Annotated in this window: 46 protein-coding genes and 1 other annotated feature (2 of these 47 only partly in view); of the genes, 25 read left to right on the top strand and 21 right to left on the bottom strand. The window is 66.0% G+C overall.

Features of this window, described 5'->3' with window-relative positions; genetic code table 11:
* Positions 1–104 carry the 5' end (the start) of a gluconate 2-dehydrogenase subunit 3 family protein gene (locus tag WBP06_RS22240; RefSeq protein ID WP_395337291.1) on the bottom strand. It extends 529 nt beyond the left edge of the window, so the window shows 104 of its 633 coding nt (coding positions 1–104); it begins with the start codon at positions 102–104; the stop codon falls past the left edge of the window.
* A gap of 221 nt (positions 105–325) precedes the next feature.
* Here WBP06_RS22240 and WBP06_RS22235 point away from each other — a divergent pair, with 221 nt between their 5' ends.
* Entirely contained in the window at positions 326–1,537 is a 1,212-nt protein-coding gene (locus tag WBP06_RS22235; RefSeq protein WP_395337289.1) for an MFS transporter, read from the top strand.
* A 90-nt stretch (positions 1,538–1,627) separates the two neighbouring features.
* Positions 1,628–1,969, top strand: coding sequence for a hypothetical protein (locus WBP06_RS22230; protein WP_395337288.1), 342 nt, complete (start codon positions 1,628–1,630; stop codon positions 1,967–1,969).
* A 364-nt stretch (positions 1,970–2,333) separates the two neighbouring features.
* On the opposite strand, the gene WBP06_RS22225 is transcribed toward WBP06_RS22230, so the two are convergent.
* The 3 genes from WBP06_RS22225 to WBP06_RS22215 form a co-directional block, all read right to left on the bottom strand.
* Positions 2,334–4,715, bottom strand: a complete 2,382-nt coding sequence (locus WBP06_RS22225) for a glycoside hydrolase family 3 protein (protein WP_395337287.1) — start codon at positions 4,713–4,715, stop codon at positions 2,334–2,336.
* Positions 4,712–5,296: an NADPH-dependent FMN reductase gene (locus WBP06_RS22220; protein ID WP_395337286.1), complete on the bottom strand. Its 585-nt coding sequence runs from the start codon at positions 5,294–5,296 to the stop codon at positions 4,712–4,714. The genes WBP06_RS22225 and WBP06_RS22220 overlap by 4 nt, the downstream gene beginning before the upstream one ends.
* Positions 5,297–5,496: 200 nt before the next feature.
* Positions 5,497–6,609, bottom strand: a complete 1,113-nt coding sequence (locus WBP06_RS22215; RefSeq protein WP_395337284.1) for an LLM class flavin-dependent oxidoreductase — start codon at positions 6,607–6,609, stop codon at positions 5,497–5,499.
* Between the two features lie 108 nt (positions 6,610–6,717).
* Here WBP06_RS22215 and WBP06_RS22210 point away from each other — a divergent pair, with 108 nt between their 5' ends.
* Entirely contained in the window at positions 6,718–7,395 is a 678-nt protein-coding gene (locus WBP06_RS22210) for a TetR/AcrR family transcriptional regulator (RefSeq protein ID WP_395337282.1), read from the top strand.
* 13 nt (positions 7,396–7,408) lie between these two features.
* On the opposite strand, the gene WBP06_RS22205 is transcribed toward WBP06_RS22210, so the two are convergent.
* On the bottom strand, positions 7,409–8,203 hold the full coding sequence (locus WBP06_RS22205; RefSeq protein WP_395337281.1) for an SDR family NAD(P)-dependent oxidoreductase: 795 nt from the start codon (positions 8,201–8,203) through the stop codon (positions 7,409–7,411).
* Positions 8,204–8,403: 200 nt separating this feature from the next.
* Between WBP06_RS22205 and WBP06_RS22200 the strand changes: the two genes are divergently transcribed.
* From WBP06_RS22200 to WBP06_RS22190, 3 genes are read left to right on the top strand one after another with little or no spacing between them, the layout of a single operon-like run.
* Positions 8,404–9,234, top strand: a complete 831-nt coding sequence (locus WBP06_RS22200; protein ID WP_395337280.1) for an SDR family NAD(P)-dependent oxidoreductase — start codon at positions 8,404–8,406, stop codon at positions 9,232–9,234.
* Positions 9,227–9,709 carry a nuclear transport factor 2 family protein gene (locus WBP06_RS22195; RefSeq protein WP_395337279.1) on the top strand — a complete coding sequence of 161 codons (483 nt, stop codon included), beginning with the start codon at positions 9,227–9,229 and terminating at the stop codon, positions 9,707–9,709. The genes WBP06_RS22200 and WBP06_RS22195 overlap by 8 nt, the downstream gene beginning before the upstream one ends.
* Positions 9,706–10,617, top strand: coding sequence for an NAD-dependent epimerase/dehydratase family protein (locus tag WBP06_RS22190; protein ID WP_395337278.1), 912 nt, complete (start codon positions 9,706–9,708; stop codon positions 10,615–10,617). Before WBP06_RS22195 ends, WBP06_RS22190 begins: the two co-directional genes overlap by 4 nt.
* A 30-nt stretch (positions 10,618–10,647) precedes the next feature.
* On the opposite strand, the gene WBP06_RS22185 is transcribed toward WBP06_RS22190, so the two are convergent.
* Complete coding sequence (locus WBP06_RS22185; RefSeq protein WP_395337277.1) at positions 10,648–11,661, bottom strand: LacI family DNA-binding transcriptional regulator; 1,014 nt, start codon at positions 11,659–11,661, stop codon at positions 10,648–10,650.
* A gap of 64 nt (positions 11,662–11,725) precedes the next feature.
* On the opposite strand from WBP06_RS22185, the gene WBP06_RS22180 reads away from it, so the two are divergent.
* The 5 genes from WBP06_RS22180 to WBP06_RS22160 all read left to right on the top strand — a co-directional run bounded on the left by WBP06_RS22180 (position 11,726) and on the right by WBP06_RS22160 (position 22,023).
* The gene (locus WBP06_RS22180; RefSeq protein WP_395337276.1) at positions 11,726–13,258 is read left to right on the top strand and encodes an MFS transporter; all 1,533 of its coding nucleotides are present in this window, start codon (positions 11,726–11,728) and stop codon (positions 13,256–13,258) included.
* Between the two features lie 194 nt (positions 13,259–13,452).
* Complete coding sequence (locus WBP06_RS22175; protein ID WP_395337275.1) at positions 13,453–16,863, top strand: TonB-dependent receptor; 3,411 nt, start codon at positions 13,453–13,455, stop codon at positions 16,861–16,863.
* 72 nt (positions 16,864–16,935) lie between these two features.
* Positions 16,936–18,495: a tryptophan halogenase family protein gene (locus WBP06_RS22170; RefSeq protein WP_395337274.1), complete on the top strand. Its 1,560-nt coding sequence runs from the start codon at positions 16,936–16,938 to the stop codon at positions 18,493–18,495.
* Complete coding sequence (locus WBP06_RS22165; RefSeq protein WP_395337273.1) at positions 18,492–19,961, top strand: tryptophan 7-halogenase; 1,470 nt, start codon at positions 18,492–18,494, stop codon at positions 19,959–19,961. The genes WBP06_RS22170 and WBP06_RS22165 overlap by 4 nt, the downstream gene beginning before the upstream one ends.
* A 31-nt stretch (positions 19,962–19,992) precedes the next feature.
* The gene (locus WBP06_RS22160; RefSeq protein ID WP_395337272.1) at positions 19,993–22,023 is read left to right on the top strand and encodes a glycoside hydrolase family 97 protein; all 2,031 of its coding nucleotides are present in this window, start codon (positions 19,993–19,995) and stop codon (positions 22,021–22,023) included.
* A 159-nt stretch (positions 22,024–22,182) separates the two neighbouring features.
* Here the strand turns inward: WBP06_RS22160 and WBP06_RS22155 are convergent, their stop codons facing one another.
* Positions 22,183–24,408: a TonB-dependent receptor gene (locus WBP06_RS22155; protein ID WP_395337271.1), complete on the bottom strand. Its 2,226-nt coding sequence runs from the start codon at positions 24,406–24,408 to the stop codon at positions 22,183–22,185.
* Positions 24,409–24,818: 410 nt separating this feature from the next.
* Between WBP06_RS22155 and WBP06_RS22150 the strand changes: the two genes are divergently transcribed.
* Positions 24,819–26,534 carry a methyl-accepting chemotaxis protein gene (locus WBP06_RS22150; RefSeq protein WP_395337270.1) on the top strand — a complete coding sequence of 572 codons (1,716 nt, stop codon included), beginning with the start codon at positions 24,819–24,821 and terminating at the stop codon, positions 26,532–26,534.
* A gap of 179 nt (positions 26,535–26,713) precedes the next feature.
* Positions 26,714–27,457 carry an EamA family transporter gene (locus WBP06_RS22145; RefSeq protein WP_395337268.1) on the top strand — a complete coding sequence of 248 codons (744 nt, stop codon included), beginning with the start codon at positions 26,714–26,716 and terminating at the stop codon, positions 27,455–27,457.
* Here the strand turns inward: WBP06_RS22145 and WBP06_RS22140 are convergent.
* Positions 27,454–28,038 (bottom strand): cysteine hydrolase family protein, encoded by a 585-nt coding sequence (locus tag WBP06_RS22140; protein WP_395337267.1) that lies wholly within the window; start codon positions 28,036–28,038, stop codon positions 27,454–27,456. The genes WBP06_RS22145 and WBP06_RS22140 overlap by 4 nt on opposite strands.
* A gap of 83 nt (positions 28,039–28,121) precedes the next feature.
* Here WBP06_RS22140 and WBP06_RS22135 point away from each other — a divergent pair, with 83 nt between their 5' ends.
* Together WBP06_RS22135 and pncB are read left to right on the top strand one after the other, a co-directional pair.
* Complete coding sequence (locus WBP06_RS22135) at positions 28,122–28,859, top strand: NUDIX hydrolase (protein ID WP_395337266.1); 738 nt, start codon at positions 28,122–28,124, stop codon at positions 28,857–28,859.
* A gap of 11 nt (positions 28,860–28,870) precedes the next feature.
* Entirely contained in the window at positions 28,871–30,175 is a 1,305-nt protein-coding gene (gene pncB / locus WBP06_RS22130) for a nicotinate phosphoribosyltransferase (RefSeq protein ID WP_395337265.1), read from the top strand.
* 44 nt (positions 30,176–30,219) lie between these two features.
* Here the strand turns inward: pncB and WBP06_RS22125 are convergent, their stop codons facing one another.
* The 6 genes from WBP06_RS22125 to WBP06_RS22100 all read right to left on the bottom strand — a co-directional run bounded on the left by WBP06_RS22125 (position 30,220) and on the right by WBP06_RS22100 (position 35,010).
* The gene (locus tag WBP06_RS22125; RefSeq protein ID WP_395337264.1) at positions 30,220–30,447 is read right to left on the bottom strand and encodes a hypothetical protein; all 228 of its coding nucleotides are present in this window, start codon (positions 30,445–30,447) and stop codon (positions 30,220–30,222) included.
* A 105-nt stretch (positions 30,448–30,552) separates the two neighbouring features.
* Entirely contained in the window at positions 30,553–31,350 is a 798-nt protein-coding gene (locus WBP06_RS22120) for a transporter (protein ID WP_395337263.1), read from the bottom strand.
* Between the two features lie 63 nt (positions 31,351–31,413).
* Positions 31,414–32,526, bottom strand: a complete 1,113-nt coding sequence (locus tag WBP06_RS22115) for an MBL fold metallo-hydrolase (protein ID WP_395337262.1) — start codon at positions 32,524–32,526, stop codon at positions 31,414–31,416.
* On the bottom strand, positions 32,523–33,428 hold the full coding sequence (locus tag WBP06_RS22110) for a MipA/OmpV family protein (protein ID WP_395337261.1): 906 nt from the start codon (positions 33,426–33,428) through the stop codon (positions 32,523–32,525). The genes WBP06_RS22115 and WBP06_RS22110 overlap by 4 nt, the downstream gene beginning before the upstream one ends.
* Positions 33,429–33,534: 106 nt before the next feature.
* A complete protein-coding gene (locus tag WBP06_RS22105) occupies positions 33,535–34,161 on the bottom strand; it encodes a DUF1003 domain-containing protein (protein WP_395337260.1) in 627 nt (208 codons plus the stop codon).
* Positions 34,162–34,188: 27 nt separating this feature from the next.
* A complete protein-coding gene (locus tag WBP06_RS22100; protein ID WP_395337259.1) occupies positions 34,189–35,010 on the bottom strand; it encodes a tetratricopeptide repeat protein in 822 nt (273 codons plus the stop codon).
* 322 nt (positions 35,011–35,332) lie between these two features.
* Here WBP06_RS22100 and WBP06_RS22095 point away from each other — a divergent pair, with 322 nt between their 5' ends.
* From WBP06_RS22095 to WBP06_RS22060, 8 genes are all read left to right on the top strand, one after another.
* Positions 35,333–35,575 carry a hypothetical protein gene (locus tag WBP06_RS22095; protein WP_395337258.1) on the top strand — a complete coding sequence of 81 codons (243 nt, stop codon included), beginning with the start codon at positions 35,333–35,335 and terminating at the stop codon, positions 35,573–35,575.
* A gap of 167 nt (positions 35,576–35,742) precedes the next feature.
* Positions 35,743–36,012, top strand: a complete 270-nt coding sequence (locus WBP06_RS22090) for a hypothetical protein (protein WP_395337257.1) — start codon at positions 35,743–35,745, stop codon at positions 36,010–36,012.
* Between the two features lie 22 nt (positions 36,013–36,034).
* Entirely contained in the window at positions 36,035–36,703 is a 669-nt protein-coding gene (locus tag WBP06_RS22085; RefSeq protein WP_395337256.1) for a response regulator, read from the top strand.
* Entirely contained in the window at positions 36,703–38,028 is a 1,326-nt protein-coding gene (locus WBP06_RS22080; RefSeq protein ID WP_395337255.1) for an ATP-binding protein, read from the top strand. Before WBP06_RS22085 ends, WBP06_RS22080 begins: the two co-directional genes overlap by 1 nt.
* 101 nt (positions 38,029–38,129) lie before the next feature.
* Positions 38,130–39,401 (top strand): efflux RND transporter periplasmic adaptor subunit, encoded by a 1,272-nt coding sequence (locus WBP06_RS22075; protein ID WP_395337253.1) that lies wholly within the window; start codon positions 38,130–38,132, stop codon positions 39,399–39,401.
* Entirely contained in the window at positions 39,398–42,568 is a 3,171-nt protein-coding gene (locus tag WBP06_RS22070; protein ID WP_395337251.1) for an efflux RND transporter permease subunit, read from the top strand. The genes WBP06_RS22075 and WBP06_RS22070 overlap by 4 nt, the downstream gene beginning before the upstream one ends.
* Positions 42,532–45,765 carry an efflux RND transporter permease subunit gene (locus WBP06_RS22065; RefSeq protein WP_395337250.1) on the top strand — a complete coding sequence of 1,078 codons (3,234 nt, stop codon included), beginning with the start codon at positions 42,532–42,534 and terminating at the stop codon, positions 45,763–45,765. The genes WBP06_RS22070 and WBP06_RS22065 overlap by 37 nt, the downstream gene beginning before the upstream one ends.
* On the top strand, positions 45,762–47,180 hold the full coding sequence (locus WBP06_RS22060; protein WP_395337248.1) for an efflux transporter outer membrane subunit: 1,419 nt from the start codon (positions 45,762–45,764) through the stop codon (positions 47,178–47,180). Before WBP06_RS22065 ends, WBP06_RS22060 begins: the two co-directional genes overlap by 4 nt.
* On the opposite strand, the gene WBP06_RS22055 is transcribed toward WBP06_RS22060, so the two are convergent.
* A complete protein-coding gene (locus tag WBP06_RS22055; RefSeq protein WP_395337247.1) occupies positions 47,177–48,145 on the bottom strand; it encodes a quinone oxidoreductase family protein in 969 nt (322 codons plus the stop codon). The two genes, WBP06_RS22060 and WBP06_RS22055, sit on opposite strands and share 4 nt — an antisense overlap.
* Before the next feature lie 55 nt (positions 48,146–48,200).
* Positions 48,201–48,767: a TetR/AcrR family transcriptional regulator gene (locus WBP06_RS22050; RefSeq protein ID WP_395337246.1), complete on the bottom strand. Its 567-nt coding sequence runs from the start codon at positions 48,765–48,767 to the stop codon at positions 48,201–48,203.
* Positions 48,768–48,902: 135 nt separating this feature from the next.
* On the opposite strand from WBP06_RS22050, the gene WBP06_RS22045 reads away from it, so the two are divergent.
* Positions 48,903–50,510, top strand: a complete 1,608-nt coding sequence (locus tag WBP06_RS22045) for an ABC-F family ATP-binding cassette domain-containing protein (protein ID WP_395337244.1) — start codon at positions 48,903–48,905, stop codon at positions 50,508–50,510.
* A 66-nt stretch (positions 50,511–50,576) separates the two neighbouring features.
* Here the strand turns inward: WBP06_RS22045 and WBP06_RS22040 are convergent, their stop codons facing one another.
* Positions 50,577–51,380: a BON domain-containing protein gene (locus WBP06_RS22040; RefSeq protein ID WP_395337242.1), complete on the bottom strand. Its 804-nt coding sequence runs from the start codon at positions 51,378–51,380 to the stop codon at positions 50,577–50,579.
* 295 nt (positions 51,381–51,675) lie between these two features.
* On the opposite strand from WBP06_RS22040, the gene WBP06_RS22035 reads away from it, so the two are divergent.
* A complete protein-coding gene (locus WBP06_RS22035; protein WP_395337240.1) occupies positions 51,676–53,937 on the top strand; it encodes an FdhF/YdeP family oxidoreductase in 2,262 nt (753 codons plus the stop codon).
* A 73-nt stretch (positions 53,938–54,010) separates the two neighbouring features.
* Here the strand turns inward: WBP06_RS22035 and WBP06_RS22030 are convergent, their stop codons facing one another.
* From WBP06_RS22030 to WBP06_RS22015, 4 genes are all read right to left on the bottom strand, one after another.
* Positions 54,011–55,498 carry a SulP family inorganic anion transporter gene (locus tag WBP06_RS22030; RefSeq protein ID WP_395337238.1) on the bottom strand — a complete coding sequence of 496 codons (1,488 nt, stop codon included), beginning with the start codon at positions 55,496–55,498 and terminating at the stop codon, positions 54,011–54,013.
* A 69-nt stretch (positions 55,499–55,567) separates the two neighbouring features.
* Positions 55,568–55,623 (bottom strand) — a sequence feature (sul1 is cis-regulatory element that is thought to sense ions involved in sulfur or methionine metabolism; They are found in Alphaproteobacteria).
* Positions 55,624–55,710: 87 nt separating this feature from the next.
* On the bottom strand, positions 55,711–56,301 hold the full coding sequence (locus WBP06_RS22025) for a cysteine hydrolase family protein (RefSeq protein ID WP_395337236.1): 591 nt from the start codon (positions 56,299–56,301) through the stop codon (positions 55,711–55,713).
* A gap of 66 nt (positions 56,302–56,367) precedes the next feature.
* Positions 56,368–57,441 (bottom strand): AraC family transcriptional regulator ligand-binding domain-containing protein, encoded by a 1,074-nt coding sequence (locus WBP06_RS22020; protein WP_395337234.1) that lies wholly within the window; start codon positions 57,439–57,441, stop codon positions 56,368–56,370.
* Positions 57,431–57,671 carry the final stretch of an SDR family NAD(P)-dependent oxidoreductase gene (locus WBP06_RS22015; RefSeq protein WP_395337232.1) on the bottom strand. Its footprint extends 662 nt past the window's final position, so the window shows 241 of its 903 coding nt (coding positions 663–903); its start codon lies beyond the right edge, outside the window; its stop codon occupies positions 57,431–57,433. Before WBP06_RS22015 ends, WBP06_RS22020 begins: the two co-directional genes overlap by 11 nt.

The raw sequence follows: 57,671 nt of genomic DNA, 5'->3' as shown, positions 1-57,671 counted from the left end.
TCGGTCAGCTTCACCCCGGCTACCGGAATGCCCAAGGCCAGCGCCAGCAGCGCTGCGCCGGCCGTGAACTCCCGACGATTCCAGCCCGTTTGCGCGCGGTTCATGCGCCGATTTCCATCAGCCGGGCGCCGAACGCCCCATCAATGCCCATCTTCGGGCGCACTTTCGCCATGCTTCCTCTCGCACAATTTATAATGATGGTTCTAATTTTAGATGAGCCGTTCGGTCAAGGCCTTCGATTGCATTGACCGCGATCAAAATCGTCGATAGGAAACAGGAATAGTAATTCTAATATAGCGCCGGTCAGCGGCGCGGGCGGAGAGGCATGAACCCGGTTTCCCGATTCTTCAGCAAGCTCACCATGAAGCCGCAGGGCATGACGATCGTCATCGCGGCCTTCCTACCGATCTTCGCGATCGTATCGATGTTCCCGATCGTCGCATCGATGATCGCGCATTTCCAGACGGATCCGAATGCCGCCGCCAAGGTGCCACTGATGGTCACCGCGCCGGGCCTTACCATCGCGATCCTCGCCCCGTTCGCGGGCTGGTTCGTGGACAAGTTCGGCCGCCGCCGGCTGCTGCTGATCTGCACGTTCTTCTACGGAATGTTCGGCACCCTGCCCTTCTTCCTGGACGACCTGAATCAGATCTTCGCCAGCCGACTGGCGCTGGGCATTTGCGAGGCGGGCATCCTGACCATCGTCAACACCCTGATCGGCGACTACTGGGACAACGAAAGCCGCCGCAACTGGCTGTTCCTGCAAGGCGTCGTGGGCCCGTTTCTTGCCTCTGGCGTGATCCTGCTGTCAGGCCTTGTCGCCTCGATGAAGTGGAACGGCGGGTTCCTGGTCTACCTTGTCGCTTTCCCGATCTATTTCGCGATGCTGGCGTTCCTCTACGAACCGAAGGGCCGCGCCGCGCATGATGATGTGCCAACGGCGACCGTAACGGAAAAGCCGCGCTTCCCACTGGGCGCCGCACTGGGCGTTGCCGCGCTGACGCTGTTCTCGGCCGCGCAGTACTACGTCTTCATCGTCAACGGCAGCATCGCCTTTGGCGAAGTAGGCGTGACCGATCCCGCCGCCGTCGCCAAGATGAGCTTCCTGCCCAGCCTGTTCGTCATCCTGGGCGCGCTGCTGTTCCGCATCCTTTCGGGCCGCTCCAACGGCGTGCAACTGGGTGCGTTCCTCGCGATCCTGGGCACCGGCCTTGCGGTGATCGGGCTGGCACGCAATCCGGGCGAGATGATCGTCGGCCTTGCCATTCAGCAGACCGGCGCGGGCATGGCGGTGCCGTCGCTGATCGCCTGGGCGCAGACCAAGTTCCCGTTCGAGCATCGCGGCCGGGGCATGGGCATCTGGACGGGATCGTTCTTCTTCGGCCAGTTCATCTCGCCCGTCCTCGTCCATCAGGCCAGCGGCGCGACCGGGTCCATGCAGGGCGCCTTCGTCACGGCGGGCGTGGTTTCGCTGGCGGTCGCCATCGGCGCGCTGAGCATGGGCATCACGCGGAGCAAGGCACCGCTGGCGGTTTAACCATCGCTCGCACGGGACATTTCCGGCGCATCAGCGATCGAAGGTGAAGCGGGTGTGGCAATGTCTGCCGCACCCGCTATAGGCATGGCCATGGCCCGCAAGCATCGCAAACATGGACCCTATGACGACTTCGGCAGCGAGGAGGACGAAGCTCCGCCGCCGCCCGTGCCGTGCTGGCTCTGCAGCCGCCCCACGGGTGAGACGATCGTCTGGCACCACCCCGTTCCCAAGAGCCGGGGCGGGCGCGATGTGGTGCCGATGCACCCGATCTGCCAGCAGACGTTGATCGCCAATTTCACCAATTCGGAACTGCAGCGCCACGGCATGGATGTTGAGGGCCTGTTGGCGGATCCCGCGGTGCGCAAGTTCGTCGACTGGGTGGCCAACAAGGATCCGGATTTCACCGCGACCATCCCCAAGAAGCGCCGCTGACCGGCGACCGGTATCCGTTAGAGGATGCGGTCTTCATGGCATTGGTCGCACCAGGACGGATTGCCGCAATCCCGACGGCCATAGGGACAGTCGGGGCCCTGCAGGACGTATTTCACTAGCTCGACAAAAGGCGATGCCGCCCCTTTTGCTGGCACGGGGCCGGACGTCGGAGATTTGTCGCGATCCCGCGCCCTGTCTGAAGCCGCCATCGTCGATAATCCGCCGAAATCGCCTCTCGCCAAGGCGATGAGGCCGCACCGTTTCGCATCATGGACGCTGCCCGACTGTCCGAACCGCATAGGGCAATAAAAAATCCCGCCAGGATCGCGCCCGGCGGGATATTCGTTGCCTTTCCTTGCGCCGCCTAGACGAGCGCGGCGATCTCCATCTCGACGGTCAGGCCGGCGTCCTCGCAATGCCGGGCAAGTCGCAGGGTCAGGCGATCGGCTAGCGGCTCCCAGCCATGCTCGCCCCAGCGCTGCAATGCACGTGGTTCCAGCGGAACAGTGACCCGGCGGCTCTCCCCGGCGTCCAGCTGAATACGGGTAAAACCTACCAGCGCACATTCGGGGCGATCGCGGTAGACCTGCACGACATCGCTGCCCGCGCGGTTCGACAGATTGCGCACGGTCACTCGCAGCGCGTCCTCCTCGACCGCTGCATCGGTCCATTCGAAACGCGCATAACCCATACCCGATCCGAACGGATGGCGCGCGGCCGTGCCCTTGGCGGCAAGCCCGCGATAGCCCAACAGCGTGCCTTCGGAATAGGCCAGCGAACCATCGGCGGCGGGCTGGAGCGCAAAGGCAGGATAGTCCGCCTCGCTTGTGGCGATCGTCACCGGCATGCGCCCACCCGGCTCGCGCGTGCCCGAAAGCACATCGGCCAAAGCGCGGGCGAAACCCTCTCCCGGATACCAGACCGAGAGCAGCGCCGCTGCCTTATCCTCCCACGCGCTGTCGAACGCATGGCCGACATTGACGATCACGGCCGTGCGCGGATTGGCCGCCGTCACCGCATCGATCAGGCGCAGCTGTTCGGCGGGCAACAGGGTATCGGGCCGGTCCTTGCTCTCCACGCTGGAATCCGAAGTCTCGCCCACGATCAGGAACACCGCGTCCGCCGCACGGGCAACATTGACCGCGGCCTGCAGCATCTCTTCGGCGCTGCCGGGGCCGCGAAGGCCATACCACAGGCCTTGCACGCGCCCGCCGGTCCACGAGAATTCGACCGTGATCAAAACCTCCTGCCCTTCGGCGAGATCGAAGCTAACCACATCGGAATCGCCGCGCTTCAGCACGCCCATCACATCGCCTGCCGGGATCTCTCCGCCCGCGCGCAACACTTCCGCCCCATCGACAAGGATGCGCGCCGCGCCGGTCGAGCCGAGGTGCAGCCTGTGTTCGCCGCCGCGCGTCGCCGTGTAGTGACCGCTGGCGCGTACCGAGCCCGGCTCCGTAAAGCGCGCCTGATCATGGACCCCCACGAACCAGACCAACGAATTGGTGTCGCGCGTCTCGCGGGTGAGCACTTCGCCCGCACAGTTAGGTGCGCCATAATATTCCAGCGTCATGCCGCGCGTGCAGCCGTCGCCGATATCCATCGCGGGCGACACGGCCATGTTCGGCAGGCGCGGCTGCGGATCGACGCCGGGCTCGAACAGGATCTCGCACGAGGCGCCATAAGTCTCGCGCAGCGCTTCGACCGGCGTCGGCGCATCGGGCGAGATCGATATCTTGGCGAAGGTGCCACCCTGGAAGCATGGCGCCCAGGCATTGGGGCCGATCACCGCCAAAGTCTTCACTGATCCCGGCACGAGCGGCAGCATATCACCGTCGTTGCGCAGCAGCGTGAAACCGGCGGCCGCCGCCTCGATCAAGAGCGCCTCCGCCTCGGCTGCCGGCATCGGCGGGGTCTTGCCGGCAGTGATCCGGCGCGCGACGGAAGCCACGCGCGAAGCCGCGTCCTCAATGCGCGCCGGATCGACCGCCCCCACAGCCACTGCCGCCTCCAGCTTGTTCCCCATGAACCGCGCCGGCCCCGGCATTTCCAGATCGAGGCCGGCGTTGATCGTGCCCTCGCTGGAATGGGTGCCGAACCAGTCGCTCATGATCAGGCCCGCAAAGCCCCAGTCCTGCTTGACCACGCTGGTCAGGACATGCGCCTGTTCGGAGCACCACGATCCGTTCACCTTGTTGTAGGCCGCCATCAGCCCCACGCAGCCGGCCTTCGCAGCATATTCGAACGGCAGCAGGTAAACCTCACGCAAGGTCCGCTCGTCCACCTGCACGTCGACCTCGTCGCGCGCAGTCTCACTGTCGTTGCAGACCATGTGCTTGGCGACGGAACCGGTACCGGTCGATTGCAGGCCCTTGACCCATTCGGCGCCGAGCACGCCGGTCAGCACCGGGTCCTCGGAGAAATATTCGAAGGCACGGCCCGCCAGCGGACTGCGCGCGAGGTTCAGGTTGGGCGCCAGCACCGCATCCACCCCGCGCGAGACGGCCTCGCTGCCGACCAGCGCACCAACGCGCCGGGTGAGATCGCGATCCCAGGTCGCACCCAGCAGCGTCGAACACGGGCTGAGCAAGGCGATATCCCGCTCGTCCACTTTGCCGCTGGCGATGCCGAGCGGGCCGTCGGACATGGTGAAGGACGGTATGCCGGCTTCGGGCACGGCGAGCGTAGACCACATCGCGCCACCGGCCGTGAGCGCACAGGATTGCGCCAAGGTGAGATCGCTCATGCCGATGCCTCCATGCGGAAACCCATGATCTGCTCGGCCTGCGCGCGTACGGCGCGGGCAATGCCCTGGTCGGTGAGGCTACCGTCCGCGGCGAAAGGCTTCTGCTCGACGGAGTTGACCGCCACACCCACCGGCGTCGGCCAGCCACGCATGGCGTGGACCACGTCGCGCATGGCCGAAAGCGTGGTGCCGCAGGCCTGCCAGCCTGCTGCGGTGACGACGAGGCCGACCGGGCGCCCGTCGAAATAGACGCGCGCATCGCCGCGCAAGTCTTCCAGCAAGTCGATGGCGTTCTTGACCAGGCCGGAATAACCGCCGTGATAGCCGGGGCTGCCGATCACGATGCCATCCGCACCGCGCACGGCCTCCACCAGCGTCTGCTCTTCGGGCGTACGGGCCGGGTTCTCCGGATTGAAGTGCGGCAGCGCGGCCAGCTCAGGGCCATCGAACATCACGGTATCGGCGCCGAGAGCCGCGCATTCGGCCAGCACGGCGCGCACGATCCGCTCGCTGGAAGAAGACTGGCGGAACGTACCACCAAGCCCCACGATCCGCCGCGGGGTGGACGAAATCACGGTCATCGCATTCTCCTCACTGGCGCGGCCTTCTTGTGGGCCACACCGTCATGTCGATCTACCGAGAATGCCCGAACGGGCATTCTCGGGGCGGTACCGGCTCGCTCCTCCAACCAACCATCCAACAGGATATTCTCGTGGGTGGTTGGGTGGGGGAGCGGGCCGGTGCCGCAAAATCCGCCTTCAGCGGATTTTCAAACCAACCCTCAGGCCGGAACGGCTGCCTTGAACGCCGGCATCACCTTTTCCGCCATCAGGCGCAGCGTCTGGTCGCCATAGGCAAGGCGCTGCTCGGTCAGCGGGCCGGTGGTGGTGCCGCAAAGGACGTTGCCGATACCCAGTTCGGCATAAGGCGTCAGATGCTCCACCACCGTTTCGGGCGAGCCGTAGAGACACCAGGTGCCGATCCAGTCGTCGGTCAGCGCGTCGGGCGTCTTGTCCGTCTTCTTGTTGGCATCGTCGCTTTCGGCGCGGGCGTTGAACTCCGCCTCGCGCTCGATCGCTTCCTGATAGCTGCGCAGGATCACTTCCAGTTCCTCGCGCGCCTGATCATCGCTCTCGGCCACATGGACGACCTGATAGGTGTGCGTCGTCCAGTCGAGCGCGGACTTGACCACCGCATCGTCATGGCCGGCTTCCAGCAGGAAGCCCTTGTAGATGTCGAACCACTTCTTCACGTGGACGAAGGGCTCGGTTCCGCCGATCTTGGGCGGGGTGAAGGCAGGGATGAACGCCGGCCAGCCATTCTCCGCCGCGCGGCGCGAGCTGGCCTCCTTCATCGCCACCGGCATCAGGCGCGCATGGCCCGGCGTAAAGGGCGACGGGGTGATGCGCTGAAGCACGCGGCCCTTGTACGGCCCGTTGTCGATCACCACCGCCGGATCTTCCATGCCCTTGGCCCAGAGCTGTTCGGCAATCGCCAGGTTGTTTTCGGCCAGGCGGCCGGCATCGCGATAGTCCACCGCGAAGCCGATCATCTCTTCCGGCGTGGTGCCCGAACCGACGCCGACCAGCAGCTTGCCGTCGGTCAACTGGTCCAGGATGTTGATCCGTTCGGCAAAGCGTACCGGGTGATGCAACGGCACGGAAACGACCGAGAAGCCGAAATGCATCTTCGGCATCTGCGCGGCGAGGTAGGCGGCGAAGATGAAGCTGTCGCTGGCAACCGGCATGTAGCCGTTGAAGTGGTGGTCCGGCAGGAAGATCGCATCGTAATCGAGATCGGCCGCCAGTTTCGCGTGCCCTTCAAGATCCTTCATCAGCTTGCGGTCCTGTTCGGGACCAAGCGAACGGGCGTTCAGAAATACGGAAAAGCGCATCTTCCCCTCCCTTGGGGCATTGCCGCCGCCGCGATGGCGTGCCGGTCGATGTGAATAAGACTGAATTAGAATTGACGTTCGTATTTCGATAGGCTGTTTGTTGCTTCCATGTCAACACGCTCAAAACCCAAGGCCGCCAAAAAAGAGCTGGCCGTCGATACCGTCAGCCGCACCCCGCAGCAGGGGCGCAGCAAGGCCTCGCTCGAACGCATGGTCACGGCGGCCGAAAAGCTGATGCTGGAACGGGGGAGCGAGGAGTTCACGCTTCAGGAGGTGAGCCAGACCGGCAACGTCTCGATCGGCTCCATCTACCTGCGGTTCGAAAGCAAGGAGAACCTTGTCCGCGCCGTGATCGGCAATCACCTCAAGCGCATGGAAGAGCGCGAGAATGAGATGATGGTCCGCGTACGCAGCGAATCCGATTCACTGGCCACCGTGGTTCCCGCCTTCGTCGAAAACTACGCCGAACTGCTGCGTGAAGAGGCGCCGCTGCTGCGCCAGAGCATGGCCCGCGCCGCCTTCGACCCACTGGTGGCGGAACCCGGCCGCGAAAGCGCCAACCGCGCCGCCGCCCTGGGCATCGGGGCGATGCTGGAATATCGCAACCAGTTTGGCGGATCGGATCAGGATCGCAAGGCGAACGCCGCCTACCAGATCATCTTCGCCACGCTGGCCCGCCAGTTGAGCCTCGGTTCGACCGGCGAATCGGTACACCCGCAGGACTGGAAGGAACTGAAGATAGAACTGGGCCGGATGTGCCTGGCCTATCTGACCACCGACTTGTGATCGTTTTGCGGCCTCAGGCCTCGGGCCCCAGATCGGGCGCCCAGGGCACGCCGTTGATGTGTCCGCCGCCGTCGACGAACAGGGTGTTGCCCGTCAGGTAACGGGCATCCTCACTGGCCAGAAATGCAACGACACCGCCAATATCCGTCTCCGGATCGCCAAGGCGGCCCATCGGATTGGCGGCTGCGGCCGCAGCGGCGGCGTGGGGCTGAAGCTGCTCGAACTGGCGTAGCGCGGCAGAGCGTGCCGCTGGGCAGACCACGTTGACGCAGATGCCATAAGGCGCCCATTCGCGCGCGGCCGTCCGCGAATAGGCGCGCAGCGCTTCCTTGCCCACGTTGTAGTCCGCGGTGCCTATGTGGGCGTTGACCCCATTGAGGGAGGCCATGTTCACCACCCTTCCCCAATGCCTTGCGCGCATATGCGGTAGAGCCGCCTCCATCGCCCATTTCGCCGCATAGAGGCACATGTCCATGGTGCCGGCGAAGACATCGTCCGTCTTGGCCTCGATCCGGGCATGGCCGCGACCGCGATAGGCATTGTTCACGAGGATATCGATCGACCCGAAGCGATCGACGCACTCGCCCACGGCGGCCAGGACCTGATCGCGGCTGGTTACGTCGCAGGCCACGAACGCGGCCTCGCTGCCGAGTTTGCGCAGTTCCTCGGCCACGCCCGGTCCGCGCTCTCCATCGAAATCGACCACCAGCACGGCCGCGCCTTCCGCCGCAAGCCTTCGCGCCGCCCCTCGGCCGATCCCGTCCGCCGCCCCGGTGACCAACGCCGCGCGTCCTTTCAACGTCCCCATCGAATCCCCCCACCGTTCCGTTCGATTTTCCGAGTGAATATTACGCATATCATAATACGAAAACTAATAATGTCACATTTTGCGTTGACGTTACCGCATATCAATGCTGACTTCGAGGATATAAATCAGGAGCGGCCATGCGAGCCGGATACCTGCGAACGATAAAAGCCGGGTCGTCCCGGCAGCGAGGAGAGGACAGAATGGCAATCGATTTTGCCGGCAGGAACGTGCTGATCACCGGCGGCGGCTCGGGCATAGGGCTTGCCTGCGCGGAAAGCTTCGCCGCCGCCGGCGCCCAGATCGCCATTGCGGAAGCGGACGAGGAGCGATGCGCCGGCTTCGCCGCCCGCTTCCCCGAAGCGCTGGTCGTCCCATGCGACGTGACCGACCGCGCCGATATCCGCAAACTGGCGGAACGGATCGGCGAATGGACCGGCGCGCTGGACGTGCTTGTCAACAATGTGGGCCACTTCCTCCACGCAAAGCCCTTCGACGCTTTGGACGACGAGGAAATCGATGCCATCGTGGAGATCAATTTCGGCCAGGTGATGCGGGTCACCCGCGCCATGCTGCCGCTGCTGCGGGCGGCAGCGCCCGGATCCAGCATCGTCAACATCACCTCGATCGAGGCGTTTCGCGGCATTCCCAACTGCGCCGTCTATGGCGCGGCCAAGGCGGCCGTCACCGGGCTGACGCAAAGCCTGGCACTGGAACTGGCCCCGGCAGGCATCCGCATCAACGCGGTCGCGCCCGAAACCACCGATACGCCGCAAGTGCCGCTGGATTACATGATCCCGCCGGAAAACCGGGCACACATGGATAAATGGATACCGCTCGGCCGGTTCGGCCACGCGGCGGACAGCGCCGGGGCCGCGCTCTATCTGGCCAGTCCGCTGGCCGCCTGGGTCACCGGCACCACCGTCCATGTAGACGGTGGCGCCCTGGCGGCGGCAGGCTGGATGCGCACGCCGGATGGCCAGTGGACCGTAACCCCGATGATCAGCGGCAATGGCGTCTCCCTCGGTGGCTGACGGGCACGCCACGGAAGGCCCGCTCCGGGACATGCTGGATCGGCTGGCGCTGCGGCAGACCGCAGAAACTTACGCCATCGGCGCGGACCGGCGGGACAAGGCGATGTGGCGGAACGTGCTGGCACAGGACTGCGTGATCGAAGGCCCGGGCTTTACCACCACGGGTCGGGAAGAATGCCTGTCCTCACTCGACGGGCTGGACCAGATGTTCCGGGCAACGCGGCATTGCGTCCACCAGCAACGGGTCAGCATCGAGGGTAACCACGCCTTTGGCGAGACTTACTGCACCGCCGAACACCTGCTGCCCGATCGGGACGCAGTGCTGGTCTGGGCGATCCGCTACCAGGACGAATGGCAAAGAGAACAGGCCGGGGCGGCGCGCGAATGGCGCTTCACCCGGCGAAAACTGGTCCTCGACTGGACCGAAACACGGCCCGCAACCCCCGTGGGCCAGATGGAGGAGATGCAACGATGAAACTGCTGGTAATCGGCGGCACGGGCGCGCTGGGCGGCCATGCCGCGATCCACATGGCTGCGCAGGGACACGACGTAACCGTCGCCGGCCGCAGCGCCCCCCATGCCGCAACGCCGATGGCCGCCATGCCATTCCTGCAGGGCGATTACGTTGCCGGCGATTTCACCCCCGACCGGCTTGAAGGCTTCGACTGGGTGATATTCGCCGCTGGCAACGATCCGCGCCACGTGCCGCAGGGCGAGGATTTCGAGAAGTTCCTGATCCGCGCCAATCACGAAGCCATTCCCGCAGTCTTCGCCGCCTGCGCCAAGGCCGGTGTGGGCCGCGCGGTGCAACTCGGCAGCTTCTATCCGCAGGCTGCCCCGCACTTGCTGGAAGGCAACGCCTATATCCGTTCGCGCCTTGCCGCCTGCGAAGGGGCACGGGCCGAGGGGCGGCCCGGGTTCGACGTGACCAGTGTTAACGCACCCTTCATGGTGGGTACCGTTCCCGGCTTGCCCAGCGCCATCTTCGAACCTTACGTGCAGTGGGCGGAGGGGCTGATCCCGATCGAAGCCTACGCCCCGCCCGGCGGCACCAATTTCATGTCCTACCGCTCGCTGTCCGAAGCGCTGGAAGGCGCACTGCTGCGTGGCGAGCCGGGCAAGGCCTATCTGGTGGGCGACGAAAACCTGTCCTTCCGGGACTATTTCCAGCTCTTCTTCGACGCCGCCGGCAAGGCGACGCGGGTCGAGGAGCGCGATGCGGAACTGCCGCTGCTTCCCGACGTGGCCATTCCGCAAGGCCGGGGCAACTGGATCCGCTATGAACCCGATGCCGCTGAAACCGCCCTGCTCGGCTATCGCCGCAAGGACATTGCCGCGGCAGTCAGGGAAATAGCCGGCCAGTTCGGCAGCGTGAAGGCGTAAAGTCCAGTGCGGGGGTGGGGTTGAGGCCCCTCAGCCCCCGCACGATTCGCGGATGACAAGCTCGGTCGGCAAGCGGTCCACCGCCATGCGCGGGCGCGAATCGAACACGCTGGATACCAGCCGCCGCCCTGCAAGCTGGGTGTCCTGCCGAATGGTCGTCAGCTTGGGCGTACTGAGCCGGCTGAGCAGCATGTCGTCATAGCCGACCACCGCCACATCACGCGGCGTTTCCAGTCCCGCGCGCTTCAGTGCCTGGATCGCGCCCAGCGCCAGCAGGTCGCTGGAGGCGACGATGCCATCGAACACGATGCCATCCTCGATCATGTGACTTACTGCAGCATCGGCGTGGTCCAGTTCGAACTCCACCGTCACCATCAGGCGGGGATCGACATCCACCCCCGCTTCCTCCAGCGCCTGGACATAGCCGCGCCGGCGCTGCTCCGCCTCGGGATCGGTGCCGCCCACGAAAGCGATCCGCTGCCGCCCCAGGCGTAGCAGATGGCTGGTCGCGCGGCGGCCGCCGAACAGGTTGTCCGATCCGATCGAGCGATAGCGCTGGCCCGGAAGCTCCGCCCCCCACACCACGAAGGGATGGTTGCTGTCCGCCAGGCGGTTGAACGCCTCATGCAATTCGCCCTGCCCCAGAAAGATCGCCCCGGTCGCCCGGCTGGTCGTGCTGGCGATCACCAGATCCTCGTAACTGCCCGGCGAAACGTGGCTAACGGTGAAATCGCATCCACGCGCTCTCGCCGCCTCGCCGATGCTGGCCAGCAGTTCGAGGAAGAAAGGATGGGAAAGCGGCAGCGGACGGCCGTGGGCATGGGGCGTGACGACGACGATGCTGCCTTCCGATCCGATCGGCGCCGCCGGCATCGACATGCGGAACGGATAGTCGTGCTCGTGCGCCAGCGCCCAGATGCGCTGCTTGGTACGCGAACTGATCAGGGGTTGGTCATTGAGCGCGCGCGACACGGTCGACACCGACACGCCGGCCAATCGCGCAAGATCCTCCAGTGTCGTTTTCCGGGCATTCCCAAGTGTCATTCCGCCTCGCCCATACCAAATCGTGTCGACATCCTGTAGCGCATGAGATGGGGAGGATTGCAAGATGACCGATCCTGATCGTGCGCCTGTACCGGCAAAACCGGACGCCGACAGAGGGGAAAAGGCCAAAATTCTGGACATGAGCGTCGGCCTTTTCGGCGTTCAGGTGGTCTGGGGTCTGCAAAATGTTAACACCAGCCGCATTTTCCAGAGCCTGGGCGCAGACCTTTCGGACCTGCCGCTGCTGTGGATCGCAGCGCCGATCACCGGCCTGCTGGTGCAACCGCTGGTGGGTCATTTCAGCGATCGACTGGGCGGCAGCGATTGGGGGAACCGCTGGGGGCGGCGCAAGCCCTTCATGGTGGCGGGATGCCTGCTGACGGTCATCTCCATGTGGGTCATGGGCCATGCCGCCAGCCTTGCCATCGCCATTGCCGGGCTCTGGATGCTGACCGCCTCGGTCAACCTGCTGATGCACCCCTTGCGCGCGCTGGCGGCGGACCAGTTGACGGCAGAGGAACGCGCGCTGGGCTTTTCGATGCAAGTGCTCTTCATCGGCGCCGGTGCCGTTTTCGCGTCCACGCTGCCCTGGGTTCTGGTGAACCTGTTCGGGATTTCCGGAACCGTGGAGGATCGCGGCCTGCCCCGCTCCGTGGAACTGGCCTTCGAGGTAAGCGCGCTAGCGGTTACCCTCACCGTGGGCTGGGCGCTGCTGCGAACGCGCGAGAGGGCGATGCCGCCGTCCGCGCCGTCGACATCGGATACGCCGTCCCCCGTCGCCGGCGCAAGCGCCGGACTGGCCGCGATCGGCATTGCGCTGGCCATCGCGGTGACGGCCGCACTGGCGCCGCTGCGGCGGGAGGCTTACCTGTTGGCCGGGGTGATCGGCGCCTTTGGCGTCCTGCGGTTCCTGCGCTCGCGTTTCACCACGCGCGACAAGGATGGCCGGGGCGTCCTGACCATTCTGGACGACATCGCGGCCATGCCGCAGGCGATGCGGCGGCTGGCGGTGACGCAATTCCTCACCTGGTTCGCGCTGTTCATCGTCTGGGTCTATTCGGTGCCGGCGATCGCCCTGCGCCACTTCGGCACCAGCGACCCGCGTTCGGCCGCCTATGCCGCCAGTGCGGACTGGGCAGGCGTGCTGGCAGCGCTTTACGATGGCACCGCGGCGCTGGTGGCACTGGGATTTCCCTTGCTGGCGCGCGCATTGGGCCTTCGGTTGGTGCATGCGGCGTGCCTTGCCACCGGTGCCGTCGGCATTGCCGGGCTGCTGCTGGTCGACGGGCCGGGCATGTTGTGGATGCCGGCCTTCGCCATCGGCATCGCCTGGGCCTCGATCCTGGCGGTGCCCTACATGATCGTCGCCGAATCCTCCCCCGCCGCCAAAGTCGGCGTCTACATGGGCATCCACAACGTGTTCCTGGTGCTGCCGCAACTGGTGGGTGCCGCCTGCCTGGGGCTGGTGGTGGATAGCCTGCTGGACGGCCGGGCCGACCTGATGCTGGTGGTGGCCACCGTCGCCATGGGCCTGGCGGCGGCCAGCAGTCTCCTGCTTCCCCGTACCGATGCCCGGGTCACGCCGCTGGCCGCATGAACGCTGCCGTCCCGTTATGCAAAACTTTGCAAGTCAGTTTATGCAAAGTTTTGCATTAACTTCATCGCAGTTCTCCCGAAAATATACAAATACCTCAGATTACAAGGCCATTTTCCCTCTTGCGTGTTGCGCAAATTTACGCAAATGTTGCGCACAGACCGGATCAAGTCCGGCTACACAATGGGGAGGACACAATGCTCAGTCTGCAGCAGACGAAGCGTGCGCTCGCGTGCAGCGCATCGGCCACGGCACTGCTTTTCAGCGCAACCATCGCACAGGCCCAGGATCAAGGGACGCCGGGCCAGCCCGCCAACGACAGCGTCAGTGACGGGTCCAATGACAGCGGCAACGCCATCATCGTTACCGGCGTGCGCAGTGCCCTGGAAACCTCGGCGTCGATCAAGAAGAACGCCGATACCTTCGTCGATTCGATCACTGCCACGGACATCGGCGCATTCCCGGACAAGTCCGCGGCCGAAGCGCTTCAGCGCATCCCCGGCATCACCGTGAACCGCCTGCAGTCGGCCGACGACAGCACCCACCCCTCCGGCGAGCCGACCAGCGTGCTGATCCGCGGCTTGCCGATGGTCCGCACCGAATTCAACGGGCGCGACAGCTTCTCCGCAGACTCCGCACGCGGGCTTCAGTTCAACGACGTTTCGCCCGAACTGCTTGCCGGCATCGACGCCTACAAGAACCAGACGGCGGACATGATCGAAGGCGGCATTGCCGGCACCGTGAACTTGCGCACCCGCCTGCCGTTCGACCAGAAGGGCCTGCTGGTCACCGGCGTTGCCAAGCTGAATTACGGCACCCTGTCCGACAAGGTTACGCCGGAATTCTCCGGCCTGATCAGCAATACCTGGGACACCGGCGCCGGCCGTTTCGGCCTGCTGGCGGACTATGCCTGGAGCCACGTGATCACGCGCACCGAAAGCGTGATCATGGACAAGATCGATACCTACTGCACCTCCGGCTTCGGCACCAAGGATGCAGGGATCGTCAATTCGGACGGCAGCGTGGCCTGCACCGGCAACCCGTTCGGTGGCTCCGGCTGGGCCTATGCGCCGGACGGCGTGCGCTATTCACAGGTCGATTACGACCGCAAGCGCCACGGCCTTGCCTTGGCCGCGCAATATGAAAGCCCGGGCGGCGACGTGCACGCCACCGTGCAGTACCTGGATTCCAAGTACAAGAACGCCTGGTACGAACGCGCCAGCCACGTCATTCTGGACGGCAACTACTTCGGCACCGCGGCATTCAACCCCCGCACCGGCACGATCCTCGGCCCGGCGGACGGCACTTCGCCGTTGGTGTTCGGTTCGGACGGCATGCTGCAATCCGGCATCCTGACGCAGCCGCACGGCAGCTTTTCCGGATCGTACGACAGCCTGCAGGCCGCACTCAACGCCGGTTCGGCGATCCCCGGCGTTCCCTTCGTCAACTACTGCGGCGCAGGGGCCAATTGCTCCACTCTGCGCGACGGCATGTATTTCCAGAACGAGGCGCGCAAATTCAACCACTCGGAAGGCACCAAGGACCTTTCCGCGCACATCGACTGGCAGGCCAACGATCGCCTGCGCTTCAGCGCCGACGCGCAGTACATCGACGCCTCCACCTACAACAACGACATCCTGGTCGCGACCGGGTCGATGGCCAACTTCGACTATAGCGTGAACAAGGACGGCACCCCGCAGGTCACCCTGTTGCCGGGCGACAACGTCAACTACGCGGCGGGCGGGCTGGCCAACGCGCACAACTACTGGATCCCGTTCATCCAGGGCCATGTCGAGGATAACGACGCCAAGGAATTCTCCACGCGGGGCGACGCCGAATTCAAGTTCGCCGACGGCAGTTGGCTGGACTCGCTCTCGGTTGGCGTGCGCTATTCGAACCGCAACCAGACGGTGCGCTATTCGACCTTCAACTGGACCTCGATCGCGGCGCCGTGGAACTGCAACGGCCCCGGCTTCAATGCCGACAATACCACCGGCGGCGCCTATCCCACCGATACCGGCAACTGCGTGGGCAATGCCGGCCATCCGGACTTCACCGGCTATGGCAGCGGGATCTGGGAATCCTACAACATGGGCAAGTTCTACTCCGGTGGAACATACCCCAACGGCCAGCTGGTCTACCTGAATCGCAGCACGCTCAACGATTACGACCATCTGATCGACTCGCTGGGCGGCGCGCAGACGCATTCGCCGCTGGGCACCGGCTACACCGGCATCTGCGACCGTCCGGAAGCGACCGTGGACGGCTGCTTCACGCCGGGCGAAGTGATGAAGGTGCGCGAAAAGACCTGGGCCGGCTATGCCATGCTGCGCTTCGGCGGGGACGACAAGTACATCGGCGGCATCAGCGTAACCGGCAACGTGGGCCTGCGCGTGGTCAACACCAAGACCCGCAGCGAGGGCAGCGTCGCCTTCCCCCAGGCCAACATCTTCGACAACCTTCAACCCTGCGGCACGCCGCTTTCGGGCACCGACATCGTCAATCCCAGCTGCTATCTGACGGACGACGTGCGCAACTTCGCGAACGGCGCGGTTCAGCCGGATACCTACACGGGATCGCACACCGACTGGCTGCCCAGTTTCAACGTGCGCCTGGGGCTGGATACCCGAAACTTCGTGCGTTTCGCCTATTCCAAGGCGATCTCGCGTCCGGATTTCGGCCTGCTTCGTGACACGGTTGCGATCAACGCCCCGATCCTGAACACCGGGCCGGATTCGCCCTACGTGGTGCTCAACGCGCCCAATGCAGCGCCGATCGCGTCCAACGTCGTGGGCTACAACTTCGTGTTCCGCGCCAATTCGGGCAATGCCGCACTGAAGCCGGTCTCGGCCGACCAGTTCGACATCTCGTTCGAACACTATGCGGGATCGACCACCTCGTTCACGTTCACGGCGTTCTACAAGAAGCTGAACAACTACATCACTTACGGGCAGTTCGACCGTGAGATCACCAACGGCAGCTCCACGCAGGCAGTGCAGATCATCGGCCCGCAGAACTCCAAGGGCGGTGGCAAGCTGAAGGGCTTCGAGGCTGCGTTCCAGACCTTCTTCACGTTCCTGCCGGGTGCGCTCAAGGGGCTGGGTACGCAGGTCAACTATACCTTCGTGGACCAGTCGGGCATCAGCAACTCCAACCTGATCACCGCATCTTCGAGCGGCGACGTCGGCGCCTTCGGCGCGGGGCAACAGGCACTGGGCGGCACCGGTTCGGTGATCGACTCGCACCGTCTGGCCGGCATCTCGAAGAGCACGTTCAACGTGGTCGGGCTCTACGAATACGGTCCGTTCGGCTTCCGCCTCGCCTACAACTGGCGCTCTCGCTACCTGACGCAGAACCTGGACTGCTGCATCGGCTTGCCGGTGTTCCAGAAGGCATCCGGCTTCCTTGACGGCTCGATCCGCTGGTCGGTTACCGACTTTGCTGAAATCTCGCTGGAAGGATCCAACCTGCTGGGCACCAAGTCGATCTACCAGCAGCAGATCTTCGGGGACTCGCCGCAGACGCCCGGGGCCAAGGCGGTCTACCGCGATGCCAACTGGAGCCGCGTTGACCGTCGCTTCCAGCTGGGCCTGCGCCTGAAATACTGAAGGGCTCTCCCTGCCGCGCCGCCGACCGAACCCTCCGGCGGCGCGGCCCCTTTCCTGAAGGGATAGGACGGCGTGAATACGAAAACACAGGATCGGCAGCCGGCGGGGCCTCTTCGGGTCGTCATCCTCGGCGGCGGCACGGCCGGATGGATGGCTGCGGCGGGCCTCGCAAGCCAGCTTCCCACGAACGACTACACGATCACGCTGATCGAATCGGACGAGATCGGGACAGTCGGCGTGGGCGAAGCGACGCTGCCGCATATCAAGCAATTCAATGACATGCTGGGGCTGGACGAGGCCGAAGTGCTGCGCGCCACGCAGGCGACGTTCAAACTGGGCATCGAGTTTCGCGATTGGGACCGCGCCGGTTCCAGCTATATCCACCCCTTCGGCACCTTCGGCGAACCGTGGGGCGGCATCGGCTTCCAGCACCATTGGCTGAGAGCGAAAGCGCTGGGCCGCGATCCGGGACCGCTGGAGGCCTATTCCTTCGCCGTCATGGCCGCGCGCGCAAACCGCTGCGCCATGCCCGACGGCGATCCGCGCGCGATCGCATCGACCTTCAGCTATGCCTATCACTTCGACGTGACGCTCTATGCCGGATACTTGCGCGATTGGGCCATCGGACAAGGCGTGACGCGCATCGAAGGCCGCATGTGCGCTGCCGAGCGTGACGACGACAGCGGCGATCTGCTTGCCCTGACGCTTGCCTCTGGCGAGCGGGTCGAAGGCGATTTCTTCCTCGATTGCTCGGGCTTTCGCTCGCTGCTGCTGGGCGGCGAGTTCGGCGTGGAGTGGGAGGACTGGTCGCACTGGCTACCCTGCGACCGTGCCTTCGCGGTGCCCAGCGCGCATGGCGAGGCATTCCTGCCCTATACCCGCGCCACCGCGCGGCTTGCGGGCTGGACCTGGCGCATTCCACTGCAGCACCGCGTCGGCAATGGCTATGTCTTCTCCAGCCGCTACATCGAAGAGGACGCCGCGCGCGAGGCTCTGCTCACCGGACTGGAGGCAGAGTCCTTGGCCGAACCGCGCCTGCTGCGCTTTGCCCCCGGTCGCCGGCGGCGGACATGGGCCGGCAACTGCGTGGCGATCGGGCTGGCTGGCGGCTTTCTGGAACCGCTGGAATCGACCAGCATCTTCCTGATCCAAGCCGCCGTCACCGACCTCGCGCGCCTGATGCCGCGAACGCACGACCGGCCAGACCCAGCGCTTGCCGCCGAGTTCAACCGGCTTTCCGATCTTCAATACGCGCGGATCAGGGACTTCCTGATCCTGCACCACACCGCCAACCGCCGCCTTGGCGAACCGCTGTGGGACCACGTGCGCACGATGGAACTGCCCGAGACGCTGATGCACAAGCTGGCGCTGTTCCGCCGGCGCGCCACCCTGCCCGATTATCGCCACGGTCTGTTCTCACGCGATAGCTGGCTGTCGGTGCTGGTGGGTCAGGGCATCGAGCCGGAAGCGTTCGATCCGCTGGCGCAGACCATCCCGCCCGACGCGCTCACCTCTCGCCTGGACGATCTGCGCGGGCGGATCGCTGCCGGGGTTGCCGGGATGCCGGACCACGCCCGTTTCGTCCGCGATTATTGCGGTGCGGAGCCGGTTTGCGAAGGGCTCCCCGCGTGAGGCGGCTGGTTCTCGTCGGGCACGATGCACCCTTGTGGCTGGCCGCCGCCGTGCTGCACCGCGCGCTCCCGCCCGGGTTCATGGACCTGACCCTTGTGGCGCTTCCCGAAGAGGATGGCCCGGCGAAAGTCCACGCCACGCAGCCGCCGCTGGAATCGCTGCACAGCCGGATCGGGCTGGACGAAACTGCCCTGCTCGCCGCGACCGGAGGCACGTTTTCCGCCGGCCAGAACGTGACCGGACCGGGTTCACGCCCGTTCTTCCACGCCTGGTCCGCCTATGGCGCGCCGATCGAGGGGCAGCCCTTCTTCCTACAATGGCTGCGCGCGCGAGCGGACGGGATGAATGCCGATCTGCAGCAGTTCTGCCCCGGCGCGATCGCCGCGATCAATGGGCGGATGATGCTGCCCGGCAGCGAAAGCGCCCGGTTCGGCCGCTGCGACTATGGCTATCACTTGCAGGCCCATGCCTATGCCGGCCTGCTGCGCCGTCATGTCGAACACGCGGGCTGCACGATCCACACCAGCGAACAGGCGCATCCGCTGCCAACCGCAGACGGCCAGGGCATCGCCGCGATCCGGCTGGACGATGGGCAGATCATCGCAGGGAACTTGTTCATCGACCTGACGCAGGATGCCCTGCTGCTGCACGACCTGCCCGGCGCCCGCCGGGTCGGCGGCGATGGCGGATCGGCAACGCGCTGCCTTACCGCGCTGGCGCCGCCTTTCACGCGTATCCCGGCTTTCACCGAGTTGCGCGCCGGCCCCAACGGCTGGTTGCGCCTGAAGCCGACCCGCGCGGCGACCGGCGTCGAATATCATTTCGATGCGGGGGAGGATGACGGCATCGCGCTGGATGCGGCCAATCGCCTTGCCGGCTGCGCCCGGTTGGACGGCGTCTCCTTCGAAACGCGGGAAACCGGGCGTTTCGAAGCTCCTTGGATCGCGAACTGCATCGCCATGGGCAGTGCGGCCGAACGCTTCCACCAGTTCCACGACGTCGACCTGCATGCCGTTCAGCTTGGCCTCGTCCATTTCCTGGCGCTTTTGCCGCCGGGAGAGGACTTCTCCGCCGAGCGCGACGAATATAACCGCATCCTTGCCTCATCCTTCGCGCGCATCCGCGATTTCCAGCAGGCATTTCGCTCGCTGGCACCGTGGCCGGGCGCCTTCTGGGAGCGAGGGCGCGCCATTGCCGTCTCCCCCGAACTCGCGCACCGCATCGCCCTGTTTCGCGTGCGCGGAGAGATCGCGCCGCATGAGGACGAGAGCTTTTCGGAGGACAGCTGGCGCGTGATGCTCACCGGGCTTGGCGTGAGGCCCGAAAGCTGGCCACCAGCTGCCGACAGGCTCGATCCCGCCCAATTGCGCGGCGGCATGCGCACCATGCTTCAGTTCATCCGCGACGCCGTTCTGGCGCAACCCGACCATGCCCGCTGCCTGCCGGCGCTGAACTCCGGCGCCTGATCCCCTCTCAACAATGGAAAATGGAACCCCGATGATCCTGCGCACCGCGTTACTCCTCAGCGCGCTCGCCGTGCCCCTTTCGGCCCCTCTTGCCGCGGAGGCGCAGCAGCGCACCTGTGCGCAGTCGCCGGGCAAGGTGCTGGAAGTCTGTGTGGAAGTGCGCGACGGCCGCGCGACCTACGAAGTCTCGCGCCGGGGCCAGCAAGTGCTCGCCCCCGCCACGCTGGGCCTGGGCTTCGCGGGCGAGGCACCGGTGCGCTATACCGGCCTTTCCGATGTCCGAACCGGCACCGTGGACACCAGCTGGGAACAACCCTGGGGCGAGCAGCGGCTGATCCAAGACAACCACGCGGAGTTGGGGCTTACACTTGCCGGCGACACCCCGCTCAACCGCCACGTGGGCGTGACTTTCCGGATCTTCGACGAAGGCATCGGCCTGCGCTACGACTACAAGGACGTGCCCGCCGGGCAGAAGGTCGCCGTGATCAGCGACGGCACGCAGTTTCGCCCGCAAGGGCACTACACCGCCTGGTGGTATCCGGCGCTGGGGCAGGAGCGGGACGAGTACCTCTACACTTCGACCGACGCGCGCCGCATCACCACCGCTGAAACCCCGTTGACGCTGGAGCGGGACGATGGCCTCTACCTCTCGTTCCATGAGGCCGCGCTGGTAGACTGGCCCAGCATGTTGCTGGCCGGCGACGGTGCGGGCACGCTGTCCGCGCGCCTGATGCCGTGGCCCGATGGTACGTTGGCGTGGAAGACCGGGCCGTTCTCCACCCCTTGGAGAACGATCCTGATCACCGATTCCATCGGCACGCTGGCCGACAGCCGGATCGAACTGAACCTCAACGAACCCAACGCGCTGGGTGACGTATCGTGGTTCAAGCCGGGCAAGTACATCGGCGTCTGGTGGGAAATGCACCTGAAGCGCACGACCTGGGCCAGCGGGCCGCAGCATGGCGCCAACACCGCCAACGTCGAACGCTACATGGATTTCGCGGCGAAATACGGGTTCGACGGGGTGCTGGTCGAAGGCTGGAACAAGGGCTGGGACGGCGACTGGACCGTGGAGGGTGACAAGTTCAGCTTCACCGAAGCCTATCCCGATTTCGATATGGACGCGATCGCCGCCTATGGTCGCAAACGAGGCGTGCGTCTGATCGGCCATCATGAGACCGGCGGCGCGGTGGAGAACTATGCGCGCCAGATGAATGCCGCCTTCGATCTCTACAAGGCGCATGACGTGGGCGTGGTGAAGACGGGTTATGTCCGCCACAGCGGCAACATCGTCGATGCCGATGGCGGGCTGCAATGGTTCGCCGGGCAATATATGGTCCGCCACGATCTTGCCGTGGTGGAGGCCGCCGCCAAGCGGCACATCGCCATCGACACGCATGAACCCGTGAAGGACACCGGCCTGCGCCGCACGTATCCCAACTGGATCAGCCGCGAAGGCGCGCGCGGGCAGGAATACAATGCCTGGGGCGACCCCACCAATCCGCCCGAGCACATGACCATCCTGCCCTTCACCCGCCTCTTGGGCGGCCCGATGGACTTCACCCCCGGCATCTTCGACATTACCCGCGGCGGCATCGAGCTGACCCGCCGCGTGCAGTCCACTCTGGCGGTGCAACTGGCCGAATATGTCGTGGTCTACAGCCCGGTGCAGATGGCGGCGGACTTGCCCGAAAACTACGAGAAGAACCCCGCAGCCTTCCAGTTTATCCGCGACGTGCCGACCGACTGGGAAACGACGCGCACCCTGCAGGGCAAGATCGGCGACTATGTGGTGGTCGCCCGCCAGCAGCGCGGCGGCAAGGACTGGTATCTGGGCGCGATCACCGACGAGAACGCGCGCAAGCTGCAGCAAAAGCTGGACTTCCTTGCTCCCGGCCACCGTTACGAGGCGCAGATCTACGCGGACGGACCCGGCGCCGACTATCGCACGAAGCCCGATGCGCTGACCATCACCCGCAAGGTGGTGACGGCGCAGGACACGCTGGATCTGAACCTTGCGCCGGGCGGCGGCGCGGCGATCCGGTTCCGCGCGCTGGACTGATCCCGGCATTCCGAAAACGACAGAAAAAAGGGAGCATGGCCTTTGCGGTCATGCTCCCTTTCAAGGTGTCCCGAACGATGATCCCCTGCGCGGTCAAGGGGGACTAGAGGAGGAGAATGCGCCCTCTTCCGCGCAGGATCGTTCGGAAAATCGACTGGATCAGAAGCTCACGCTGGCGCGCACGCCATACGTGCGCGGCGGCTGGAACTGGTAGTTGTCGGTGAACGACACGAAGTTCTGCTGCGCGTAGGACAGCACGTTCTTGTCGAAGATGTTGCGCACGAAGGCCTGGATCTTCCAGCCGCCCACCGCCGGCTCATAGCTGAGCGAGGCATTGGCCAGGAAGAAGTCGTCCGTCTTGATATCCGGCACATTGAAGACCGAGAAGTAGTAGCTGGACGAATACTTGCCATCGACGTGTGCGGTCACCTTGCCGCTGCCCACCGCGAAGTCCTGGTCGATGAACGCCGTGGCGGAGAAGCTGGGTGCGTTGGGCAGGCGGTTGCCGCTGATGTCCACCGGATCGCCGTTGCCATCGTTGACGATGATGCCATTGCCGAACTTCGTGTGCATATAGGCAGCGTTGACGCCCACGCGGGTGTGATCGCCCAGCAGGGCCTTCACTTCACCCTCGGCGCCGAAGATCTTCGCGCTGCCGACGTTGAAGGTGCCGCTGCCGCCGTCGATCACGGCGGAGGTCTGCGAAGCCTGATAGCCGCGATAGCTGGAATAGAACACGTCCGCATTGATCTGCAGCGTATTGCCCATCAGCGAATTCTTGGTGCCCAGTTCGAACGCGTCCAGCTTTTCGGGGCCGTAAGGCACCGATGCCGCGCTGCCGTTCGAGTTGAAGCCGCCCGACTTGTAGCCGCGATCGTACTTGGCATAGATCAGCGTGTTGGCCGTGGGATGGTAGTTCAGGCCCGCGTGCCAGGTCGGCTGGCTTTCGCTCAGCTTACCCTCGCCCGGTGTCACCAGCGTCAGTGGCGGTGCGAAGGGGCTAGCCAGCGCGGGCAGGAACAGCACGGCCTGTCCGGTACGGTCCTTCTTGTCCCAGGTATAACGGCCACCAAGGCTGAGCTGTAGCTGATCGGTCAGCTTGTATTCGGCCTGACCGAACACCGCCTGCGAACGCGTCTTGATCTTGTAGTCGAACTTGATGCCGTATTCGTCAGGCTGGCCCAGATCCCCGAACTGACCGCCGGGTGCGAAATCGCCGGTCATCGCCAAGTTGTAGAGCCCGGAATCGACCGTGTTCTTCTCCTGGAAGTAGAAGTAGCCGGCCTGCACGAACAGGCGCGAGTTGGAATCGTTGCTGACGCGGAATTCGTGGTTCCAGGTCTTCGGCGTCTCGCTCTGGCGGAACTGGCGGTCGGCCGGATACGAAGGTCCGGAGGCATCCAGCACGTTCTTCCAGTGCTGTTCGTCATAGCCGCCCGAATAGACGAAGTTCAGCAGGCCCGGCGTCTGGTACGCCAGTTCCCAGCGAACGCGGTCGCCTTCCAGGCGGGTGGAGATCGGAACCTCGTTGGGGAACGCGCCCAGATCCTTGAACGAAGGCTGCGGACCACCCAGCGTGCCCTTCAACTGCGCGTCGCCGTGTACCTTGCGGGAATCGTGCTGGTAGGAAACCCAGGCCGAAAAACCATTGTTCTTGTAGAGCGCCTGCAGGCGGCCCGATGCGAAATCTTCATCGTCGCCATCCTTGCCCGGCCCGTCCAGCTTGCGATAGCCATCGTGCGTGATCAACGTGCCCGAAGCGCGCACCGCGAAGTGGTCGCTCACCGCCAGATTGGCGCCCATCTCGCCGGTGAAGGCGTTGAAGTTGCCCACTTCGACGGTGCTATAGCCGCCGTTTTCGAACGTCGGCCGGTTGGTGATGATGCTGACCAGGCCGCCGGTGGAATTGCGGCCGTTCAGCGTGCCCTGCGGGCCCTTCAGCACTTCGATACGGGCAAGGTCGTACATCGACGCGTTAATCGAGAAAGGACGGTTGGTGTAGAACCCGTCACGCGCGATGGGGACCGAGGGATCGCCGATCTCGGTCACGTCGGTGGAGGCGATGCCGCGGATCGCGACATAGGCCGCGCCGGCCGACGGCGAGATGTTCACGCTGGGATCGATCGCGGCCAGATCGCGCACCGAAGAAATGCCGGCATCGCGCAGGGCATCGCCCGAATAGACGTTGAGCGCGATCGGGGTGTCCTGCGCCGACGATGCCGTGCGGTTCGCGGTGACGATGATCTCGCCGAAGCCGCCCTGTTCCTGCTGCGGCGCCGTGTCGGCGGCCTGCGCGCCCGAAGCGGCTCCAGTAGCGGCCTGCGCATTGGCAGCCACCGGAGCGGCCAGCGCGGACGTCGCAAGAAGCACGAATGCCAGTCTCATTTCTCTCTCCCTCCAGGGCGGCGTCCTGTTTCGGACCCGCCTTTATAAAACCGGAATACGCATTCTAATTACGGAGCGAATCGGATCGCGTCAAGCGGAGGATTTGCGGACGTCCGGCCTGACCCTGTTTGCAAGTGCACAATGCCATTGGCGCGAAAGAAAATTTCCCACGTAACGGGCGCTGGCCAAGCGCCGTATTCTTTGGAAAAACCTTCTCAATAACAGCATGATAGAGGGCATATCGGGCGTTCTTCGCCTTGCCACCTGATGCGGAATCGCCGCTCTGCATGCTGGAATTTGCTGCACCTGCGAACCATTGGGATCGTGAGCGGCCTATAACGATTGCATCAGCATCACCGCCCGAATTCTCGCGGCCTCGTCCTGCCCGCCCCCTCAGGATCTGCATCCCAATGACCCGCATTCACGCCTTCATCGCCCGCCAGTATCTGTCGACCAAAGTCACCCTGATGGCGGTTACCGCCCTTGTCCTGCTGGCGGCCATCCTGTTCGTCGGCACCCGCATCATGCTTGTCGACAGCGCCCGCAAGCAGGGTTCGGAACAGCTCGATTCCAACATGCGCGTCGCCTGGAACGTGCTGGAAAGCCAGGGCAAGGGCTACAGCCTGCGCGACGGTGCCCTTTACGCCGGCGACACCCGGCTGGACGGCAACGATGCTGCGGTGGACCGGATCAAGGCGCTTGTCGGCGGCACCGCGACGATCTTTGCCGGCGACACCCGCGTCGCCACCAACGTGAAGAAGGACGACGGCAGCCGCGCGGTCGGCACCCGGCTCGACCCCGGTCCTGCGCGCGACGCGGTGCTGGGACACGGCGAGACCTATCGCGGCGAAACCCACATTCTCGACAAGCCCTACTTCGCGGCATACGACCCGATCCGCGATGCGCAGGGCCAGGTGATCGGCATCCTCTATGTCGGCGTTCCCAAGGACAGCTTCTATGCGCAAGTGGACCGGCTGGGCTGGAATATCCTGCTGATTGCGCTGGTGCTCACCGCGCTTTGTGCCGCCGTCTGCATGCGCGTGGCCAAGCGTCTGTTCCAACCATTGGAAACCGCCACCGAAACGATGGCCAGCCTCTCGCGCGGGCAGAACGACATCGCCATCGCCGATACCGAAAGGCCGGACGAGATCGGCAATATCGCCCGCGCCCTGCTGGTATTCCGCGACGCCGCCATGACCAAGGAACAGGCCGACCGGCAGCAGCGCGAGGTGGTCGAAACGCTCGCCGCCCGGCTGGAGCGTCTGTCTTCCGGCGACCTTACCGCCGAAATCGCGCAGGCATTCCCCGGATCCTACGAAGGACTGCGGGTGAACTACAATTCAGCGCTCACCGGCCTGCGCGGCCTGATCGGGGCCGCCACGGCCAGCACCCATGCCATCCGGGGCGGCTCCTGCGAAATTGCACAGGCGTCCGAAGACCTTGCGCGCCGTACCGAGGCAAGCGCCGCCAGCCTCGAACAGAGTTCGGCCGCCCTTGTGGAGATAGACCAGCGCCTGCGCGCCGGCTCCTCCTCGGCAGCGGCAACGGTGGAACGCGCCGATCAGGCCATGGCCACGATCGGTCAGGGCCGCGAGGTTGCCGCCCGTGCCGTAGATGCCATGCGCAGTGTGGCCGATAGCGCGCAGGACATCGACAACGTGATCGAGGGGCTGGACAAGATCGCCTTCCAGACCCGCGTTCTGGCCATGAACGCTGCAGTCGAAGCCGGTCAGGCGGGCGAGGCCGGGCGTGGTTTCGCGGTGGTGGCCGATCTGGTATCCGCACTCGCGATCCGGTCCGAGGAGGAAGCCCGCACCGCGCGGGAGCAACTCACCCTGACCCGCACCGGAATCCTGACCGCGGTCGGCGCGGTCGAGCGGGTGGACGCCGCCTTCACCGGCATTGCCGAGGATGTCGGCCAGGTCCACGTCCTGCTGGGCGGCGTGGCGGGCGACAATGCCGCCGCATCGGATTCGGTCAGCGAGATCACCTCTGCCATCGGCGCTATGAACCTTGCCACCCAGCAGAACGCGGCCATGGTGGAACAGGCCTCGGCCGCCGCGCGCAACCTGACGGCCGAGGTCGACCACCTCGCCGCGCAGGCCGCCAGCTTCAAGGTCGGCTGAGGGCCCGGACGGCTTCGGAACTTTGTCTTGGCAGTCAGTGGACGGCTTGACGGGGGGCGGGCGGGCAATATGCATGGCCGCTCACCGTCATGACCCTATCCGTCTTTTGCATCGTCCTCTTCGCCGCCGCGCTCCATGCCGGCTGGAACGCCCTTGTCAAAGGGGGCGGGGACACGCTGATGACCACGATCCTGGTCACCGGATCGGCAGCCGCGATCGCCATGATGGCGCTGCCGTTCCTGCCGGCACCCGCCGCGGCAAGCTGGCCGTTCATCGCTGCATCGGCCGTGCTTCAGGTCATCTACTACAGCCTCGTCGCGCGGACTTATGCCCTTGCCGACATGAGCGCGACCTATCCGCTGATGCGCGGCACTGCCCCGCTGCTGGTGGCACTGGCGACGGCGAGCTTTCTGGCCGAGCCGCTGGCACCGATGGCATGGCTGGGCGTCGCGGCGATCTGCACCGGCATCCTCTCCACCGCAATCCGGGAGCATTCTGGCCATGGTAAAGGCGTCGCGCTGGCCCTGCTCAACGCGCTGGTGATCGCCAGCTATACCCTGGTGGACGGCTTCGGCGTGCGCCGGTCTGGCGCGCCGGCTGCCTATACGCTCTGGATTTTCCTGCTGACCGGCATCCCCTTGGTCGGCTGGGCGCTGTGGAGGCGGCGCAAGGCGTTCCTGCGCCGGATCGCGGACGGCTGGCTGCCGGGCCTGGGCGGTGGCCTGGCCACGGTCGCCTCCTATGGCCTTGCGCTCTGGGCGATGACCTTAGCCCCCGTCGCGGTGATCGCCGCGCTGCGCGAAACGTCCATCCTCTTTGCCACCGCGATTGCCGGATTCGTGCTGAAGGAACGGGTCGGGCGGGCACGGGTGGTCGGCGCGGTCATGATCGCGCTGGGCGCGGCGCTTCTCCGACTGGCCTAGACCAGCGCCACTGCGCCCTTTGCCCGGAGATCCCCGGCCACCGCCTCGATCCCCTGCGCGATCCCGCGGGTAAGCGCCGCGGGCAATTCCACCGCGAAGCCACGCGCGATCAGCCCGTCTGCGGCCCAGCGCACGCAATAATCGGCGGCGACACCGACCACCGTCACCATGGTGACGCCCGAGGCGGCCAGCCTTTCGAAGAAGTGATCCCGGTCGACCTCCGCGCCGCCTGCCAGCGGCCGGATCCGCAGCCCCGGCTCCTCCCACATGTCGAACACGCCCTTTTCCAGCGCGTAGACCGGTATGGCCGGATCGATCACCCCGGGATCGAGCACGGTTTCCCAACCTTCAGTGCCGCGCTCGCAATGGATGGGGAACTGCGCCGCCTCTGCGGAGCCGTCGTAGATCGAGGCGACATGGGTGTCGAACGTCATCAGCACGCCTGCGGTTTCCGCCGGATCGAGCGCCGCCAGCCATTCCGCCATCGGCGCAACGATCGCCTCCGCATCGGGGACCGGCAAGGCTCCGGACGCCATCACGAAGTCGTGCTGCATATCCACCACGATAACGAAACCGGCCATGAAACCTTCTCCATTCTGCCTGCACATTGACTTATATTCTGCATGAACATAAGTAAAGCGCAGTCTGCACATAAGGGTGCCGAATGACCGAGAGCGAAGCCGCGTTTCTGACCGGGTATGATCCCGCCGCCTACGATCGCCCCTCGATCGCGGTCGACCTCGTGCTCATGTCGGTGATCGACGGCGCGCCCGCCGCATTGCTGGTTCGGCGTGACGAGCATCCCTTTGCTGGCACATGGGCGCTGCCCGGCGGGTTCGTGCGAATGGACGAAGCGCTGGACGATGCAGCGCGCCGGGTGCTGGAAGAAAAGGCGCACATGGCCCAGGCGGCGGGCGCCTATATGGAGCAGCTCTACACCTTCGGTGCGGTTTCCCGCGATCCGCGCACGCGGGTGATCGCCATCGCCTATTTCGCCCTGCTGCCGGCCGGTCGTTTCGCCGCCGCATTGAAAGCCGATCCGGGGCTGTCGCTGGCGCGCCTCCGCCTCGATGCGCAAGGGAGCGCCGTGGCGGATTGCGAGGACGGAGCCCTTCCCCTGGCCTTCGATCACTCCGAAATCCTGGGCCTGGCAATCCGGCGCTTGCGGGGAAAGATCGACTGGTCGCCGATCGCCTTCGCGTTGCTGCCCGAACGCTTCACCCTGCGCGCCTTGCAGGACGTGCATGAGGCGATCCTGGGCACGCCGCTGAACAAGCCCGCCTTCCGCCGCCGAATGCTGGATCGCGGCTGGCTGGAGGCCACTGGCGAGCGCGAGACCGGCTCATCGTTCCGGCCCGCCGAACTCTTCCGCTTCCGCCCCTTCCCCACCGTTACCGGCTGAACAGGTTACCCATGGTCTATACCGACATCGCCACGCGCACCTATAACCACAACTGGCGGCTCGATCCGATCGTGCGCAGCCTGCTGGATACCGATTTCTACAAGCTGCTGATGCTGCAGATGGTCCGCCATCTCTATCCGGACGTCCACGCCACGTTCGAACTGATCAACCGCACCAAGACCGTCCGCCTGGCCGAAGTGCTCGACGAGGATGAGCTGCGCGCCCAGCTGGACCATGCGCGGTCGCTGCGGTTCGGGAAGAAGGAACTGATCTGGCTGGCGGGCAACAGCTTCTATGGCAAGCGGCAGATGTTCAGCCCGGACTTCATCGCCTGGCTGGGTACGTTCCAGCTTCCCGAATACGAATTGCGCAAGGTGGACGGGCAGTACGAACTGCGGTTCCACGGGCCGTGGACCCACACGATGATGTGGGAAATCCCGGCGCTGGCGATCGTCAACGAATTGCGTTCGCGCGCGGCAATGCGCGGCCGCGGGCGGTTTGCGCTGGACGTGCTCTACGCCCGCGCGAAAGCCAAGCTGTGGGAGAAGGTGGAGCGGTTGGCACGCCTGCCCGATCTGGTGATCTCGGACTTCGGCACCCGCCGCCGCCACGGCTTCCTGTGGCAGCGCTGGTGCGTGGAGGCGCTGAAGGAGGGGCTGGGCAGCCGCTTCATCGGATCGTCCAACGTGCTGCTGGCGATGGACGCGGATCTTGAGGCGATCGGCACCAACGCGCACGAACTGCCGATGGTCCTGGCGGCGCTGGCCCCGGATGACGCGGCGCTGGCCGCCACTCCGTACCGCGTACTGCAGGACTGGCAGGACCATTATGCCGGCAATCTGCTGGTCGTCCTGCCCGATGCCTTCGGCACCGCCGCCTTCCTGCGCAACGCGCCCGACTGGGTGGCGGACTGGACCGGATTCCGCCCGGACAGCGCGCCGCCGATCGAAGGCGGCGAGCAGATCATCCGCTGGTGGCAGGAAAAGGGCCGCGACCCGCGCGAGAAGCTGCTGATCTTCTCCGACGGGATGGACATCGACAGTATCGAGGCGACCTATCGCCACTTCCACGGCCGCGTGCGGATGAGCTTCGGCTGGGGCACCAACCTTACCAACGATTTCCGGGGTTGCGCACCGTTCGCAACCGACGGGCTCGATCCGATCTCGCTGGTCTGCAAGGTGGTGGAGGCTGATGGCCGGCCGGCGGTGAAACTGTCGGACAATCCGGCCAAGGCAACCGGCGATCCCGCCGAGATCGAACGCTATCTGCGCGTTTTCGGCCAGGCCGGCCGACAGGCATCGGCCGTCACGGTCTGACAAGGGAGGCCGGCCGCCAAACCGGCCTCCACTGTATCAGGAAATCACGGGCACTTGGCGAACTGACCCTTCTTCGGGCCGGAGGTATAGCGGCACTTGCCGTCCTTGCCCTTGGCGATCGCGCCGGAAGGGGCGGCCTTGGCCGTCGTCTTCGCGGTTGTGGGGCACTTGACGAACTTGCCGCTGGCATCCTTGCACTGGCTGGCTGCCATGCTTGGCGTGGCTGCGAGCATTCCGGCAGCGGCGGCAATCGCGAACATCGTGCGAATCATGCTTGCTCTCCTTCGGTGCACACCCGTCGCCCGATTGTTGCTCCTGACGAGCTTTCGTGCCGATGAACTGCCAACTCCGTAGCGGAACGAGCCATTCGGGCCGTTTCAGAACCGCCGGGAAACGCCGAAGTACACTTCAAGATCGTCGGCATCCCGGTCCAGCCCGGCATTGGCGCCCACATCGAATTGCAGATCATCGCGCGGCTGCCAGGCAAGCGACAGGCCGGACAGGTGCTGCACACTATGCCCTTCCGGATCGTGATCCGCCAGCACCTGATACTCCGCGCTGGCCGAAAGCTTGTCATTGAACGCGAACGATGCACCCACCGTCTCTGCCACCGCGAAATGGCGGCCGTGGCCATCTCCGTCGACGGCGGCATCGACTTCGGTGGTGCTGGCAAGGCTCCAGCCGTCCGACAGTTCGTAGGACATCGGCAGCAGCGCGCCGGCGCCCCAGTCGCCCGCGCCCAGCGGGTTGGTGCCGACCGGCAGCGACACGTAGGGCATCACCGCGATCGAGAAGCCCGATCCGTCCGGATTGGCCAGATTGCGCCGCAGCGCCAGCGTGACGTCGCCCGTGCCGGTCTGGTGCTGGATTGCCCCGGTCAGCTTGTCCCGCGTGCGCGCGAAACCCACCATGGACCAGCCCACCTGCACTTCGGCATGGTCGGCAATGCCATAGCGTAGCAGCGCATCGCCCACCGTGAACGTGTCCGTCCGCTGGGTATCGTCCTTGTTCAGCGTCCAGTCGCCCACGCCCATTTCCAGCGAGAACTGGCCGGGTGCCATCGTGCAGGCCGGGGTGCCGATGCCGGGCCGGTCCGGGCAATAGTCGCGATCTTCCGCCCATGCCGCCGTGGGCAGGAGAGTGATGCTGAAAAGGACGATTGCAGGAACACGCATGATATTGACCTCATGACGGACTGCACGGAAATCCGTGAGGCCGGGCTGAGTTCCTTTATAGGATCACTTGCCCCCGCCCTGGCCCGTCGGTGTTTGCAGGACCGGAATTTCCCAGGATTGCCCCGCGTCGAGCGTGCGGAAACGGTCCGGCGCGATGCCCTGCCGCGCGGTTGCCGCGGCAAGCCGCTTCGGTGCGTCGTCCACCGCTTCCTCGCCCAGTTCGAAAGTGCCCCAGTGCACACCCAGCGCCCAGCCGGGACGCAGGATGCCGAACGCCGTCACCGCGCCATCGGGGTCGATATGGTTGCCGGTCTGCTTCTCGGTCAGCTTGTAGGGCGCGATGGGCAGGATGGCGAGGCGGATCGGCCGGGCATCCTGCTCCGCCGCATGGGCCCAGACCATCTTCCCGTCGCCGGTGTCGCCCGCGTAATAGAGGTCTCCGCCCGACGGTAAAGTGACACGGAACCCGCACCACAGGGCACGGTCCCGATCGTCGTACCAGCGCGCACTCCAGTGGTGGGCGCGGGTGATCTCCACATCGATGCCGGGTCGGAACGCGAAGGACTGCCCCCAGTCGCCCGCAATGGACTTGATGCCGTGGTCCGCCAGCACGGTGTTGTTGCCCAGCCCGGTGACGATCATCGGATGGTCGCGCCGGTAGATCTCCTTCAGCGCGGCCACGTCCAGATGATCGTAATGGTTGTGGCTGATCAGCACGAGATCGATCTTCGGCAGGTCCCGCAGCTTCACGCCGGGCTTGCGCACCCGCACCGGCCCGGCGAACTGCACCGGGGAATCGCGATGCGCCCAGACCGGATCGATCAGGATGTTGATCCCCTGCGTCTGCACCAGCGCGGTGGCATGGCCGATCCAGGTCACCACCATCCGCTCCCCCAGGATCTGGCGCGCCGGCACCGTCTGCACCACGGGGACGGAGGCAGGCCATGTGTGGTGTCCGGCCTTGCCCTCCGCAATGCGCAGGAACGTGCCCGGCCCGTCATGCTGGGCGCCACCGGTGCCATCCTCTCCTTCCGGATTGAAGAAGTGGGCGCCGTCGAAATGGTCGCTCTTCGGCCCGTGGTAATAGATGCGTGAGGGCGGCGTGCGGTTGCGATCAAGGCAGCCGGTCAGGATCAGCGCGGTCAGCAGGGGAAGCGTCAGCAGGGCTCGCTTCATCGGAAGGTGTACTCCATGCCGATGGCCCCGCTCCACTGGTTGGCGCTGCCCACGTCGGCAACGATGGGCGATTGCGCATAGACCCCCAGCAGGCGCTGATAGCCGCCGGTCACGAACAGGCCCACGCCGTGCAGCAGGTTGCCCGAAATAGAATGCACCGCCATCATGCTGAGATTCCAATCCTTCCAGCCGGCCCTGTCCGCCTTGTCATAGACCGGAAGGCCGCTGGCAAGACTGCCGGCCTGATCGACCGAATAGTAATAGTTGCCGAAGCCCGCCCCCACGTAATCGGCCGAGGCGGAGAGTGAGACGAAAGCATGTTCGGAAAGCGGCGTGTCGTAATCGATCTCCGGACTGGCGACATAGCTGGAATGCGCACCCGCCACGTCATGCTGGTAGGACAGGCTGAACGACAGGGTGTCGTAAGGGCTGGTGATCACCCCCGTCCTTTGCAGACCGACCGAACCGCCCAGTTCCACCGCCTTGTCCAGCCGGCCGAGCGCGCGCACGGCAACGTCGCCCACCTTGTTCGAGCGGTCCAGCCGCAGCGCCGCCAGCGGGCCGGCTTCCAGCTTCCACCCCGGTTTGCCGCTGGAGGGGATGGCATCGACGTAGATCGCGGTGCCCTGCGTGTTGAAACTGACGCCGGACACCTGCCCCTGGATCGCCGCCGTCGGCGTGATGGTGGAGGTGTCCGAACCGATGTAGGTCGGCGTGGCGGCCACGCCGACGCCGATGGAAATGCGGTCCCCGCCGATCTTCAGATCGTCCGGCTTGCCCGATACGTCCTGCGCCTGCGCGGGCATGGCGAACAGCGTGCCGGAGAAAGCAGCTCCGGCCAGAGCCGCCAGAATCCATCGCCTTCCGGCGCGCACCGGCCGGGCTGGTTTCGTCGATTTCAAGGCTGTTCCTTCCTTTGCCCCGCCAGGCATAGGCTGCGTGATAGGCGATAGTTGAAGCCGATCTGCGTCGTGAATGGATCGATCGGCCGACGGTCGGAGTGGCCTCTCAGGCAGACTGGCGTGCCAGCATCGCCTCTATCCGCGCGAGTTGCTCGGTGGTCGCCTGCTGCTGGCGCAGCAGCAGTTCGATACGCTCCGAAACTTCGGAATCGAGCTTTTCCTGAATGCGCATGATTTCCAGTTCGGCCCGCAGGTTCACTTCGTAGTCCACGCTGGCCGCCAGCCGATCGACCGCCGCCTGCCGGTTCTGGCTCATCATGATGATCGGCGCCTGCACCGCGGCCAGCATCGACAGCATCAGGTTCAGGAAGATGTAGGGATAGGGGTCGAAGGCGATGTGCCAGTGGCCGAGAATGTCGGTGTTGAGCACCATCCACGCCAGCAGCACCACCATGAAGGAGATGATGAAGCCCCACGAACCACCCACGGCGGCCACGCGATCGGCCAACCGATCTCCGTAGGATGCCCGCGCGTCTGCAATGTCCGCCGCGTCCTGGCTGGTCAGGTTGCGGGTGCGGATATCCTCAAGGACGTTCTGCTGTTCCTCGTCCAGCGCATCGGGCTGCTTGCCCAGCAGGGACTGGGCCAGTTCGCGGATGTCTGCATGTCCGGCGCCGGATTTCGCGGCGGGTTTCGTGGCCCGCTTCACGGCTCTGGTCATGGCCTTGATCATGGCTTGCGCCTCCCCGTAACCCTGGAACTACCAGCCGCCGCCGTCGGTGGAGTTGTCGTCCCACGAACCATCGTCGGTGATGCCGAAGTCGTTTCCGCCCATATCTTCGTTGCCGCCACCCAAGTCGGATCCGAAACCGGTATCGGCCGGGCGCGCTTCCCGGCGTTCGCCGCCGCCGAACATGCGGTCGATCACTTCCTCACCCGCAGCGAAGCCGGCACCCATGGCCGCGCCGCTGGCAAGATTGCCCAGCAATCCGGAGCCTATGCCACCCGCACCCACACCACCCACACCCATGCCACCTTGCGGGGCATAGCCGGATGGCGCCCAGGGGCTTTGCGCCATCGGCTGAACGGCGGGCGTCGACCGCCGGCGAAACAGCATGAACGCCACGCCGGCCAGCCCCGCCAGCACGGCAATCGGCCCCCACGGCACATGCGGCGCCGATGCCGGCGCCACCGCCCCCGACTGGCCCTGTACCGAGGACGGCCCCAGCGAGAGCTGCCGGTTCAGTTCCGCCACCGAATAGACATCGGCAAAGGGCAGCCCCGGCGAAATCTGCTCGGCCTTGGCCAGTTCGCTGCGGCCCAGCGCCATCTTGCTGTCGCGGGCGTAGAGTTCCGCTTCGACGTAATGGGCCTTGGCGCTGTTCGGGTGATCCTTCAGCACCCGGTTCATCAGGGTCAGCGCCTGATCGACATGGCCGCCGGCGGCAAGGGCGTGGATTCGGGCGATGCCGGGATCGGCGCTGTCCGTATCGGCGGCGCGGGCCGCATCGGCCGCATGGGCCGCGACGGGGGCAAGAGCCAGCAGGGACAGGGCGGCAATCAGGGAACGAACTTCGCGCATGGCAGTCTCGACACGGTCAGCTGCGTGGGCAGGGGCGGCCGGGATTCGGCCGCTGCGGCAGCAACGGTCGGGGATCGGCCGCTGCACAAGCTGCTGCGCCCCACAACATTGCCCGAAGATCGCCGCATTCTGAAGAATCCGTAACTTGGCACTGTAAGGCGTTTGTCAGCGAGACAACTGCAGACCTGACGGCGGCCGGTTCGGGATGCCATTTCCGGGACTCGCCGCAGACGTAACCCAACGCCGTAGCAATGCGAGGTCACGAGCCCCCCGGACTTCCTGCCCGAACTCGCGCACCTCCTTCGATGAAGGAGATTCCGTCATGACTGCCACCTACTTCACCCGCAACCGAAGCCATGCGCTGGCCATGGGCGGCATCGTTGCCGTAACCGGCGCGCTGCTGCTCTCCACCCTGCCCGCGCCGGCATCGGCGGACGACTATCCCCCCTGCACCGCGACGCGGACCGACCAGTGCACCCAGTCGCAGCACCATGCGGCCAAGTCTTCGGCCCATCACAGCCACCATCATGCGGCGAAGAGCACCAAGAAGGCCCCCGCCCAATGACCTTGCGGCGCGCGTATCTGCGATACTTTGGCGGCGCGTCGATCCCGGCCGCTGCCACAACTGCCGCCGCAACCACCGCCATCACCTTCGCCGTGGCCGGATGCACCCCCTTGGGCACCGGCTGCGGCGGGTTGCGCGCGGGCCGGGCGTGATCGCAGTGCGTCGCCTTGCGCAGTCACCACATCCTCAACGCCGCGTCGAACCTCCTCGGCGTGACGTTCGTCATCATCACCGGCCTGCACCTGACCACCGACACCCGCCACACTTTCGCGGACGAGATCGCGCTGGCCGCCGCCATCGCGCTGACGGCCAGCTGCTTCTTCTCCTATCAGTCGATCCGCGGCGGCCCGAACTGGTGCGAGGCGGTGGCAGACCGATTGTTCCTGACCGCGCAGCTGATGCTGCTGGCGGCCGTCACCACGCTGTGGCAGAAATGATCCGAACCCGCAGGAGAGGCGGATGCGCCTGCTGATCGTCGAGGATAATGCCGAGCTTTCGCAGGCCATCGTCCAGGCCTTCGCATCGCGCGACATTCGCTGCGATGTGGCCGGGAATGCGGGCGATGCGGAGGCGCTGATCGGCACGACGGACTATGCGGCGGTGATCCTGGACCTGGGCCTGCCGGATGAGGACGGGCTGGACCTGCTGGATCGCCTGCGCCGCCAGCGCACCACCGTGCCGGTGATCGTCGTCACCGCACGGGGCGAAAGCGAAACGCGGATCCGTGGGCTGGACATCGGCGCGGACGATTACGTGGTAAAGCCATTCCTGTTCGCCGAACTCCACGCCCGGCTGAACGCCGTGCTGCGCCGCCAGAGCGGCTATGTCGACCCGCAATTCCGGATGGGCAACCTGACGCTGGACCTGCGCACGCGCGAGGTTGCGGTGGACGGCAAGCCCATCGAACTCTCCCTGCGGGAAATCGAATTGCTGGAACTGCTGATGCGCCGCCCCGGCCATGTCGTGCCCAAGCGCGTGCTGGAAGACCACCTGTTCGGCGCGGGCGATACGCTGGGATCCAACGCGGTTGAAGTCTATGTGCACCGGTTGCGCCGAAAGCTGGAGGATACGGCGGACGTGAAAGTGCAGACCGTGCGCGGCATCGGATACATGATGTTCGCCGCCTGATGCGATTGTGGCCGAACTCCCTCTTCGGAAAGCTGCTGACGGCGCAGATCGTCAATATCGTGATCCTGGCGGTGGCGCTGCCGGTCATCCTTTCGCACACGCTGGCGGCCACGGCGAACAGCTTCGTAGCCGGGCGCCTGTCTCACACCGCCGCACTCGTGGCGAGCCATGCCGATGCCTCCCAGGATGAGCTGGACCGGCTGACCCGCGCCTTTCCCGCCCAGCACACCGGCCGCAGCTTCGCCCTGTTCGATGCAGACGGGAACATGATCGCGCGCAGTGCGCCGCCACTGCCGCCCGGAGTGACGGCCCCCGCCCGCACGGCCATGCAGGCCTTCGCACGGCAGGGCCGGTTCGACGTTCTCACCCGCCCGATCTTCCGCGACGGGCGGCTGGTCGGGCACGTGGTCGTCGCGCAGGATCGCACCGTTCCCGACGAGATCGTCGACGATGTGGTGGACGATTTCCTGCGCCGCTTCCTCTGGGTGCTGCCGGTCATGCTGCTGGCCTCGCTGGCGCTTTCGCTGTTCGTGCTGCGACGGGTGACCGGCAATTTCCGCCGCGCGGCATCCCAGGCCGATGCCATCGGGCTGGCCCGGCTGGATGCCCGGATCGACGAGACGCGCCTGCCCACCGAAGCGACGCCGCTAGTGCGCGCCACCAACCGCGCGATAGACCGGCTGGAGGCAGGCTACCACGCGCAGGGCGAATTCGTCGGCAATGTGGCCCATGAACTGCGCACGCCGCTGGCCCTCCTCTCACTCCATACCGAGCAGTTGACCGCCTCCCCCCAACGTGACCAGCTGCAATCGGATATCGAGAAGGCGAACCACGTCATCCGCCAGCTGATGGAACTGGCGGCGATAGACCGGCTCCATCCCGAATGCGCACCGCTGCAATCGGCATCGGTCGCGCGTGAGGTGGTGGAGACGATGGTGCCGATCGTCTACCGGTCCGGCCATTCCATCGCGCTGGAAACGCCCGATGTCGCCCCGCCCCCGGTTCAGGCGGTGCGCGAACTGCTGGTGATCGCGCTGACCAACATCATCGACAATGCCGTGCGCCATACGCCGAAAGGTTGCGCGATCACCGTGATCGTGGAGCCGGGCGGCAGTCTGGTGGTGGAGGATGACGGACCCGGGATCGAGATCGAGACCGGAACCACCGGCGGCCGACGCTTCCGCCGCGGGGACGCGGCGCGCACCGACAGTGCAGGGCTTGGCCTTTCCATCGTCGAACGGATCATGCGCGTCTGCGGCGGCGGGCTGGAAGTGGGCCGTGCGGCGGGCGGCGGTGCGCGCATTATTCTGAGGTTGAGCGCCTAAACTACGGAAAAAACAGGATCGTCCAGATCCCGATGCGCCCCGTAAGGCCTGTGTAAGCGCCAGGGTTCAGGCAGGGTTGTCTGAACATGCCCGGGATAGCCATGACGGATCCGGAAGCCCTCCCCGAACACCCCGCCACTCCGCCTTCAGGTGCACGGCGTAAAACCGCAGTCATCGTGCTGGCAGTGCTTGCCGCCTTCGCGCTGATCGCCTTGGGCGCGCGGCACTTTGCCGGATCGGCGCAGAAAGGCGGCGGCCGGCCAAGTGCCGCCGTGAATGTCGCCAAGGCGGAACAGGGCGACATGCCCGTCACCATCTCGGCACTGGGTACCGTGCAGCCGGTGGTGACGGCGACTGTCCGCACCCAGTTGGCAGGCACGCTGTTCAAGCTGTTCTTTCAGGACGGCCAGATGGTGCGGCAGGGGCAGGTTCTCGCCCAGATCGACCCGCGTCCCTATCAACTCGCGCTGGCGCAGGCGAAGGCCAACCTTGCCCGCGACGCCGCGCAGCTTTCCGCCGCGCAGGTCGATCTGGGCCGCTATCAGACGCTGCTGAAGCAGGATTCCATCGCCAGCCAGCAGGTCGATACCCAGCACGCCACCGTGCGCCAGTTGACCGGCACCGTCGCGGCGGACCGCGCCGCCATCGGCAGCGCGCAGCTCAATCTGGAATATACCTCGGTGAAGGCCCCGGTGACCGGGCGCACCGGCATCCGGCAGGTCGATATCGGCAATTATCTGACCCCGTCGGACACCAACGGCATCGTCGTGGTGACCCAGCTCGATCCCATCGACGTTACATTCTCGCTCCCGCAAAACCAGCTCACCGCCATCGGCCACGCGGCCGGCAGCGGCGCGGGCTTGCCGGTGGAAGCACACGATCAGGACGCCGCCACGCTGATCGCCACCGGCAAGTTCCTCACTTTCGACAATCAGGTGGACACCGCCACCGGCACCGTGAAGGCCAAGGCCCGGTTCGACAATGCCGGAAACGCCCTGTTTCCCAGCCAGTTCGTCAATGTCTCCATGCTGGTGCAGACGCTGCACGGCGTGGTGACGGTGCCGGTCGGCGCGGTGCGCCACGGCGCGCCGGGGGACTTCGTTTTCGTCCTCCAGCCCGATCGCACGGTGAAGCTGGCGGTCGTGAAGACCGGGCCATCAACCAAGGATCGCATCGCCATCCTGTCCGGCCTCTCCCTCGGACAGACGGTGGTGACCGAAGGTGCGGACGGGCTTGAAGACGGCTCCAGCGTGCGTCTTCCCGGCGATCATGGCGGCAGCGGCGGGAAGCCCGGTGGCGGCAAGCCCGGTGGCTGGAAGCACGGCAAGCATGGCCACCACGGCGCGGGTTCCGGCACTGCCGGGGGCGAATGACCGACACGGCCGCCCCGCCACCGGAACCCGCCCTTCCCGGTGGCCCTTCCCGCGCATTCATCCTACGCCCGGTGGCGACCACGCTGCTGATGGTGGCGCTGCTGCTGGCGGGGCTGGTCGCCTATCGCACGCTGCCGCTTTCGGCCCTGCCTGAGGTCGATTACCCGACGATCCAGGTCTCCACGCTCTATCCCGGCGCCAGCCCGGATGTGATGGCGCTGACCGTCACCTCCCCGCTGGAACGGCAGTTCGGGCAGATGCCTGGGCTGACGCGGATGACGTCCGCCTCGTCCTCCGGCGCCTCGGTCATCACCCTGCAGTTCCGCCTGGACCTGTCGCTCGACGTGGCCGAGCAGGAAGTGCAGGCGGCAATCAATGCGGCCAACACCCTGCTGCCCACCGACCTGCCCGCGCCGCCGATCTATGCCAAGGTCAACCCCGCAGACGCACCGATCCTGACGCTGGGGATCACTTCCCCCACCCGGCCACTGGGCGAAGTGCAAGGCATCGTGGAGCGCCAGTTCTCCAACAAGATCGCGCAAGTACCGGGCGTGGGGCTGGTATCGATGTCCGGCGGGCAGCGCCCGGCGGTGCGCATCCAGGCCAATGTCCCCGCGCTCGCCGCGCGCGGCCTTTCGCTGGAAACGATCCGAACCGCCATCGGCAATGCCAACGCCAATGCCGCCAAGGGCAGCTTCGACGGGGCGACGCGAAGCTGGACGATCGACGCCAACGACCAGTTGGCCGATCCCGCCAGCTATCGCAATCTGGTGATCGCCTTCGCCGATGGCGCGCCGGTGCGGCTGGGGGATGTCGCCAATGTGGTGCAGGGTACGGAGAACGTGCGACTGGGCGCCTGGATGAACGGAAGCCCTGCAGTCGTGATCGATGTGCGCCGTCAGCCGGGCGCCAATGTCATCGGTACGGTCGATGCGATCAAGGCCGCCCTGCCCGATCTTGAGGTGCAGCTTCCCGCCGACGTTCACGTCACCCTGCTGACGGACCGCACCACCGGCATCCGCGCCTCCGTTTCCGACGTGCGCTTCGAACTGGTGATCGCGGTGCTGCTGGTGACGCTGGTGATCTTCCTGTTCCTGGGATCGCTGCGCGCGACGATCATCGCCAGCATCGCCGTGCCGCTCTCTCTAGTGGGAGCATTCGGGGCAATGTATTTCCTGGGTTTCTCGATCAACAACCTGACCTTGATGGCGCTGACCATCGCATCGGGCTTCGTGGTCGATGATGCCATCGTCGTGCTGGAGAACATCTCGCGCCACGTGGAGGACGGTGTGAAACCGTTCGAAGCGGCATTGAAAGGCGCAAGCGAGATCGGCTTCACGATCATCTCGCTGACCGTCAGCCTGATCGCGGTGCTGATCCCGCTGCTGTTCATGGGCGACGTGGTCGGCCGCCTGTTCCGCGAATTCGCGGTAACGCTGGCCGTGACGATCCTGCTTTCCGCCGTCGTCGCGCTGACCTTGGTACCGATGCTTTCCGCCCGCTGGCTGCGCCCCGCGCATGAGGAGCAGCCGCACCGCGTCTCCCGCATGACGCAGGACGCGTTCGGCCGGCTTTCCGCCCGCTATGCCACATGGCTGGACCGGGTCATGGCACGCCGGACGCTGACCTTGCTGGTCTTCGCGGCAACGCTGGCGATCACCGGACTGCTGTTCTGGGTGATCCCCAAGAACCTGTTTCCCGAACAGGACACCGGCCAGATCGCCGTGACCACCCGCGCGCCGCAGGATGTGGGCTATGCCCGAATGGCGGCGCTGCAACAGCAGGTGGCGGCGCAGATCCTTGCCGATCCGGCGGTGGAAAGCCTCAGTTCCGCCATCGGCGTCGACGGGCAGAATGCCACGCTGTCCGAAGGGCGGATGCTGGTCAACCTGAAGCCGCTGGGGGATCGCGCCGGGCTCTCCTCGGTCGTGCGCGGGCTGGAAGGCGCGGTGGGCAATGTGCCCGGCGTGCAGGTCTATTTCCGCCCCGTTCAGGATCTTACGATCGATACCTCACCCGGCGTCAATGCTTATCGCTTCTCGGTTCAGGGCGCCGATCAGGATCTGGTGGCGAAGTGGGGCGCCAAGCTGGCCACGGCGCTGCAGGGAGACCGGCACTTGCGCAACGTCACCTCCGACGTGCTGGCCCATGGCCGCGCCGTGGTGGTGGACATCAATCGCGATACCGCCGGGCGGCTGGGCCTGAGCGCGCTGGCCATCGACAATGCGCTGTACGACGCCTTCGGCCAGCGCATCGTTTCCACCATCTACACCCAGTCCAGCCAGAACCGCGTCATTCTGGAAGCGACGCCGGGCAGCATCACCGATCCGCAGGCGCTGGGCGATTTGCGCATTCCGGTGACGGCCGCCGTTGCCGAAAACAGCACGACGAATACCGCCGCAAGCACCAGCGTGCCGCTCTCCGCCGTGGCGACCATCCGCACCGCCGATGAACCGCTGGTCGTCACGCGTGACGGGCAGTTCCCGGTGGCCGGCATCGGTTTCGACCTTGGCCCCGGCACCTCGCTGGGCAGCGCAGTAAAGGCCATCACCCGAACAGAACGGCGCATCGCCATGCCCGCCGCGCTGACCACCAGCTTCACCGGCGCGGCCAGCACGTTCCAGTCCTCCCTGGGCAACGAACTCTGGCTGATCCTTGCCGCCATCGTGGTGGTCTACATCGTGCTGGGCGTGCTCTACGAAAGCTTCGTCCATCCGGTGACGATCCTTTCCACGCTGCCCTCCGCCGGGATCGGCGCGCTGCTGTGCCTCTGGCTGACCGGCGCGGGGCTGGGGGTGATCGGGATCATCGGCGTCGTGCTGTTGATCGGCATCGTCAAGAAGAACGCGATCATGATGATCGACTTCGCGCTGGACGCGATGCGAACGCGGCAGATGGACCCGGACCGCGCCATTCGGCAGGCCGCGCTGCTGCGCTTCCGCCCGATCATGATGACCACTTTCGCCGCGCTATTCGCCGCGCTGCCGCTGATCTTCGGCGGCGGCATGGGGCATGAGCTGCGCCAGCCGCTGGGCATCGCCATTGCCGGCGGTCTGGTGTTCAGCCAGGTGCTCACCCTCTTCACCACGCCGGTGATCTTCCTGGCACTGGAAGAGCGGCGCGCACGCGGATGGCTGCGTCCACGAACCGCAAGAGCAGCCACGTGAACATCTCCGCGCCTTTCATCCGCCGCCCGATCGGCACGATCTTGCTGACGATCGGACTGATGCTGGCGGGCGGGGGCGCGTTCTTCCTGCTGCCGGTGGCGCCGTTGCCGCAGGTCGATTTCCCGACGATCATGGTGCAGGCCAGTCTGCCCGGCGCCAGCCCGTCGACAATGGCCTCCAGCGTGGCGGCGCCGCTTGAACGGCATCTGGGCACCATTGCCGGGGTCTCGGAAATGACCTCCCGCTCGGGCGTCGGCTCCGCGCAGATCATCATGCAGTTCGACCTGTCGCGCGATATCGACGGGGCCGCGCGCGACGTGCAGGCCGCGATCAACGCCGCCCGCGCGGACTTGCCGACGACGCTGAAATCCAACCCCAGCTATCGCAAGGCCAACCCGGCGGAGGCGCCGATCCTGATCCTTGCCCTCACCTCCCCCACGCGCAGCCCATCGGAAATCTACGACGCGGTATCGACGGTGGTGCAGCAGAAACTGTTGCAGGTGCAGGGCGTGGGGGACGTGGAACTGGGCGGCGCAGCGCTGCCTTCGGTGCGGGTGGAGGTCAATCCGCTGGCCTTGTCCCGCTACGGCATCGCGCTGGAGGATGTGCGCACCGCGCTGCAATCGGAAAGCGCCAATCGCCCGCGCGGCGTGTTCGATGCGCGGGGGCTTGCCTGGCAGATCTATTCCAACCAGGCGGGCCTTCACGCGTCCGACTATTCGGGCACCGTGATCGCCTGGCGAAACGGCGCGGCCGTGCGCCTGTCCGACATTGCGCAAGTGACGGACGGGCCGGAAGACGTGCGCACGATGGGCCTGTTCAACGGGCAGAAGGCAGTGCCGATCCTGATCAGCCGCCAGCCCGGCGCGAACATCGTGCAAGTGGTGGATGCGCTGAAGGCCCAGTTGCCCGCGCTGCGCGCGGAGCTGCCTGCCGATATCCACCTGGCCGTCGTGTCCGACCGCACGCTGACCATCCGCGCATCCCTGCACGAAGTGGAGGTGACGCTGCTGATCGCCACCCTGCTGGTGGTGCTGGTGGTCAGCCTGTTCCTGCGTAGCTGGCGGGCGACGCTGATCCCCGCCGCCGCCGTGATCGCATCGCTGCTCGGCACGTTCGGGGTGATGTATCTGGCCGGCTTCTCGCTCGACAACCTCTCGCTCATGGCGCTGACCGTCGCGACCGGCTTCGTGGTGGACGATGCCATCGTCGTGGTCGAAAATATCAGCCGCCATGTCGAAGCGGGGATGAAGCCGCTGGACGCCGCCCTGCTCGGCGCGCGGGAGGTGGGCTTCACCGTCCTGTCGATCTCCGTCAGCCTGGTTGCCGTCTTCGTGCCGCTGATCTTCATGGGCGGGCTGGTCGGCCGCCTGTTCCGCGAATTCGCGCTGACCATGTCGGTCGCCGTGATGATCAGCCTTGTGGTTTCGCTGACGGTCACACCCATGCTGGCCGCGCGGCTGCTGACCGGGGAGGAACGCGAAGGGCCGGTGATGCGGGCTGCGCGGCGCACCTTCGACTGGGCCCATGGCCGTTATGCCGGCGCGCTGGACTGGGCGCTGGCCAACCGCGGCGCGGTGCTGCTGATGCTGGCGGCCACGATCGCGCTGAACATCTACCTGATCGGCGTCGCGCCGAAGGGCTTCTTCCCGCAGCAGGACACCGGCGGCATGGTCGGCGGCCTCCGGGCGGACCAGAGCATCTCGTTCTCCGAAATGCAGGACAAGCTGACCCGCATCGCCCGCATCGTCAAAAGCGACCCGGCGGTGGACACGGTGATCGCCTTCACCGGCGGATCGCGCGCGGGCGGCGGCTTTCTGTTCACCACGCTCAAGCCCCGTTCCCAGCGCCCGCCCGCGCCGGCAGTGATCGCGCGGCTGCGGCCGAAACTGGCGCGGGTCAGCGGCGTCAGCCTGTTCCTCAACCCCGTGCAGGACCTGCAGGTGGGCGGGCGGCAGACCAACAGCACGTATCAATACGTGCTGAAGGCGGACGATCCCGCCGTGCTGAAGGCGGCCGGGCAAAAACTGGTCGATGCCCTGAAGCAGCATGGCGACACCCTGACCGATGTCGATATCGACCAGCAGGACGCCGGCGCGGATGCCTTCGTCGATGTGAACCGCAATGCGGCGGCGCGGCTGGGCGTGCCGATGCAGGCGGTGGACGCCGCGCTCTACGATGCCTTCGGGCAGCGGCAGGTGGCCAACATCTATTCGGGCCTCAACCAGTATCACGTAGTGATGGAGGCCGCGCCGCAGTTCAACGGCTCCCCCGCCGCGCTGGAGAACATCTACCTGCCGACCGACGGCGCCACGGCGGCGGCGGGAAGCGGCGGAACCGGCGCTGGAACGGGAAGCGGCGGATCGGCCCTGGCCAGCGGCAACGCGGTCAGCACCAGTGCCCGCGCGATGACGCCGCTTTCGGCCGTGGCGCAATGGACCACAGGATCCACCAATGCCGCCGTCAACCATTCGGATGGGGAGCCTTCCGCCACGGTTTCCTTCAACCTGCCCACCGGCGGATCGCTGGGCGCGGCGGCCAGGACGATTGCCGATGTTCAGGCCGGGCTCGGCCTTCCCGCCACCGTCCATGGCGAGTTCGGCGGCACCGCCCGGGTCTTCGCGCAATCGACAGCCTCCATGCCGCTGCTGATCGTCGCCGCGCTGGTGGCGATCTACATCGTGCTGGGCATTCTCTACGAAAGCGCGATCCACCCGCTGACCGCATTGTCCACGCTGCCGTCGGCCGGTGTCGGCGCGATGATCGCGCTGATCGCCACGGGGGGAGAGTTCGACATCATCGCCCTGATCGGCGTGATCCTCCTGATCGGGATCGTGAAGAAGAACGCGATCATGATCATCGATTTCGCGCTGGAGGCCGAACGCGGACGCGGCCTATCGCCCGTGGACGCAGTGCGGGAGGCGTGCCTGCTGCGCTTCCGCCCGATCCTGATGACCACGCTGGCGGCCGCGCTTGGCGCGCTGCCTCTGGCGATCGGCTTTGGAGACGGCGCCGAACTGCGCCGTCCGCTGGGCATCGCGATCGTCGGCGGGCTGATCGCCAGTCAGGTGCTGACCTTGCTGACCACCCCGGTCGTCTACCTTGCGCTAGACCGTTTCCGCCGCCGCGACAGCGCGGGTGAACGCCTGCTTGCCCGCCACTCCGACCTTTCACCCACCCCCGGAGGCTCCGCATGACCCGCGCGTTGCCCGCAAGTTGCACCACCCTGGCCGCGCTGCTGCTGGCCGGCTGCAACCTTGCCCCCAGCTACCGCCCGCCCACCACCGTCGCCATCCCCACCACGTTCAAGGAAGCGCCCGACTGGGCCCCCGCCCGCCCCAGCGACGATGCCGTGCGCGGCGCGTGGTGGGCGCTGTTCAACGATCCCGTGCTCGACAGCCTTGAACGCAAGGTGGAGGTGACCAACCAGAACGTCGCGGCGGCCAAGGCGACGTATGAGGCCGCCCGCGCGCTGGTCGCCGTGCAGCGATCCAACCTGTTCCCCACCGTGACAGGCTCGGCCAGCGCCGGCCGCACCGAACCCTTCGCCTCCGGCACCGCCACCGAAAGCGGCACGACGACCGGATCCCGCTTCGCGCTGGGGATCGGCGCCAGTTGGGAGCCGGACTTGTGGGGGCGGCTGGGCAATACCGTCTCCCAGGCCAAAGCCAATGCGCAGGCCAGTGCGGGGGACCTCGCCAACGCCACGCTATCCGTACAGGGTGAATTGGCCACCGACTACGTGCAACTGCGCGGCATCGATGCCCAGCGCGTCCTGCTGGACGGCACGATCAAGGACTATACCCGCGCGCTGACCATCACGACCAACAAGTACCAGGCCGGCACCGTCGCCCATTCGGACGTCTATCAGGCGCAGACCTCACTCGCCAATGCCACCGCCACGCGCCAGGATCTGGACCGTCAGCGCGGGCTGCTGGAACACGCCATCGCCGTGCTCGTGGGTGAAAATCCGTCCACGTTCTCGATCGCGCAAGCCGAATGGAAGCCCGTGGTGCCGGACGTGCCCGGCATCGTCCCGGCAACCCTGCTGGAACGCCGGCCGGACATCGCCGCCGCCGAACGCCGGGTGGCGGCGGCCAATGCCAATATCGGCATCCAACGCGCCGCCTATTTCCCGCAAGTCACCCTGTCGGGCAGCGCGGACACTACCGGCAGCGTGGTGAAACAGCTGTTCTCCGCCGCGACCAGCTTGTGGTCGCTAGGGCTGAGCGGATTGATGACCTTGCTCGATTTCGGGGCCCGCCACGCGCAAGTCCAGCAGGCCCGCGCGCAGTTCGACGAAGCCGCCGCCACCTATCGCCAGACGACGCTCACCGCGTTCCAGCAAGTGGAAGACAACCTGATCGCCGCGCGCGTGCTGGCCGATGTCTCCAAAAGCCGGGTGACCGCCGCCGATGCCGCCAACCATGCCGAAGCCATCGCCAACAACCAGTACATCGCCGGCATCGTCGACTATTCGCAAGTGATCGTCGCCCAGACCACGGCCTTCACCGCGCGCCAGACCCAGATCCAGGCGGTGATCGACCAGCAGACCGCCGCCGTCGCACTGGTGCAGGCCATCGGCGGCCAGTGGGGAGACGCAGGGGTTTAGGGGATCAGCAGCAGCTTTCCGGTCGTTCGCCGGCTTGCCATGTCCTCCTGCGCGCGGGCGGCTTGCGCCAGCGGATAGACGCCGCCGATCCGGATCTCCAGCTTGCCTGCGGCGATCCAGTCGAACAGTTGCCCCGCCTTCTCGCGCAGCCGCTCCGGGGTGGGGATATGGTCGGAGAAGACGGCATAGCCCAACTTGATGCTGCGCGGCAGGCTCATCACGTCGATCGGGCCGGGGCCGCCCAGCACCGGCCCGTACCAGCAGAACGTCCCCGAACGGCGCAACACCGCCAGCGACCCGGCGAAAGTCGTCGGGCCGGAACCGTCGAACACCACATGCACGCCCTCGCCCCCCGTCAGGGCCAGAACCTGCGCCGCGAAGTCCCCCGTCGCGTCGACGACGACATGGTCCGCGCCCGCTGCGCGCGCGGCCGCCACTTTGTCGGCACTGGAAACACGGCCGATCACCGTGCCCCCGCGCAGCTTGACGATCTGCGTCAACAACAGCCCCAGCCCACCCGCGGCGGCGTGGACAAGCGCGACATCACCGGGCTGCACCGGATAGAAATCCGTGGCGAAGTGGCTGGCCGTAAGGCCCTGCATCATCACCGCAGCGGCAGTGCGATCGTCGATCCCGTCCGGCACCGGCACCAGGGCATCGGCAGGCGCGACGATCCGCTGCGCATAGCTTCCCGGCACATAGACCCAGGCCACCCGGTCCCCCGGCGCGAAGCGGTCGACACCCGCGCCGATGGCCAGCACCCGGCCCGCGCCCTCAACGCCCAACACCTTGGGATCGGGCACATCGGTCCAGGCCATGCCCTGCCGCACGCCGATGTCCATGAAATTCACCCCGGCGGCCGCGACTTCGACCAATACTTCGCCCGGGCCGGGCACCGGATCAGGGCGTTCCACCAGTTCCAGGCGGTCTGCCCCGCCGATGCCATTCATTGCCACTGCCTTCATCTTTCATTCCTTTATTGAACGATCGTTCCATTAAAGAGCAAAAAAAGGGGCGCCCTTATCGCAAGGCGCGCATGACCATCGCCCCCAGACCTTCCAGATGGGCCGAATCCGCCCCGCCGCGCGCCGCCAGCCGGATGCCGGCGAAACTGGCGATCAGATAGGTCGCCGCCGCATCGGGATCGACCGAGCCAGCCAGATCGCCTTCCTCCTGCGCCTGTTGAACCTGCGCGACGATGCCCGCGCGCAGGGCGCGCTCGGCCGCAGCATTGATGGTGTTGAGTTCCCGGTTGGAGCACCCGAATTCCGCGATGGAGCCAACGCCAAGGCAGGCCACGTCCGCCTCCCGCACCACCCGCGCCACCATCGCCGCGATCCCGTCCACCGCCCGCGGGCCGGTCTTCAGGGCCGCGCGATGCGCCTGCCCTTCCGCCAGCACGTAGCGGCGCAGCACCTGCTGATAGAGCTGCCACTTGTCCCCAAAGGTATCGTACAGGCTCTGCCGCCCGATCCCCATGGCGGAAACCAGCATCTGCGCCGACGTGCCTTCGTAGCCATGCTCCCGAAAAACGGCGATGGCCGCATCCAGCGCGGCGTCTACATCGAAGGTTCTGGGTCTTGCCATGAGCGCCACATAGGTTTAACGGAACGGTCATTCAATAACTCAAAGCGAGCGATTCGAAACAATGTGATCCGCCCCTGACCGCAACGCCGCAGCCCCGCGCTGCCCTTTGCCTTGCCTTCAGGGAAACTTTGTCTCGTGTCATCCATATCCCCGCCCTCGCGCGCCCTTTCTCTGGCCGATGTCTCGTGGTCCACGCCCGATGGCCACACCGTCCTTTCCCATCTTTCCGTCGATTTCACGCGTGAGCGCGCCGGGATCGTCGGCCGTAACGGCGTGGGCAAGTCCACGCTGCTGCGCCTGCTGGCCGGCGCGCTGGAGCCGGAACGCGGGCGCATCGTCCGCTCCGGCACCGTGGGCACCATGCGCCAGATCGTGCAAGTCTCCGCCGAAGAGACCATTGCCGACCTGATGGACGTCACCCCCGCCCTCTCCGTGCTGCAACGGGCAGAGGCCGGCACCGCCACCATGGACGAGCTTTCCGAGGCCGACTGGACGCTGGAGGCCCGCGTGGCCGAGGCGTTGTCGCAAGTGGGGCTGGACATGGCGCCGGACACCCGCCTCGTCACGCTGTCCGGCGGCCAGCGCACGCGGGTCGCACTGGCGGGTGCGGTCTTCGCGCAGCCCGATTTCCTGCTGCTGGACGAACCCACCAATGACCTGGATCGCGAAGGGCGCCGCGCCGTGCGGGACCTGCTGGAAGGCTGGCGCGCGGGCGCGGTGGTGGTCAGCCACGACCGCGAGTTGCTGGAAACGATGGATGCCATCGTCGAAATGACCACGCTGGGCACTGCCCGCTATGGCGGCAACTGGAGCGCCTATCGCGAGCGCAAGGCAGTGGAACTCGCTGCTGCCGAGGCTGATCTTGCGGTGGCGGAGCGCCGCATCGGCGAAGTCCGCCGCAAGGCGCAAGTGGCGGTGGAGCGCCAGCAGCGCCGCGACGCGGCCGGCAGCCGCAAGGCCGCGAAGGGCGACATGCCCCGCATCGTCGCCGGCCTGCGCCGCGATCGTGCGGAAAAGTCCGGCGGAGACAACGCGCGTCTGGCCGACCGGATGCAAGCCACCGCCGCGCAGGCGCTGGATGAGGCCAAGGGCAAGGTAGAGCGGCTGGAAACGCTGTCGGTCTCGCTGGCCTCAACCGGACTGGCCGCCGAACGGCAAGTGGCGAAAGTGCGCGACCTCGATTTCGGCCATGCCCCCGAAGCGCCGCTGCTGCGGGGACTGACCTTCACCCTCACCGGGCCGGAACGCGTGGCGATCACTGGCCCGAACGGCACCGGCAAGTCTACCCTGCTGGCGCTGATCGCCGGGCGCCTGACCCCATGGTCGGGGTCGGCCGAGGCGCTGGTGCCTTTCACCTTCCTGGACCAGCGCCTGTCGCTGCTCGATCCCGCGGAAACCATCGAGCAGAACTTTGCCCGCCTGAACCCCCATGCCAGTTCGGGCATGGACGAAAACGCCCGTCGGGCTGCCCTGGCCCGCTTCCAGTTCCGCGCGGCGGCGGCGGATCGCCCGGTCGGCACGCTATCGGGCGGCCAGACGCTGCGCGCCGCGCTCGCCTGCGTACTGGGCGGCACCCGGCCCCCACCACTGCTGATGCTGGACGAACCGACCAATCACCTCGACCTCGATTCCATTGCCGCGGTCGAGGCGGGCCTGCGCGCTTACGACGGATGCCTGCTCGTCGTAAGCCATGACGAGGCATTTCTGGACGCGATCGGCATCACCCGGCGCCTGCCGTTGTAACGCGATAGCGGTCTCGCCGGTCGGGGAGGCACGATGTCCGCCCTCCCCGACCGGCCGGCAGGCCCGTCAGAGGCCTGACACCGTATGGCTTCCCAGACTTGCCGCCGGATCGACGCGCAGATTGTTCTGCACATGGCGCACACCGGAAACATGGTCTGCAATGTCTTCCGCGCGGCGCTTGTCCTCACGGCTGAGGACCAGTCCGTCCAGCGTCACTTCCGCCTCGCTCACCGAAACGCGGATGTGACTGGCGTCCAGCTGACGGTCCCGCGTCAGGTCGTCGTTCACATCCTCGCGGATGCGCTCGTCCGAACGAGTATAATCGCTCGGCCCCCTGCCGCGATGGTCCTGGCGGTGGTCCTCCTCGCGCCGGTGGGCGGCTTCGTGATCGCCGAACCAGCTGGCGATCTCGTCCCCGGCGCGGCGCAGGAATCCCCGCCTTTCGCCATATTCGCGCCAGTCGCCGTAATCGTCCCGACGGAAGCTGAAGGTCGGGCGGTAGCTGTTACTGGGGTGCATCCCCCCGCCATACATGCCGCGCTGGGTGGAGAAATCGCGCCCGCCGTAATCCTCGCTGGTGAAATCGGCAAAGCTGTTGCCGCCCGAAGCGTCGAAATTGTGGGTGGGATAGAGCGGTTCGCGCCCGCTCCGCCGGCGTTCCTCGTCCTCCGCCTCCAACCGCCGGGCGGCGGCGCGGGCCGCATCGTCCTGATCCCGGAAGCCACCGGCCTGGCGGTTCGTGTCATCCTGCCACTGGCCCGGCTGGCGCGGAATGTCCCAGCGCCCTTCGGCGCCCCCTCCACCACCGGGGCCCCTGCCGGAACCACCTCCCGGTTGCCGGTTGCGAGGGTCTGAATCGCGTCCGTTCATCGCTGCTCTCCTCGATTGCGTGTCCGTCACGCGGCGCAGCGGCTGGGGTGCTAAAGGGGCGCTCAAAGCAGCCCCGAAAGTCGCTGCGTCATGCTCCGATAGGAAAACGAAACAGCGCGCGATTCTTTCCAGAAATCGGCGGCTGAAAGCGAAAATTCCGCGCATCGTTTCCCGCCACGCCCATCGCGCCCAACGCACCCGAAAATGCGCTGCGGGCAATGGCTTCGCGGCATCGCGGTGGTATAGTGGCGCAGGCGGCCTCCCCCGAGGCCGGTTCTCCTGAGGGACGCTTGCAATGGCAGAGGCTACGGACGACGCGATTTCGGTTGGAGAGACCGTCGAAGGCGTGGGCGACTATACCGGGCCGGCCGGCGGTTGGGGGGCGCTGGGCGCGGTGGCCCGCGCGATCCGCGAGCAGATGAAGACCAGCACGCACACCCGCGCGCTGCTGGAAATGAACCAGCCCGACGGGTTCGATTGCCCCGGCTGCGCCTGGCCCGATCCCAAGCACACCTCTTCGTTCGAATTCTGCGAGAACGGCGCCAAGGCAGTGACCTGGGAAGCCACGGTCAAACGCGTCGATCCGGACTTCTTCGCCCGCCACACGGTATCCGAACTGTGGCAATGGAGCGATCACCAGCTGGAAGACGCCGGCCGCCTCACCCATCCGCTGCGCTACGATGCCAAGACCGACCACTTCGTCCCGGTGACCTGGGACGAGGCCTTTTTGCGGGCGGGCGCGGCGATGCGCGCGCTCGACCATCCGGACGAGGCGGAATTCTATTGCTCCGGCCGCGCCTCCAACGAATCCGCCTTCCTCTACCAGCTTTTCGCGCGTGAGTTCGGGACCAACAATTTCCCCGACTGCTCGAACATGTGCCACGAGGCAACCAGCGTCGGCCTGCCCAAGTCGATCGGCGTCGGCAAGGGCACGGTGACGCTGGAGGATTTCGACCATGCCGATGCGATCTTCTGCATCGGCCACAATCCCGGCACCAACCACCCGCGCATGCTCTCCACGCTGGCCGCAGCCTCCAAGCGGGGCGTGCCGATCGTCGTCGCCAACCCGATGCGGGAACGCGGGCTGGAACGGTTCAAGTCCCCCCAGCATCCCACCGAAATGCTGCGCCCGGGCCACGCGACGCCGCTCGCCTCCGCCTATCACCAGGTGAAGATCGGCGGCGATCTGGCCATGCTGAAGGGCATGATGAAGCGGGTGATCGAGGTCGACGCGCTGGACCACGCCTTCATCGCCGAACATACCGAGGGGCTGGAAACGCTCCGCGCCGATCTGGATGCCACGTCGTGGGACTGGATCGAGACCTCGTCCGGCCTCAGCCGCGATGCCATTGTCGAAATGGCTGAGGTCTACATGCGGGCCGAACGGGTGATCGTTTGCTATGGCATGGGCATCACCCAGCACCGCCACGGCACTCAGAATGTCCAGGCCATTGCCAATCTGCTGTTGCTGCGCGGCCATTTCGGGCGTCAGGGCGCGGGCATATGTCCGCTGCGCGGCCACAGCAACGTGCAGGGTGACCGCACAGTGGGGATTACCGAAATCCCTGCCGAATCCATGCTCCAGCGGCTGGATGCGGCTTTCGGGATCGAAAGCCCCCGCAAACAGGGCCATAACGCGGTGGAAGCCCTGCAGGCGATGCGCGCCGGGCAATCGAAAGCGCTGATCGCGCTGGGCGGCAACCTGGCCGTCGCCATGCCCGATCCGGAAACCTGCTTCGCCGCCGTGCGCGGGCTGGACCTTTCGGTCAACATCCTCACCAAGTTCAACCGCACCTGCCTGCTTACCGCGAAGGAGACGCTGGTGCTGCCCTGCCTCGGCCGGACCGAGCTGGACCTTCAGGATGGCCGCCCGCAATGGGTGACGGTGGAGGACAGCATGTCGATGGTCCACGCCTCACGCGGGAAGCTTTCGTCCCCGGGGCCGGAAGTGCGCTCCGAACCGGCCATCGTTGCCGGGCTGGCGAAAGCGACGATGCCGGCCAGCAAGGTCGATTGGGATGCCCTCGTCACCGATTACGACCGCATTCGCGACAAGATCGAGGCGGTCTACCCCGATTTCCAGGATTTCAACCGGCGCGTGCGCGACCCCGGCGGCTTTCGCCTGACTATCGCTCCGGACAAGCGCCTGTGGAACACCCCCAGCGGCAAGGCGCAGTTCCTGGCCCACCCCCATGTCGACGAGCGCGGCACCGCACGGCTGCTGCTGACCACCATCCGCAGCCATGACCAATACAACACCACGATCTATACGCTGGACGATCGCTATCGCGGCGTGACCGGCCGGCGCGACGTGATCTTCGCCAACGCGGTGGACCTGTCGCAAATGGGTCTTGCCCATGGTGATGTGGTGGACGTGGAAGCGGCCGGCGGTGCAGTGCTGCGCGGCTTCACGGTGATCGCCCACGCCATCGCGCGCGGATCGCTGGCGGCCTATTATCCGGAGGCGAACTGCCTCGTCCCGCTGTCCGATCATGATCCCGCCAGCGGGACGCCGGCCTACAAATCGATCCCGGTAACGCTTCGCGCGGCGGCCTGAAGACTGCCGCGCGTTGCGGCTTCCCATGTCACGCCAGGTGCCGTTAAGGTACGCTTGAGTGCGCCGCGCAAAATCAGGCCGAAGCCGGCTCCGTGCGGACCAGCGGAGCGTGCCGATCGACCAGTATGGCGCTCGCTTCGTTCAGGCCGAAGAGTTCGACGGCGATGCCGTGGCGGCGCAACTTGGCAACCACGTCTTCCAGCGCACCGACGGCGGTGATGTCCCACAGGTGGGCCTTCGTCAGGTCGATCTGCACGCGGCGCGCGCTGTCGGACAGGTCGAAGCGATCGGCAAAGATATCCGCGCTGGCGAAGAAGATCTGGCCGGAAACGGTGTAGATCCGGGTGTCGGACGGGGCATCGTAAGTGATCGCCACATCCATCATCCGCGTCACCTTGAAGGCGAAGAACACCCCGCTCAGCAGCACGCCGACGGCCACCCCGGCGGCAAGGTCGTGGGTGGCGACGGTCACCACCACGGTCGCCAGCATCACCGCGCCGGAAACCTTGGGATGGCGACCCAGATCGCGCAGCGATCCCCACGAGAACGTGCTGACCGACACCATGACCATGATCGCCACCAGCGCCGCCACCGGCACTTGCGCCACCCACGGCCGCAGCGGCACCAGCACCACCAGCAGGAACACGCCCGCCGCCATCGTCGACAGCCGGCCGCGCCCGCCATAGCGGACATTGCCCACGGTCTGGCCGATCATGCCGCACCCGGCGATGCCGCCGAACAGGCCCGCCGCAATGTTGGCAAGGCCAAGCCCGGTGCATTCGCGCGCCTTGGAACTGGTCGTCTCGGTCAGATCGTCCACCACGCTGGCGGTCATCATCGATTCCAGCAGGCCCACCGCCGCGATCGCCAGCGAATAGGGCGCAACAATCTGCACGGTCGCCCAGTCGAACGGCACGGCGGGAAATGCGAAGGATGGGAGCGAGGACGGCAGGGCACCCAGATCGGACACCGTATGCAGCGGCATCGGGAAAGCCATGGCGATGCCGGTCAGGGCCAGGATGCAGATCAGCGGCGACGGGATCGCCCTGGTCACCCGCGGGGCAAGATAGATGATGGCAAGGCCCAGCGCGATCATCGCGTAAGTATGCCAGGTGACGCCCAGCATCTGCGGCACTTGCGCCGAAAAGATCATGATCGCCAGCGCATTGACGAACCCGGTGCGCACCGAACGCGAGACGAAGCGCAGCAGCACATCCAGCTTCAACAGGCCGAACACCACTTGCAAGACCCCGCCCAGCACCGTTGCGGCCAGCAGGTATTGCAGCCCGTGGGCATGGACCAGCGCGCCCACCACCAGCGCAACCGACCCGGCCGCGCCGGAGATCATCGCCGGCCGCCCGCCCGCGATGGCAATGACGATGCCGATCACGAAGGAGGCGAACAGGCCCACCTGCGGATCGACACCAGCCACGAAGGAAAAAGCGATCACTTCGGGAATGAGCGCGAAAGTGGCCACCAGGCCGGCCAGAAGATCGCGGCGGGCAGCGCCAAAGCCGCCGAACCATTCGGCGCGATAGCGGGCGAAAGACTGTGAATTCATGGGTTCGAGAGGTCCGCGAAAATCGCAAGCCGCCAGCGCGTGCGGGCAGATTCGATAGCTTGCGAAGTGCGTTGTCCGGCGGATCGGCGGCCGGAATAGCCACCCGGAATTTCACCGGGTCCTTGCGAATAGCGCCTCTCTAACCGCTGGATCGGCCGGATTGCAAGCCCCGCCCCGATCCTGCCCCCGATCCTGCCAGGGCCCCGCTCCTGTCAGGCGGCCCAATCGAACTCGGTGCTGGAAACGATCCGGGCATAGCGGCCCAGGCAGGCCAGCGCATGCATGTGCTCATCGGCAGAAACGCCTGCGCAGCAGTCCTCCAGGATCACCGCGTCGTAATCCCGATCATGCGCCTCGCGCGCGCCGGAATGCACGACACCGTTGGTCGAAACGCCGGACATGACGATCCGCTCGATCCGATGGGCGCGCAGGATCGCTTCCAGCGACGTGGCGTAGAACGGGCTGACGCGATGCTTCACGATATCGAAATCGCCCGGCTGCGGGGCCAACGCGGGATGAATCTCGGTCCCGCGCGTGCCCAGCTGGAATATCCCGTTCTTGCGCGCGCCGGAAAAGATCGGCGAATTGGCCGGCGCCTCGCGGTAATCGGCCGAAAAGCCCACACGCACATAGCCCACCAGCGCGCCGGCCGCCCGGGCGGCGGCGATCGCTGCGCGGGTCTTTTCCAGCACGCCGCGTTCCTTCACCTGCACCGCGTAAGTCTGCGCGCTGAAGCCATCCTCGGCAACGAGGTCGTTCATCATGTCCATGACAAGGAACAGCGTCTTGATCGGGCTTGGCATCCGTTCCCCCAATGAGCCGGCAAAGTAAGATGGGTCGCCCCCCGATGAGCCGGGCGCCGGCCCCCGTCAATGGGCCGTGCGGTGGTCCGGCGCGATATCGCGGTGCCGCCGGATCTCGCGTGGGGAAGCACCGAAGGCGACGCGGGCAAAGCGCGACATCACGGACTGTTCGGCAAAGCCCAGCTTTTCCGAAATGCGGGAAAAGCGCATGTCCGTCTGACGCAGGTAATAGAGCATGAAATCCCGCCGGACTTCATCCTTGATCGCTTGGAACGCGCAGTTTTCCTCATGCAACCGGCGGTGCAGGGTGCGGGGATGAAGGCCCAGCTCGCGCGCCACATCCTCATTCGCGCAGTTACCCGTCCATAGCAGTTGCATGATCACGCCGCGCACCTGGGCATGGAACGGCGGGCGTTTGCGATCGAAGTGCCGGTTCACATGGCCAACCACGTCGCCCAGCGCGTCGGCATCGGCGGCGACGATGGGCTGCGCCAGATCGTCCAGAGAGAAGACCACGCCGTCCTCGTTCTGGCAGAAATGGACATCGCAGCCGAAATGCCGGCGATAGGTCGCGCGCGGCGACAGCGCCTCATGCCGGAAGTGGACGCGGCGGACGCGCGCCCTGCCTCCCGTCAGCCCGACCGCGCCCAGATGCCCGGCCAGCAGCGCCTGCTCGATCGCCTGACTGCGATTGGGCAGTTCCTCGCCCAGCAGGTCATGGCCCATGAAGACATGCGCGCCCGACGCCGATCGCCCCATCCAGACGCGCACGGCCAGACTGTGCGCGGCATTATGGGTCGCCACGTACTTCAGCGCGTCACCCAAAGTCCGCGAATTGCGCATCACCGCGCCCAGCGGCCCGAACACATCGGAATCGCCCTGCTCGCAGGCCAAAAGCAGACCGAAGTCCGGTTTTCCCAGCACCACCGCCGCGCGCTCCAGCAGCGCGACCCACTGGTGGCAAGTGGCCGCGCCTGCCCGATCGCAAGCGGCGGCATCCAGCCCCACGGCCGCCAGCAGCGATGCCGGATCCCCGCCAAGGCTGCGAACCAACCGGGGGAAATGCCGCAAGAGCCGCGCCTGCAACTTCTCCGACGCCGGTTCCGGCATCGCGCGCGGAAGCGGATCGCTATCCGCCATACCCCTCGGCCCGTTTCCAGGTGGTGTCGCCGGCGGACCACAGCGGGCTTCCCCGCGTTTCCCGCAAGGAAGGGATCGTGCGGCCGTCCTTGTCTGTCACGCCATATTCGGCGGCGAGTTCGGCGTTGATGAAGGTGCCGCCGGACCGCGCCTTTACCGCCGAATCCATGGCAAGCGCGGCAATGACCCGCCCGGGAAACTCGGGCGAGGAACCGACCGCGCTGTTGAGC

Source organism: Novosphingobium mississippiense, from assembly GCF_044029535.1.
Classification (GTDB): Bacteria; Pseudomonadota; Alphaproteobacteria; order Sphingomonadales; family Sphingomonadaceae; genus Novosphingobium.
This window is presented reverse-complemented; position numbering and strand designations above follow the sequence as displayed.

What these genes read in the sequence shown, in the direction of transcription:
- WBP06_RS22235 (WP_395337289.1), top strand. Translation starts at nt 326, where the DNA reads ATGAACCCGGTTTCCCGATTCTTCAGCAAGCTCACCATGAAGCCGCAG.
- WBP06_RS22230 (WP_395337288.1), top strand. Translation starts at nt 1,628, where the DNA reads ATGGCCCGCAAGCATCGCAAACATGGACCCTATGACGACTTCGGCAGC.
- WBP06_RS22225 (WP_395337287.1), bottom strand. Translation starts at nt 4,715, where the DNA reads ATGAGCGATCTCACCTTGGCGCAATCCTGTGCGCTCACGGCCGGTGGC.
- WBP06_RS22220 (WP_395337286.1), bottom strand. Translation starts at nt 5,296, where the DNA reads ATGACCGTGATTTCGTCCACCCCGCGGCGGATCGTGGGGCTTGGTGGT.
- WBP06_RS22215 (WP_395337284.1), bottom strand. Translation starts at nt 6,609, where the DNA reads ATGCGCTTTTCCGTATTTCTGAACGCCCGTTCGCTTGGTCCCGAACAG.
- WBP06_RS22210 (WP_395337282.1), top strand. Translation starts at nt 6,718, where the DNA reads ATGTCAACACGCTCAAAACCCAAGGCCGCCAAAAAAGAGCTGGCCGTC.
- WBP06_RS22205 (WP_395337281.1), bottom strand. Translation starts at nt 8,203, where the DNA reads ATGGGGACGTTGAAAGGACGCGCGGCGTTGGTCACCGGGGCGGCGGAC.
- WBP06_RS22200 (WP_395337280.1), top strand. Translation starts at nt 8,404, where the DNA reads ATGGCAATCGATTTTGCCGGCAGGAACGTGCTGATCACCGGCGGCGGC.
- WBP06_RS22190 (WP_395337278.1), top strand. Translation starts at nt 9,706, where the DNA reads ATGAAACTGCTGGTAATCGGCGGCACGGGCGCGCTGGGCGGCCATGCC.
- WBP06_RS22185 (WP_395337277.1), bottom strand. Translation starts at nt 11,661, where the DNA reads ATGACACTTGGGAATGCCCGGAAAACGACACTGGAGGATCTTGCGCGA.
- WBP06_RS22180 (WP_395337276.1), top strand. Translation starts at nt 11,726, where the DNA reads ATGACCGATCCTGATCGTGCGCCTGTACCGGCAAAACCGGACGCCGAC.
- WBP06_RS22175 (WP_395337275.1), top strand. Translation starts at nt 13,453, where the DNA reads ATGCTCAGTCTGCAGCAGACGAAGCGTGCGCTCGCGTGCAGCGCATCG.
- WBP06_RS22160 (WP_395337272.1), top strand. Translation starts at nt 19,993, where the DNA reads ATGATCCTGCGCACCGCGTTACTCCTCAGCGCGCTCGCCGTGCCCCTT.
- WBP06_RS22155 (WP_395337271.1), bottom strand. Translation starts at nt 24,408, where the DNA reads ATGAGACTGGCATTCGTGCTTCTTGCGACGTCCGCGCTGGCCGCTCCG.
- WBP06_RS22150 (WP_395337270.1), top strand. Translation starts at nt 24,819, where the DNA reads ATGACCCGCATTCACGCCTTCATCGCCCGCCAGTATCTGTCGACCAAA.
- WBP06_RS22145 (WP_395337268.1), top strand. Translation starts at nt 26,714, where the DNA reads ATGACCACGATCCTGGTCACCGGATCGGCAGCCGCGATCGCCATGATG.
- WBP06_RS22140 (WP_395337267.1), bottom strand. Translation starts at nt 28,038, where the DNA reads ATGGCCGGTTTCGTTATCGTGGTGGATATGCAGCACGACTTCGTGATG.
- WBP06_RS22135 (WP_395337266.1), top strand. Translation starts at nt 28,122, where the DNA reads ATGACCGAGAGCGAAGCCGCGTTTCTGACCGGGTATGATCCCGCCGCC.
- pncB (WP_395337265.1), top strand. Translation starts at nt 28,871, where the DNA reads ATGGTCTATACCGACATCGCCACGCGCACCTATAACCACAACTGGCGG.
- WBP06_RS22125 (WP_395337264.1), bottom strand. Translation starts at nt 30,447, where the DNA reads ATGATTCGCACGATGTTCGCGATTGCCGCCGCTGCCGGAATGCTCGCA.
- WBP06_RS22120 (WP_395337263.1), bottom strand. Translation starts at nt 31,350, where the DNA reads ATGCGTGTTCCTGCAATCGTCCTTTTCAGCATCACTCTCCTGCCCACG.
- WBP06_RS22115 (WP_395337262.1), bottom strand. Translation starts at nt 32,526, where the DNA reads ATGAAGCGAGCCCTGCTGACGCTTCCCCTGCTGACCGCGCTGATCCTG.
- WBP06_RS22105 (WP_395337260.1), bottom strand. Translation starts at nt 34,161, where the DNA reads ATGATCAAGGCCATGACCAGAGCCGTGAAGCGGGCCACGAAACCCGCC.
- WBP06_RS22100 (WP_395337259.1), bottom strand. Translation starts at nt 35,010, where the DNA reads ATGCGCGAAGTTCGTTCCCTGATTGCCGCCCTGTCCCTGCTGGCTCTT.
- WBP06_RS22095 (WP_395337258.1), top strand. Translation starts at nt 35,333, where the DNA reads ATGACTGCCACCTACTTCACCCGCAACCGAAGCCATGCGCTGGCCATG.
- WBP06_RS22085 (WP_395337256.1), top strand. Translation starts at nt 36,035, where the DNA reads ATGCGCCTGCTGATCGTCGAGGATAATGCCGAGCTTTCGCAGGCCATC.
- WBP06_RS22080 (WP_395337255.1), top strand. Translation starts at nt 36,703, where the DNA reads ATGCGATTGTGGCCGAACTCCCTCTTCGGAAAGCTGCTGACGGCGCAG.
- WBP06_RS22075 (WP_395337253.1), top strand. Translation starts at nt 38,130, where the DNA reads ATGACGGATCCGGAAGCCCTCCCCGAACACCCCGCCACTCCGCCTTCA.
- WBP06_RS22070 (WP_395337251.1), top strand. Translation starts at nt 39,398, where the DNA reads ATGACCGACACGGCCGCCCCGCCACCGGAACCCGCCCTTCCCGGTGGC.
- WBP06_RS22065 (WP_395337250.1), top strand. Translation starts at nt 42,532, where the DNA reads ATGGCTGCGTCCACGAACCGCAAGAGCAGCCACGTGAACATCTCCGCG.
- WBP06_RS22060 (WP_395337248.1), top strand. Translation starts at nt 45,762, where the DNA reads ATGACCCGCGCGTTGCCCGCAAGTTGCACCACCCTGGCCGCGCTGCTG.
- WBP06_RS22055 (WP_395337247.1), bottom strand. Translation starts at nt 48,145, where the DNA reads ATGAAGGCAGTGGCAATGAATGGCATCGGCGGGGCAGACCGCCTGGAA.
- WBP06_RS22050 (WP_395337246.1), bottom strand. Translation starts at nt 48,767, where the DNA reads ATGGCAAGACCCAGAACCTTCGATGTAGACGCCGCGCTGGATGCGGCC.
- WBP06_RS22040 (WP_395337242.1), bottom strand. Translation starts at nt 51,380, where the DNA reads ATGAACGGACGCGATTCAGACCCTCGCAACCGGCAACCGGGAGGTGGT.
- WBP06_RS22035 (WP_395337240.1), top strand. Translation starts at nt 51,676, where the DNA reads ATGGCAGAGGCTACGGACGACGCGATTTCGGTTGGAGAGACCGTCGAA.
- WBP06_RS22030 (WP_395337238.1), bottom strand. Translation starts at nt 55,498, where the DNA reads ATGAATTCACAGTCTTTCGCCCGCTATCGCGCCGAATGGTTCGGCGGC.
- WBP06_RS22025 (WP_395337236.1), bottom strand. Translation starts at nt 56,301, where the DNA reads ATGCCAAGCCCGATCAAGACGCTGTTCCTTGTCATGGACATGATGAAC.
- WBP06_RS22020 (WP_395337234.1), bottom strand. Translation starts at nt 57,441, where the DNA reads ATGGCGGATAGCGATCCGCTTCCGCGCGCGATGCCGGAACCGGCGTCG.